The sequence below is a fragment of the Prosthecobacter sp. genome, from assembly GCF_014879935.1.
Lineage (GTDB): Bacteria > Verrucomicrobiota > Verrucomicrobiia > Verrucomicrobiales > Verrucomicrobiaceae > Prosthecobacter.
In genome coordinates this window covers 1-45,004 of record NZ_JACSRD010000098.1, presented here as the reverse complement: position 1 = coordinate 45,004, position 45,004 = coordinate 1, and the positions used below count along the sequence as shown (strand labels likewise).

39 protein-coding genes and 1 tRNA gene are annotated in these 45,004 nt (G+C 60.4%); 22 read left to right on the top strand and 18 right to left on the bottom strand.

Annotated elements, in window-relative coordinates; translation table 11 throughout:
• The 8 genes from IAE77_RS06295 to IAE77_RS06260 form a co-directional block, all read left to right on the top strand.
• On the top strand, positions 1-1,700 hold a 1,700-nt coding region (locus IAE77_RS06295; protein WP_294223434.1), incomplete at its 5' end, for a sulfatase-like hydrolase/transferase.
• 64 nt (positions 1,701-1,764) lie between these two features.
• Entirely contained in the window at positions 1,765-2,184 is a 420-nt protein-coding gene (locus IAE77_RS06290; protein ID WP_294223431.1) for a hypothetical protein, read from the top strand.
• A gap of 106 nt (positions 2,185-2,290) precedes the next feature.
• The gene (locus tag IAE77_RS06285; protein ID WP_294223429.1) at positions 2,291-3,718 is read left to right on the top strand and encodes a hypothetical protein; all 1,428 of its coding nucleotides are present in this window, start codon (positions 2,291-2,293) and stop codon (positions 3,716-3,718) included.
• A 59-nt stretch (positions 3,719-3,777) separates the two neighbouring features.
• Positions 3,778-4,254: an NfeD family protein gene (locus tag IAE77_RS06280; RefSeq protein WP_294223426.1), complete on the top strand. Its 477-nt coding sequence runs from the start codon at positions 3,778-3,780 to the stop codon at positions 4,252-4,254.
• A gap of 39 nt (positions 4,255-4,293) precedes the next feature.
• Positions 4,294-5,313: a flotillin-like protein FloA gene (floA, locus tag IAE77_RS06275; protein ID WP_294223423.1), complete on the top strand. Its 1,020-nt coding sequence runs from the start codon at positions 4,294-4,296 to the stop codon at positions 5,311-5,313.
• Positions 5,310-5,927, top strand: a complete 618-nt coding sequence (locus IAE77_RS06270) for a hypothetical protein (protein WP_294223421.1) — start codon at positions 5,310-5,312, stop codon at positions 5,925-5,927. The genes floA and IAE77_RS06270 overlap by 4 nt, the downstream gene beginning before the upstream one ends.
• 25 nt (positions 5,928-5,952) lie before the next feature.
• Positions 5,953-6,038, top strand: a tRNA-Leu gene (locus IAE77_RS06265).
• Positions 6,039-6,128: 90 nt separating this feature from the next.
• On the top strand, positions 6,129-6,404 hold the full coding sequence (locus IAE77_RS06260) for a hypothetical protein (protein ID WP_294223418.1): 276 nt from the start codon (positions 6,129-6,131) through the stop codon (positions 6,402-6,404).
• A 4-nt stretch (positions 6,405-6,408) separates the two neighbouring features.
• On the opposite strand, the gene smpB is transcribed toward IAE77_RS06260, so the two are convergent.
• Entirely contained in the window at positions 6,409-6,900 is a 492-nt protein-coding gene (gene smpB / locus IAE77_RS06255; RefSeq protein WP_294223416.1) for an SsrA-binding protein SmpB, read from the bottom strand.
• Between the two features lie 90 nt (positions 6,901-6,990).
• Positions 6,991-7,191, bottom strand: coding sequence for a DNA-directed RNA polymerase subunit omega (locus tag IAE77_RS06250; protein ID WP_294223413.1), 201 nt, complete (start codon positions 7,189-7,191; stop codon positions 6,991-6,993).
• 131 nt (positions 7,192-7,322) lie between these two features.
• Between IAE77_RS06250 and gmd the strand changes: the two genes are divergently transcribed.
• Both gmd and IAE77_RS06240 read left to right on the top strand, forming a co-directional pair.
• A complete protein-coding gene (gene gmd / locus IAE77_RS06245; protein WP_294223410.1) occupies positions 7,323-8,345 on the top strand; it encodes a GDP-mannose 4,6-dehydratase in 1,023 nt (340 codons plus the stop codon).
• Positions 8,346-8,366: 21 nt separating this feature from the next.
• Entirely contained in the window at positions 8,367-9,488 is a 1,122-nt protein-coding gene (locus tag IAE77_RS06240; RefSeq protein ID WP_294223408.1) for a Gfo/Idh/MocA family oxidoreductase, read from the top strand.
• Between the two features lie 5 nt (positions 9,489-9,493).
• On the opposite strand, the gene IAE77_RS06235 is transcribed toward IAE77_RS06240, so the two are convergent.
• Positions 9,494-9,964 carry a deoxycytidylate deaminase gene (locus IAE77_RS06235; RefSeq protein ID WP_294223404.1) on the bottom strand — a complete coding sequence of 157 codons (471 nt, stop codon included), beginning with the start codon at positions 9,962-9,964 and terminating at the stop codon, positions 9,494-9,496.
• Positions 9,965-10,495: 531 nt separating this feature from the next.
• Between IAE77_RS06235 and IAE77_RS06230 the strand changes: the two genes are divergently transcribed.
• From IAE77_RS06230 to IAE77_RS06220, 3 genes are all read left to right on the top strand, one after another.
• Positions 10,496-12,190, top strand: a complete 1,695-nt coding sequence (locus IAE77_RS06230; protein WP_294223401.1) for a hypothetical protein — start codon at positions 10,496-10,498, stop codon at positions 12,188-12,190.
• A 94-nt stretch (positions 12,191-12,284) separates the two neighbouring features.
• Entirely contained in the window at positions 12,285-13,010 is a 726-nt protein-coding gene (locus IAE77_RS06225; RefSeq protein ID WP_294223398.1) for a polysaccharide biosynthesis/export family protein, read from the top strand.
• Between the two features lie 208 nt (positions 13,011-13,218).
• Positions 13,219-15,396 carry a polysaccharide biosynthesis tyrosine autokinase gene (locus IAE77_RS06220; RefSeq protein ID WP_294223395.1) on the top strand — a complete coding sequence of 726 codons (2,178 nt, stop codon included), beginning with the start codon at positions 13,219-13,221 and terminating at the stop codon, positions 15,394-15,396.
• A gap of 80 nt (positions 15,397-15,476) precedes the next feature.
• Here the strand turns inward: IAE77_RS06220 and IAE77_RS06215 are convergent, their stop codons facing one another.
• From IAE77_RS06215 to IAE77_RS06200, 4 genes are all read right to left on the bottom strand, one after another.
• A complete protein-coding gene (locus IAE77_RS06215; protein ID WP_294223392.1) occupies positions 15,477-15,950 on the bottom strand; it encodes a redoxin domain-containing protein in 474 nt (157 codons plus the stop codon).
• A 119-nt stretch (positions 15,951-16,069) separates the two neighbouring features.
• Positions 16,070-17,488, bottom strand: a complete 1,419-nt coding sequence (locus IAE77_RS06210) for a DUF1501 domain-containing protein (protein WP_294223389.1) — start codon at positions 17,486-17,488, stop codon at positions 16,070-16,072.
• Between the two features lie 211 nt (positions 17,489-17,699).
• Positions 17,700-18,044 carry a hypothetical protein gene (locus IAE77_RS06205; RefSeq protein WP_294223386.1) on the bottom strand — a complete coding sequence of 115 codons (345 nt, stop codon included), beginning with the start codon at positions 18,042-18,044 and terminating at the stop codon, positions 17,700-17,702.
• Between the two features lie 36 nt (positions 18,045-18,080).
• Complete coding sequence (locus IAE77_RS06200) at positions 18,081-20,774, bottom strand: PVC-type heme-binding CxxCH protein (RefSeq protein WP_294223383.1); 2,694 nt, start codon at positions 20,772-20,774, stop codon at positions 18,081-18,083.
• 146 nt (positions 20,775-20,920) lie between these two features.
• Here IAE77_RS06200 and lnt point away from each other — a divergent pair, with 146 nt between their 5' ends.
• Complete coding sequence (lnt, locus tag IAE77_RS06195) at positions 20,921-22,615, top strand: apolipoprotein N-acyltransferase (protein WP_294223381.1); 1,695 nt, start codon at positions 20,921-20,923, stop codon at positions 22,613-22,615.
• On the opposite strand, the gene IAE77_RS06190 is transcribed toward lnt, so the two are convergent.
• Positions 22,605-23,903, bottom strand: a complete 1,299-nt coding sequence (locus IAE77_RS06190) for a S8 family serine peptidase (protein ID WP_294223378.1) — start codon at positions 23,901-23,903, stop codon at positions 22,605-22,607. The genes lnt and IAE77_RS06190 overlap by 11 nt on opposite strands.
• 115 nt (positions 23,904-24,018) lie before the next feature.
• On the opposite strand from IAE77_RS06190, the gene IAE77_RS06185 reads away from it, so the two are divergent.
• The 4 genes from IAE77_RS06185 (at position 24,019) to IAE77_RS06170 (ending at position 27,620) form a co-directional block, all read left to right on the top strand.
• Positions 24,019-25,752: a hypothetical protein gene (locus IAE77_RS06185; protein ID WP_294223373.1), complete on the top strand. Its 1,734-nt coding sequence runs from the start codon at positions 24,019-24,021 to the stop codon at positions 25,750-25,752.
• A 51-nt stretch (positions 25,753-25,803) separates the two neighbouring features.
• A complete protein-coding gene (locus tag IAE77_RS06180) occupies positions 25,804-25,935 on the top strand; it encodes a hypothetical protein (RefSeq protein ID WP_294223370.1) in 132 nt (43 codons plus the stop codon).
• Between the two features lie 426 nt (positions 25,936-26,361).
• Positions 26,362-26,724 carry a hypothetical protein gene (locus tag IAE77_RS06175; protein WP_294223367.1) on the top strand — a complete coding sequence of 121 codons (363 nt, stop codon included), beginning with the start codon at positions 26,362-26,364 and terminating at the stop codon, positions 26,722-26,724.
• A complete protein-coding gene (locus tag IAE77_RS06170; RefSeq protein ID WP_294223364.1) occupies positions 26,721-27,620 on the top strand; it encodes an NERD domain-containing protein in 900 nt (299 codons plus the stop codon). The genes IAE77_RS06175 and IAE77_RS06170 overlap by 4 nt, the downstream gene beginning before the upstream one ends.
• 260 nt (positions 27,621-27,880) lie before the next feature.
• Here IAE77_RS06170 and panB read toward each other — a convergent pair whose 3' ends face one another.
• Positions 27,881-28,639, bottom strand: coding sequence for a 3-methyl-2-oxobutanoate hydroxymethyltransferase (gene panB / locus IAE77_RS06165; RefSeq protein ID WP_294223361.1), 759 nt, complete (start codon positions 28,637-28,639; stop codon positions 27,881-27,883).
• Between the two features lie 174 nt (positions 28,640-28,813).
• Between panB and IAE77_RS06160 the strand changes: the two genes are divergently transcribed.
• Entirely contained in the window at positions 28,814-30,454 is a 1,641-nt protein-coding gene (locus tag IAE77_RS06160; protein WP_294223358.1) for a hypothetical protein, read from the top strand.
• A gap of 41 nt (positions 30,455-30,495) precedes the next feature.
• Here IAE77_RS06160 and IAE77_RS06155 read toward each other — a convergent pair whose 3' ends face one another.
• The gene (locus IAE77_RS06155; protein WP_294223356.1) at positions 30,496-30,984 is read right to left on the bottom strand and encodes a hypothetical protein; all 489 of its coding nucleotides are present in this window, start codon (positions 30,982-30,984) and stop codon (positions 30,496-30,498) included.
• 22 nt (positions 30,985-31,006) lie between these two features.
• Here IAE77_RS06155 and IAE77_RS06150 point away from each other — a divergent pair, with 22 nt between their 5' ends.
• The gene (locus IAE77_RS06150) at positions 31,007-31,750 is read left to right on the top strand and encodes a hypothetical protein (RefSeq protein WP_294223353.1); all 744 of its coding nucleotides are present in this window, start codon (positions 31,007-31,009) and stop codon (positions 31,748-31,750) included.
• A 2-nt stretch (positions 31,751-31,752) separates the two neighbouring features.
• Here IAE77_RS06150 and ruvB read toward each other — a convergent pair whose 3' ends face one another.
• From ruvB to IAE77_RS06110, 8 genes are all read right to left on the bottom strand, one after another.
• A complete protein-coding gene (gene ruvB / locus IAE77_RS06145) occupies positions 31,753-32,757 on the bottom strand; it encodes a Holliday junction branch migration DNA helicase RuvB (RefSeq protein ID WP_294223351.1) in 1,005 nt (334 codons plus the stop codon).
• Positions 32,758-32,806: 49 nt separating this feature from the next.
• Positions 32,807-36,034, bottom strand: a complete 3,228-nt coding sequence (locus tag IAE77_RS06140) for an FtsX-like permease family protein (RefSeq protein ID WP_294223349.1) — start codon at positions 36,032-36,034, stop codon at positions 32,807-32,809.
• The gene (locus tag IAE77_RS06135) at positions 36,031-36,705 is read right to left on the bottom strand and encodes an ABC transporter ATP-binding protein (RefSeq protein WP_294223346.1); all 675 of its coding nucleotides are present in this window, start codon (positions 36,703-36,705) and stop codon (positions 36,031-36,033) included. The genes IAE77_RS06140 and IAE77_RS06135 overlap by 4 nt, the downstream gene beginning before the upstream one ends.
• A 51-nt stretch (positions 36,706-36,756) precedes the next feature.
• Positions 36,757-38,010 (bottom strand): AMP-binding protein, encoded by a 1,254-nt coding sequence (locus IAE77_RS06130; RefSeq protein WP_294223343.1) that lies wholly within the window; start codon positions 38,008-38,010, stop codon positions 36,757-36,759.
• 122 nt (positions 38,011-38,132) lie between these two features.
• A complete protein-coding gene (locus tag IAE77_RS06125) occupies positions 38,133-39,002 on the bottom strand; it encodes a D-hexose-6-phosphate mutarotase (RefSeq protein ID WP_294223340.1) in 870 nt (289 codons plus the stop codon).
• Between the two features lie 10 nt (positions 39,003-39,012).
• A complete protein-coding gene (cdd, locus tag IAE77_RS06120) occupies positions 39,013-39,396 on the bottom strand; it encodes a cytidine deaminase (protein WP_294223337.1) in 384 nt (127 codons plus the stop codon).
• 163 nt (positions 39,397-39,559) lie between these two features.
• Positions 39,560-39,994: an endonuclease domain-containing protein gene (locus tag IAE77_RS06115; protein WP_294223334.1), complete on the bottom strand. Its 435-nt coding sequence runs from the start codon at positions 39,992-39,994 to the stop codon at positions 39,560-39,562.
• A gap of 9 nt (positions 39,995-40,003) precedes the next feature.
• Positions 40,004-42,541, bottom strand: a complete 2,538-nt coding sequence (locus tag IAE77_RS06110) for a CehA/McbA family metallohydrolase (protein ID WP_294223331.1) — start codon at positions 42,539-42,541, stop codon at positions 40,004-40,006.
• 82 nt (positions 42,542-42,623) lie between these two features.
• Between IAE77_RS06110 and IAE77_RS06105 the strand changes: the two genes are divergently transcribed.
• Both IAE77_RS06105 and IAE77_RS06100 read left to right on the top strand, forming a co-directional pair.
• Positions 42,624-43,589: a heparan-alpha-glucosaminide N-acetyltransferase domain-containing protein gene (locus IAE77_RS06105; protein ID WP_294223328.1), complete on the top strand. Its 966-nt coding sequence runs from the start codon at positions 42,624-42,626 to the stop codon at positions 43,587-43,589.
• A 50-nt stretch (positions 43,590-43,639) separates the two neighbouring features.
• A partial coding sequence (locus IAE77_RS06100) for a c-type cytochrome domain-containing protein (protein WP_294223326.1) occupies positions 43,640-45,004 on the top strand: 1,365 nt, incomplete at its 3' end.

The window sequence follows — 45,004 nt, the reverse complement described above, 5'->3', positions numbered from 1 at the left end:
CGCCCTTGCCGGCCGCGCCTCAGCCGGCCGCGGCGACCCGCTTGGCGAAGGCGGGGGCGAGTTTCGACCGGTTTTTCGTGTGCGCGCTGTGTGCGCCGACACGGGCGGAGTTTCTGACGGGGCGCTATCATTCGCGCGGCGGCGTGCTGGGGGTTTCGACCGGGCAGGAGAGGCTGAACACGGATGTGAAGACGGTGGCGGACCATTTTTTGAAGGCGGGTTATGCGACGGGGGCGTTCGGCAAGTGGCACAATGGCAGCCAGTGGCCCTACCACCCGAACGCCCGCGGTTTCCAGGAGTATGTGGGCTACACGAGCGGCCATTGGGGCGAGTACTTTGACCCGCCGCTGGAGCACAACGGCCGGATGTTCCGGGCGAAGGGATTCATCGTGGATGTGCTGGTGGGGAAGGCGGTGGAGTTCATCGAGACGCACCAGAACAAGCCGTTCCTCTGCTACATCCCGCTGACGACGCCGCACTCGCCGTTCAGCGTGCCGGACGCGCACTGGGGCAAGTTCAAGGACGCGCCGGTCGCGATGCGCGGAGTGGACGGCGAACAGGAGGATCTGGCGGTGACGCGCACCGTGCTTGCAATGATGGACAACATTGACTTGAACGTGGGCCGGGTGCTGCGGCGGCTGGACGAGCTGAAACTGAGCGAGAACACGATTGTGCTGTATTTCAGCGACAACGGCCCGAACAGCACGCGATGGAACGCCGGGATGAAGGGCAAGAAGGGCGTGACTGATGAAGGCGGCGTGCGCAGCGTGTGCTACGTGCGCTGGCCGGGCAAAATCAAGCCGGGCAGCAGCATCACTCCCATCGCCGGGGCGATCGACCTGCTGCCGACCCTGACGGCGCTGGCGGGCGTGAAGCACGCGGACGCGAAACCGCTGGATGGCTGGGATTTTTCCCCGCTGCTGCTCGGAGGGGAGTGGAAGCGCGGCGGACGTGAGCTGATGAACTACAACGGCGGGCGTTTGAGCGTGCGGACGCAGACGCACCGGCTGGATGCGGCGGGCGGGCTTTTCGACATGGTGGCTGATCCGAACCAGACGAAGGACATCGCGAAGGAGCGGCCGGATCTGGCCACCAAGCTGGCCGCAGTGGGTTCAAACTGGCACCAGGAGGTGTTTGGAAAGCCTTATGTGGCGGCTCCAGCCGCAGCAGGGAAAGGAAAAGGGAAAGGCAAGGGCAGGCCGGCGGCGAAGCCGGTGGACGATCGGCCCTACCCGGTGGGCTACACCGAATTTCCCGTCACCCTGCTGCCTGCGCGGGATGGGGAGCCGCATGGGGGCGTGCAGCGCAGTTCCGGCGCTCCGAACTGCTCGTACTTCGTGAATTGGAAGACAAAGGACGATTTCATGACCTGGGATATCGATGTCCACACGGCTGGCGAGTATGAGGTGAGCCTCGACTACGCCTGCCCGGAGAGCGATGCCGGGTCAAAGGTGGAATTGAGCTTTCGCGGTGAGAAAACGACCGGTGAGGTAAAGCCGGGCTGGTTTCCCCGGCTGCTGGACGATCAGGATCGTGCCTCGCGAAAGGGGGAGAGCTACATGCGTGATTTCCGGCCGCTGAGCCTGGGAACGATCCGACTGGCCGCCGGGCGGGGCCTGCTGATCTTGCGGGCTCTGGAGATCCCCGGACAGACGGTGATGGAGCTGCGGCGCGTGACGCTGACACTGAAGACAAACTGATTCATGGCACATTTTGTGATTCCCTAACCGGAACAGGCCTGTTATTCCGACGGCCTCTTTGTCCATGAAATCCCTCTCCTTCTCCTGCCTTCTGGCATCCCTTTCGTTGCTCGCGTCCTGCAGCTCGGTCGAGCTGGCCCCGGCTGACGCGCCACCCATCCTTCTGGCGCAGGAGGAAACCCGGGAGTGCGGCCAGGGGCAGATCGTCTTTCCGGCAGGCGAGTACAAGGCCGAGGTGAAGTCGGAATCGGGCATTTATTACAAGGCACCGAAACGAATCCGCACGCTGGGGGTGCTGATCGGGCGTTCCGAGGAGGGGGGCATCTTTGTCTCGAAGGGGGCCGGGAATCCACAGGCGGCGTGGTTTGGCGATCCGAAGGACAACGTGGACGAGAGCCCGGGCACGCTGTTTGGGGCCATCGGCTGGAGTGCTCCCAAACTGTGGCCGTACACGCCGCGAATCGGCTATTCGGTGAAGAAGTAGGGCTGGCGAGCCTCGGAAGAGTCTGAGTCGGTGCTAAGACGTAAGGACTTTGTGACGAGCAGGGTTTTCGTTGCGTCGATTCTTATAAAAACTATAATCGAGGCTCATGAACAGCCGTCTCATCCTCTGGTCTGTGACTTCCGCCGTGCTGCTGGCGGGAGGCATTGCCGCTGTGAAGGAAGGATGGCTCAATGGCTGGAAAATGCGGTTCGGAGAGCTCATGGCGAGCCCGGGAACTCAGTACAGCGCGGCCAAGTTCCGGATTGATCTGGTGGATCAGTTCAACTACTCGCGCCTGGCATCCAAAACGCCCACGTTGCGGGTTGACCCGGAGATGGAGGCCTGGCTGGACAAGGAATTCGCCAAGATCGACACGACGAACCTCAACCAGGTGACCGAGCTGGTGCAGGAGGCGATGCCGCGCTACTACCGGGTTTCCGTGTGTGCCGCCAGCAGTCCGAGCCTGCGCGAGCTGGTGCAGCGCTTCCACGAGTATGCGCACCGAGCGCAGCCGGAGATGACGCACATGGCCGTGTCTGTGCGGCCCCGTGCCAGCGGCCTGATGCATGAGGCGCTGCTGGTGCTGGGGCAGCGCCTGCAGGACTTCACACCGGAGGCGCTGTCGAAGTCCGGCGACGAGCCGTTTTTCAGCAGTTGCGTGCACTGCAAGCAGCCGCACTTCATGAAGCTGTCCCGTGCCCAGCGCAGCATGGCCCTGGAGTGCCCGAAGTGCCGACGGAAGTACGCGGTGATCGCCGCGGACAGCCAAGGACGTTTCCGCTATGTGAACGAGTTCCTCACCGGCTATGCGCCGCCGGCGATGTTTGCGAAGAACCAGTCGCGGGTTCAGCAGCTGTTCACGATCTGGTCGGCCGTCCACAGCCATTGTCTCTATGCGAATGATCCCGGGGCGAAGCAGGGGACCAACTACGCCAAAAAGGAGCAGACCGACTCCTGGCAGTTCGCCGACGAGACGCAGCGTCTGCAACGGGGGGATTGTGAGGACTCCTCGATCTTCCTGGCGGACTGGCTGATGTCGCGCGGCTTCCAGGTGCGTGTGGCGCTCGGGCGCTACGGCGATCTCGGCGGACATGCCTGGTGTGTGGTGAAGGTGGATGACAAAGAGTATGTGATCGAATCGACCGAAAGCCGCCCCGATCCGACCGATCCGCCCCTCGCGAGCCGTGTGGGCAGCCGTTACGTCCCGGAGGTGTTGTTTGACCGGTTTGCGATTTACGTGCCCTCAAGCCCGAACCGCACCTGGAAAGGCGATTACTGGTCTGCCAACGTGTGGACGCGTATCGAGCCGCGCACGGAACTCGGCGGTGATCCGATTCTGACCCGTGCTCCCATCGGGCCGATGATCCGGGCGGGAGCGAAGAATCTGCTGGAAGCGACGGCGACGGCTGACTCCACACGCCTCGCGCGCACCAGTTTCACAAATCCGGCGTCTCCCTTGCATCTGAATCTGGGGGACATTCCGGCGGGTGCCCGCGAGTGGCGGCAGTCGCTGCTCCCGACGCATGAGCCGTGAGCAGGCGGTGGTGGATCACAGGTTGACGCTCCGGGATCCAGCGTTCAGCATGGGCGATCATGCTCGCCAGCATCGCCATCCTCACGTTGTTCGGCATCTTCCTGCTGATCTTGGAGACATTCCTCCCGGGATGGGTGGCGGGAATTCTGGGGACGCTCTCCATCCTGGCCGCTGTATGGCTCACCATGGCCTCGGAGGAGCTGGCGGGCTGGAGTTCCGGTGCACGGCTGGCTCTGGCGCTGGCGATTGTCGTGGGTTCAGGGGCGATCATGCTGGCGTGGCTGCGCTGGTTTGCCGTGAAGTTCTTTCAGCGCACGTTCACCCTCTCCGCAGCAGTCGGTTCGACTGTGGGCGGATCGAACGCGGCCGTGATCGGCCAGCAAGGCGTGGCGATCAGCGAACTGCGTCCGCTGGGCCGTGCGGAGATCGGCGGGCGGCGTTACGAAGTCCGCTGCCAAAGTGGAATTGCCGCCGCGGGCACCCGCGTTGAAGTGATCGCCTCCGAGCCGGGAAACTTGCTTGTGCGCACTGTCTGAGTGCTGTTTTAGATTCTCAACCCTCCACCCATACTCATCATGTCCACCCTTGAGATTTTCATTGCCGGCGCCGCGATCATCGTCGGCCTCGTGCTGTTCCTGATCGTCGCGAAATTCTTCAACCTATGGCTGCGGGCACGCATCGCCAATGCGCCGGTGAGTTTCACCACGCTGCTCGCCATGTGGCTGCGCGGTGTGCCGAACGCTCTCATCGTCGATACGCGCATCACGGCGGCGAAGGCGGGCATCCCGATTGAGACGGACCAGCTTGAGGCGCACTTCCTGGCAGGGGGGGATGTGACACATGTGGTGCTCTCGCTGATCGCTTCGGACAAGGCTGGCATCCCGCTGAACTTTGACCGCGCCTGCGCCATCGACCTGGCGTGCAAAGGCACTGGCAAGACCGTGCTCGAGGCCGTGCGCACCAGCATCAACCCGAAGGTGATCGACTGCCCGCATCCCGACATGGGCCGGGGCGGAAAAATCGACGCAGTGGCCAAGGATGGCATCTCGTTGCGTGTGCGTGCCCGTGTGACGGTGCGCACGAACCTGGATCGCTTCGTGGGTGGTGCCACGGAGGAAACGGTCGTCGCTCGTGTGGGTGAAGGCATCGTGACCTGCATCGGCTCCGCCAGTTCCTACAAAGACGTGCTCGAAAACCCGGACAGCATCTCGAAACTTGTGCTCGCCAAGGGCGTCGACGCCGGCACGGCGTTTGAAATTCTCTCCATCGACATCGCCGACGTCGATGTGGGGGAAAACGTCGGAGCGAAGCTGCAGACGGAGCAGGCCGAGGCGGACAAGAAGATCGCCCAGGCGAATGCCGAAATGCGCCGTGCCGCAGCCGTGGCCCTCGAACAGGAAATGGCCGCACGCACCCAGGAGATGCGGGCCAAGGTCGTGGAGGCCGAGGCGCAGGTGCCGCTGGCCATTTCCGACGCCTTCCGCAACGGCCAGATCGGCGTCATGGACTTCGCCCGCTATAAGAATGTGCTCGCAGACACCGACATGCGGGCGAAAATCGCAGGCGACTCACCTGCGGCAAGCAAGACGCCATGATCCCGACGGCTGCCATGCCCCCGCTGATGATGCGAAGTGACTTTGATCCCGTGCAGGTGGCGATCATCGTCATGGCGGTCATTTTTGGCTTCATCAAATGGCTGTGGGAAAACTGGCAGCAGAAGCGTGCCTCCGCGCCCCCTGCTGAAGACATCGATCCTGAAGAGCGACGCATGCGGGAAGCCGCCTGGCGTCGGCAAACCGGCCAGGAAGGCCCGCCGCCAGTTCCACAAGCACCTGCCGGCCCAGTTGAGTCACCGTGGGCGGAAGTACGAAAGGCCTGGGAGGAGCTGAAGGAGGCAGCGCAGCGTCCCGAAAGGCCGGCGCCTGCCAGACCCGTGAGCAAGCCGCCCCCCATGCCTCAGCAGCGCTCCGTCCGGGGAGCCTTGGCAGCGAGTTCTGCAAAGGCTGTTTCGGAGGCAGCAGCCAGGCCGCGGGAACGGGCTCCAGTCATTGCTGCTCCGGCTGCCGAGCCTCCAGTCAGCGGGGACTCGATGCTGGCAAAGTTGCAGGGCATGCGTAGCGATCCAGCCTTGATGCGGCAGGCGATTTTGATGCAGGCGATTCTTGGTCCGCCAAAAGCCTTGCAAACCATCCATGAGCCCGCTATTTAACGGCCGCTTCTTCTGCGAGGCACACGCCGGTGTGGTGAAATTGGTAGACGCGCTAGACTCAAAATCTTGTGGGCATCCCCCGTGTCGGTTCGAGTCCGACCACCGGCACCACCTCCAGAATGATGCGCCTTTCATGGTTTGAGGCGCATTTTGAGGCATTTGGCCGCAGGCTAAGGGCGTATCCTTGCAAAACCTGCCGCCATGAAGCTGCTCTCTCTTTCTGGACTGGGGCTGATCGTTGTCCTGTCGATGTCCTGCCGCAAGGAACCACCGCCGCCGCCAAAAATGGACCCGGAGGAGGAGCGCCGGGCCATTCAACTCCGGGAGGAGGCTGATCGACGCACCGCCGCGCTGAAAGAGGCGGCTGCCATACGAGAAGCAGAGCTCAAAAAGGCCATCATTGAGGAGGCTGATCTGCCCCCGGTCAACCCGTCGGCCGAGCCCGCTCGAAACGTTCCCCAACCGCCTGAGCCATGACCGATCAATGCCGGTGGCGGTCGTTGAAACTGGCGACCACACGGGCCGCCTCCCTGTTTTCGGCCTTGGCCTTCAAATCCTGACGTTGGTCGCCTTTGTTTTTGCCTTTGCCGACCCCGAGTTCCATTTTGATTCGAGGCCCTTTCCAGTAGGCCCGCAAAACGGGTAGGGCGAGGCCCTTCTGCTGGGTGGCCGCCAGGAGTTTCATGATCTCGTTCTTGTGCAGCAGGAGCCGTCGGGAGCGGCGGGGCTCATGGGTCTCGTGGCTGGCCTTCTCATACTGCTGAATGTCGCAGCCGTAGAGCCAGACCTGGCCGCGTTCGACGCGGGCGAAGGCATCGGAGATGTTCAACTTCCCCAACCGGATCGATTTGACCTCCGTGCCACGCAATTCAACGCCCGCCTCGTATTTCTCGAGGATGTGAAAGTCACGTGGAGCCTTGCGATTGGTCGCAATCTCCTTCAACGGAGCCGTGGTTTTCGGGTCGCGGTTCACAAACGAGGGCGGTCGATGGAGGGAGAGTACAAAAAATGGGTTCCATGTGTCGCATGGAACCCACGGGGAAAAGCGATGCCGCCGGTGAGATCAGTCGTCGGTGCTGGCCACGGTGATCTTGCCCTGGATAATCTCGAGGAGAGCGAGGTCCGCCTCTCGCAGACCGGGACGGCGTTCGACCAGCGGCGGACGGCCCTGGGCGATCTGACGGACGCGCTTGGACACCATGTTGATCAGGATGGGCGGGTCTTTGACGATTTGCGCGGCTTGTTCGACGAGGTCGGCTCTCATGGGAAGGCAGGGGCTGATTTTTCGGAGGGGCGGAGAATAAGGGAACGCGGGCATGACGCAACTGATATGTTCCCGCTTTTCCCCTTGCGGAATCGGGGGTGGTACTGTCTCATCGGCGCTCATTTTTGACCATGAAGAAAGCGCTAATCACCGGAATCACCGGGCAGGATGGATCCTATCTCACTGAATTGCTCCTGGAGAAGGGGTACGAGGTGCATGGCATCATTCGTCGCGCTTCCTCATTCAACACTGGACGCCTGGAGCACCTGTTCCGACCGGAGTCGCATCTGCCGGCGGACCGGCTGCACCTTCACTATGGGGATTTGATGGATTCCGTGGCCTTGGTGAAGCTGCTCTATGAACTGCGGCCCGACGAGGTTTATAACTTGGGGGCTCAAAGCCATGTACGGGTGTCGTTTGACGTGCCGGAATCGACCGGGGACATCGTGGGCCTGGGTACACAACGCATCCTGGAAGCGATCCGGGAAACAGGGCTGGTGGGAAAAGTGCGCTTTTACCAGGCTTCATCCTCAGAGATGTTTGGCAAGGTGCAGGCGGTGCCACAGACGGAAACGACGCCGTTCTGGCCTCGTTCACCGTATGCCTGCGCGAAGGTTTACGGGCACTGGCTGACGGTGAACTATCGCGAGAGCTACGGCCTGCATGCGAGCAGCGGGATTCTTTTCAATCACGAGTCGCCACGACGTGGCGAGACTTTTGTGACTCGCAAAATCACGCGTGCCGCGACCCGCATCAAAGTCGGGCTGCAGGAAAAACTGTTTCTCGGCAACATGGACGCCAAGCGTGACTGGGGTTACGCCAAGGACTATGTGGAGATGATGTGGATGATGCTTCGGCAGGATGAACCGGACGACTATGTCATTGCGACGAACGAGACCCACAGCGTCCGCGAATTTGTGCAGGAGACGTTTGGCCTGCTCGGTCTGGATTGGGAGGAGCACGTCAAATACGACGCGCGTTATGAGCGCCCGGCCGAGGTCGATCTTCTGATCGGGGATCCTGCCAAGGCCCGCACGAAACTGGGCTGGGAGCCGAAGGTGAAGTTCAAGGAACTCGTGAAGATCATGGTGGAGGCCGATTTGAAGCTGGCCGGGCACGAACTTGCCGTGAAAAACGCGACAGCAGAACTCTAACCTCTCACTCATTCACTTCGCATGAAGAAAGTCGGCATAGGAATCATTGGTGGCGGCCTCATGGGGCGGGAAATGGCCAGCGCATTTGCCCGCTGGTGTGCCTTGACGGATGTGGAGGTGATGCCCGAACTGGTGGCTGTGGCCGACTTGGTGGAGGATGTCAGGAATTGGTTTCAACGCATTCCATCCTGCGCCCAGATCACAGGTGACTACCACGAGCTTCTGGCGAATCCGGCCGTGGAGGTGGTTTATGTCGCCGTTCCTCACAACCTGCACGAAAAAATCTACTGTGATGTGCTGGCGGCTGGCAAAGACCTCTTCGCTGAAAAACCGTTTGGCATTGATCTTGCCTCGGCACGGCGGATTGCAGCAGCGGCGGAGGCTTCGGGGCGTTTCGTGCGTTGCAGTTCGGAGTTTCCCTTCATGCCTGGCGCCCAGCGCGTCATGCAGGCGGTCACGAGTGGAAAGCTCGGCCGCATCTTGGAGGTGGTGGCCGGGTTTCATCACAGCAGTGATCTTGACGCGTCCAAGCCTGCGAATTGGAAGCGCAAGTCGGCCACGTGCGGCGAGATCGGGGTCTTGGGAGATTTGGGCATGCATGCCTGCCACATCCCGCTACGCCTCGGCTGGCACCCACGGCGGTTGTTCGCCCAGCTTCAGAAAGGCTACCCGGAGCGGCCGGATGGAAAGGGCGGTTTTTCGGTCTGCGACACTTGGGACAATGCCTTGCTGCATTGCTGGACCGACATCCACGGCCACGAAGTCCCGCTGCGACTGGAAATGAAACGCATGGCGCCAGGCGAGACGAACACCTGGTTCATTGAGGTGCTCGGCACAGAGGGTGGCGTCCGCTACAGCACCAAAGAGCCGAAGACACTCTGGCTGTTCGAGAACGGAAAAGAGCAGTTTTGGAAACAGACCGACCTCGGATTCAGCACTCCCTTCAAGACGGTGACTGGCGGCATTTTTGAGCCGGGCTTTCCAGACATCATTCAGCAGATGTGGGCCGCGTTCTTGATGGAACGGGAAGGCCTGCTCGGCGCGAGGTGTGGCTGTGCCACGGTCGAGGAGGCTGTGTCCACGCAGGAGATCTTTGCGGCTGCCCTTGAATCACAGTCCAAGGGGTGCGTCACGGTTCTCTGAACCAGTCAGCTCATGTCGCGGCTTGCCGGGATGACTTGAGGGAAGTCGGTGAGTTTCACCAGTGGAATGCCGTATCGTGCGGCGATCGCATCTGCTTCGGATTCCGGGTAGTCTTCGCCGAAATAGACTTCTTTGACTCCGTAAGCACAGAGCATCTGCATGCAACTGGTGCAGGGCTTGGTGGTGCAGGCCACGAGTTTGACGTTTCCACGGGTGAACAGGCTGCAGAGGTTCACCTCCGCATGAAGCATGTATTTCCTTCTTGCGTCCCGATCCGCCCAGAACTCCGTGTCAGCATTATAGCCGGGTGCCAGGCCGTTGTAAGCGGTGCCGATCACTCGATTGTCGAAGTCGATCGCGACGGCACCGACTTTTCTAAACGGGTCCTCCGACCGGAGGCTGGCCACATGCGCGAGCGCCATGGCGTATTCGGGAATCGAGAGACGCGTGAGCGCCGGGAGGGCTTTTGGAAGCATGCTCATTCAATATTCTGCAATGAGCGCCGAGAAACCGAAATAACCAAAATTGTTCACGTGAACATAATTGTTGAACTGTTCGATGGAACATGCTTTAACGCGCTTCTGCGCACCATCTGCTCCGGTTGTCATGAATTCAAAGCGTCCAACTCTCCATCGGCTCCTCTCCCGGCTCCATCATTTGCTGACACCCCAGATGACGGGGGAAGTGCGTCCCCGGCGAGGTTGGGACAAAGCCGTGGTGCGTGAGGTGCAATTGGAATTTGATTTCCGACGCAGGGAACGGCTCTGAGCGGATGCCATCCTCCTGAAGAACGGCTTGGGGTAGTTTCGGAGCCGGAGCGGCCGGTGTTTTCAGAGGCCAGCTAAGCTCTGCTGCCCGAGTTTCAGCCCGACGCGAGATTTTTGCGGTCCATCTGATTGATAATGAAGCGAGTGAAAGTGGCAAAAAGTAGTCAATTTTAATATGGACAAAGGCTCGCAAAATTGCTTCTATCGGTTTTTAAAGTTCCAACCTCTCCCGTTCCCGTCATGCTGATCACACACTCTCGTTCGGCCTCCCACAGCTTCCACTTGCTTCTTCTGGCCGTTGCGGCTGCCTGCTTGGTCCCACAGCAGCTTCACGCCCAGTATGGCGTTTCGCCGTCGCAAACCAGCAACTTCTTCAATGACTTTCGTAATCGTTCCAGTCAGATGAAAAAGAGCGCGCCCGCTGCTCGAAGTGGCGACGTGGTTTACGATTACGAGAAAGGTGCTTACGTGAGCCAGGAAGACCAGGAAGGCTTCCAGAGCCTCCAGCAGCTTTTGCGATCTGATCGTGAAATCTCCCAGCCTTCGGTTCGAAGCGGCAGTTCTGCATTCGCAGCACGTTCAGTGGGTGATTATACCAGCTACTCTGGGCAGTACTCACAGGCATTGAGCTATTTCGCGCCGACCTATACCTCTGACCCGTTCATGTCCGGGAAGCGAAATATGCGCCTGGGTCCGGTGAATGTGGGATTGGGTTTGTATCAGGCCTTTGAATACAACAGCAACGTCAGGCGCACGCCGGTTGCGGTTTCGGATGTGATCAGCAGCACGCTTCTGAACGTCAGTGCCAACTATCGCATCACCCAGAACAATGTTCTCAGCTTGACTGCTGGCATTGGAGTGGACCACTACTTTGACCACCCTGAGCTGGCGGCCTACGGCAATGGCAACTATCTTTTGAACATCCTGCCTGGAAGCACCCTGGCATTCGATATCAAGGCAGGTCCAGTGTACATTACCATTTATGATCGTGTCTCCGTGCGCCCTGCGGTGAACAACGCGTTCATTGGGGCGGCCAATAATAGCAGCTTCGGTGTCTTCCAGAATGACTTCGGTATTGCTGCGAATTGGCAGATCAACTCCGCTTGGGCTCTTGCGGTTAACTACACGAACACCATTTCCAAGGCGCTCGACAGCGCCAACAGCCAGTTCAATCGCACAATGAACTCTCTTCATGCGTCGCTGACGTACAGCCCGACTGCGACATGGATTCTTGGCACCGAAGGCGGCGTTTCACTCCTGGATTATGACGAACCGACCCTGAACGACGCGACAATGTTCAACTGGGGCATGTTTGTCAGCGTTCCGATCGGGAAATCGACTTCCGTGAAACTGGCTGGCGGTTTGCAGATTTTTAACTTCGAAGACCCCACGGTGATCGCGCCTGCCGGTCCTGGGGACACAACCGACCTCAACGGTTATTACTACACATTCACGGTGACCAATCAGTTAAACGCACGCTTCAGCCACACGCTTACCCTTGGGCATGAATCGTCGATCAATCTGGCATCCAACTATATCACAGCAAACTTTATCAACTACGGCCTTTCGATGGTGGCCTGGAAAGGCGGCCGTTTCTCCCTTTCGGGATACTACGAACGCGCTGAGCCCTCGTTCACCAACCCTGCCTTCCCGGGGGCTCAATTCGATATCACGCAGTATGGTCTAGACTTTTACTACACGCATCAACTGACCTCCAAACTTCGCCTCGGCACTGGCTATCACTGGGGGCGCGCTGATTCCGTTGCCATTGCCCAGGATTCCGACCAGCACGGCTTCTCAGTGGACCTCAATTATACGCTTTCTTCGAAAGCAGGCATCAACCTCGGGTATCGTTACTTTATCACTGACAGCCGTGGCGTGAACAACGATTCGACACAGTCACGTGTGATCATCGGTTTCAATTATAACTTCTAACGAATCGGCCGCTTTTCGGTCTCATCCCTTCTTGTGGCCTTCAACCGGCCAAAGTGTGATTCGTTCGAGTTTGGTTGAACATCCCTGATTATCCATGAAAAACGTTACTTTGTTCCTGTTGTCAGTTTTGACCGGGTTGCCATTTCTGCATGCCCAGGATCCCGGTTTCAGGGCGGCAGAACCCTCTTTGTCCTCACGGCGCCAAGCGTCGACATCGGCCTCCACGGGGTCGGTTAATGCTGGTGCCGCCGTTCTGACTTCGATGGACGTTTTGGATAACAATCGGCCCATCTCGGCTGGTGACACGATCAGCATACGTATCCTTGAGGATCGTCGAGAGGCTTTGCAGCAAGTTGTTGCCGTCACTGGTGAAGTTCAGGCCCCTTACGTCGGCTTGGTTCAAGCCAAGGGAAAGACTTGCCGGGAACTGGCCTATACGATCAAAAGAGAGTTGGAAAAGAACTTCTTCAAGAACGCAACCGTGGTCATCGCCATCGACAGGATCAATCCAGATGATTTGATTCGTGAAAAGGAGGTTGATCTGGATTTCTATGTTGTTTTCGGCATCGTGGCCCGTCAGGGGAAATACGACCTTCCTGCCAACGAAGACATTTCAATCAGTCAGGCCATTCTCCGCGCCGGCGGATTTGCCCAGTTCGCCAACAAGGAAAAGGTCAAGGTGATTCGCAAGACACCCCAGGGGAACAAAACCATCCTCGTTAATGTGGACGGAATCATGCGCCAGGGAGACTTGGAGCGGGACATCTTTATCCGAAAGGACGATGTGATCATCATTGAGGAACTGAACTGGAACTTCTGAAATCTCCACGTCTGACGAGCACCGTCTGGTATCGGCGGCAGAATGGCATCCCCAGGCCTTAAATCGAACATCTCAGAAGTTGGAGAATCCAAGGCTATCTTGGTGGCGCTGAAATCCTTTCTGAACTATATCCACGGCCCGATCCTGCGCGCCTGAAGTACTATCACCTGCAATTTTCAGAAACCCTCAGGCCCGCCGCCCTTATCGCATGGAACAGACCCTCAACCTTCCCGGCCCGACCCAGGCTAATCCGCTCAGCCGTATTCACGAGGCTTCGGCGAAGTTTCAGCGATACAAGATCCTTTTGCGGCGACGCTGGTGGTTTCTCCTGCTCACTGCCAGTATTGGCGTCTGTGTTCAGGCGCTGCGGATCACCGGACGTCCTCAAGAGTTCCGGTCTTTGGCAAAGCTGGTCGCGGGCGGACAAATGGTTTTTAATGACAGCGTGACTTGGCGTGAGCAGCAGGCCGATTTCTATGGGACGATCATTGAAACGGTGGAGAGCGCCGAGATGAAGCGACGGGCACTTGAGAGGGTGCGTGCCCTGAACCCCGACCTGAAGGATTCGGATGTGGAAATTCGTGTGGCACAGACCAAAGGGTCCGCCATTTTCAACATTTTGGCGACAGGTTCGGAGCCAAAGTACACAAAGATATTCCTGGATGCGTTGCTGGATGAGTTCATCTCGTTCCGTCAAAGCATCCGAGAGCAGGCTCAAGGGAAGGTGTTGCAGCAGTTCCTTCAGGAGGTGGTGACCAAGCAAAAAGTGATGGATGACAGCCTCGACAAGCTCACCAAGTTCCGCGCGGCCAACAACATCATCACCATAACCAACGGCAACAACGCCGCCGCGCAGTTCCTTAACAGTTTGCAAGCCCAGCGCGAAACCCAGCGCACAACGCTTGAGGAACTGAAGCTGGCAATCGCGAATGTGAACGCCGCCATGGAAGCCCGTGAGCGAATGATGAACGCGGGAGGCTCCATCCCCAAAGGGGCAGATGGAACGCAGCCATCTGGCATCAAGCCCGAGACTTCCCCCGGCAGTTATGGGATGACCATGGCGGAGCAGGATTACCTCAGGACCAAGTCGAAAATTACAGAATTGAAGACCAAGCTCGATTCATTGCTGGTCCAATTCAAGCAGCAGCATCCCATGGTCCAGGATGTGACCGAGGAACTGGCGGCTCTGAAGGCACTGCTGGACTCGTATGCGGAGCAGATTCAGCAGGAAATGCATTCGCAGATGGGTGACATCCAGCGACGTGTGCAGGTGCTGGACGCGCAGATTGCAGAAAAACAGGCGGAGGCCTTGGATCTCGGAGCGAAGATCGCCGAGCACGAGAAGTTGGAGAAGGCGGCGGAGACCGCGAAGATGACTTATGACAAGCTGTTCGAGAAGGTTGAGCAGCTTCAAAGCGTGTTCAATTCGCAGGCGGACTACGTCGCCATCCAGGAGCGTGCGACTGCGGCATCGGAAAACGTGGAAGATTGGGTCATGCCTATCGTGGTAGGTCTGATCGCAGGCGTTGGTGCTGGCATTGTGGTTCTGCTGCTGTTTGATCGCCTGGACGATCGCATGAATTCCTTCAGCGAGTTCCAAGCATTGTTCCCTGCGGAATCGGTCCTTGGACAGGTCCCCGAGCAGAGAAATCGCGGTGATGTGGCGCTTTTGAGACCCAATGACGATCGTCATCTTTATGCCGAGGCGTTCCGCAATGTCCGTTCGTCGATTCTGTTCAAGAACTGGCAAGGCAAGGTTCCAAAAACTATTTTGATCACCAGCGCTGTGCCCAACGAAGGCAAAACGACCGTAACTTCCAATCTGGCAGTCACCATGGCATTGGCTGGCGCTCGTGTTCTGCTGGCAGACTGCGACCTTCGCCGTGGTGGCGTGAGCGAATTGTTCAAGCTGCCCTCGTCGCCCGGCCTTAGCGAGGCCTTGCGTGGCAAGCTGCACTGGCGCGACGCCGTTCAGGAGACCAGCACTCGTAATCTGGATCTTCTCGCTCGTGGCGATGTGTTCGACCAGACTTCCGAGATGCTGCTCTCCAAAACGGCCGAGGAAATGCTTCGCGAGATGTCGGAGGAGTATGATTACGTCATTTTCGACAGCGCTCCGGTTCTGGTGGCCGACGACACAGCCAGCTTCGCGCCCAAGCTCGACACCGTGCTCTTTGTGGTGCGCATGTCCTCGACCATGGCCCGTCTTTCCGGCAAGGCGCTCGACCTGCTTTATGAGCGTCAGGTGAACATCGGCGGGGTGATTCTCAACCGCTCGAGCTCGAACCTCAAAGAGTACACTTACTACAACTACGCCAGTTACTACTACGCTCCGGCGAAGTCTCCACAGCAGCCGTCGGCTGCTCCGGCAACTGCGAAGTCTTGATTCAGTCTCGCGAGAATTGGAGACGGAAAAGGCTCGGGAATCGCTTCCCGAGCCTTTTCATTGTGACTTCGAATGATCGATCAGGCCAGCGTCGCGAGAGCCGCCTTCACAGCATCAAAGTTCGGCAAGTCCTTTGGAGTCGCCGTCTGTTCGGCATATTGGACCACGCCATTCTTGTCGATGACAAAAGCGGCGCGTGCGGCTGTGTCGCCGATGCCGGCGAGGCCGGGAAACAGCACGCCGTACGCGTTAGTGGCAGCCTTGTTGAGGTCGCTGGCGAGGGTGATGCCGATCTTCTCCTTCTGAGCCCAGGCCTCCTGGGCAAACGGGCTGTCCACGCTGACGCCGACCACATCGGCGTTGAGTTCACTGTAGGCTCCAAGGCCAGCGGTGACGTCGCAAAATTCCTGGGTGCACACGCCGGTGAAAGCCAGCGGGAAGAAAAGCAGCACGGTCGCTTTTCCTGCGGCCGGAATCGTGACGTCGATGAGCCCGGAGGCGGTTTTCGACTTGAGGGTGAAACTGGGGGCTTGGGAGCCAACGGAGAGAGCCATGGTGGTGGTATGTTTGTGGGTTGCGTTCAGGCCGGCGGCCCGGAGTGGCTTTTACCAAGACCAGACTGCCAGCTTGGTCAATCTAACGTTGTGGGACCTTCCCGGGACGCTTGGAACCACTACGCGACGGCCATTAGTTCGCGAATCGGCTCGCCGAAGGGCAAAATGGGCATCGGACGGCCTTGGAAATCGTCGAAGGTGTCGTTTGGATCGATGCCGAGGTGCTGGTAAACCGTTGCCCAGAGGTCGTTCGGGCTCAGGGGACGTTCGATGGGAAATTCAGCCCGCGGATTGGTGGCACCGATGACCTGGCCGGTCTGCATCCCGCCTCCGCTGACGATGAACGACATCGCGCTCGGCCAGTGGTCTCGTCCGGGCTGGCTCACACCGGTTTGGGTGCCAGTCTGAGTGTTGATCTTCGGCGTGCGCCCGAATTCGCCCGTGATGATGACGAGCACATCCTTGTCGAGCCCGCGTTGATGGATGTCCTCGATCAACGCTGAGGCCGCCTGGTCGTAAACCGGCATGCGCCAGCGGGCATCGGCATACATGTCGCAGTTCACCGCGTGGCTGTCCCAATTGTAGGTGCAGTTCTTGGGTATCGGCGTGCTGAATGGGTTCTCCCAAACCATGGTGACAAATCGACAGCCAGCTTCCACCAGTCGGCGCGCCATCAGGCCGCGCTGACCGTAGGTGCTGTAGCCATAGCGTTCGCGCACCTTGGCGGGTTCCTGGCTCAAATCGAAAGCGTCGCGCACCTGCGGCGTGGTCAGCATGCCAAACGCCCTGTGGCTGAAGCTATCCATGGCGTCCATGAGACCGCTGCGATCCATCTCCCGCTTCAGATTGTCCATGCCTTTTAGCAGATGCATGCGGTCGTCGATCCGTGATTCCATGTCTGGCGTGAGACCGATGTTTTCCACTTTGAAATCCTTCGTGCTCGGATCGCCGACGACCATGAATGGGGATGCGGAAGGCCCCAGGTAGGCCGCGCCCATCGAAAACACATCGATGCCACTACGACCACGATCCACACCCGCGACACAGGTGGGCATGGCCTGTCCGGGACGTTGGAGCTTGCGGCTGATGATCGACTGCACCGAGGGCGCGTCATTCACAAAACCGACTGGAAGGGCGGGGTTGCGCCCGGTCATGAAACGCTTGTGCCCGCCGCCGTGGTCGGAGAACTCATGATGCACGCTGCGGATGATGTTAAACTTGTCCGCGATCTTCGCCTGCCGCGGAAACAGCTCGCAGATGTGCGTGCCCGGCACGTTCGTGCGGATGGGATTGAGCACGCCGCGATACTCCACCGGCGCGTTCGGCTTCATGTCATAGCTTTCGAGCTGCGACATCCCACCCGGCAGCCACACAAAGATCACCGATTTGTCCTTCAGCTTCCGTCCAGCCGCCTTCGCGATGCTTTCCGCGCGCAGCGTGTCCGCCAGCGACCATCCCGTGAGCGCGAGCGAGCCCATGCTGAGAAAACTCCGGCGTGAGAGCGGACCGCAGCAGGAATGGGGGGAAGGGGAGGCCATGGACGGCGAAATTACGTATGAGGGAGCGCGGACTTTCAGTCCGCAGCAGCAGTGCCAGCACGATCAGATTGCGAATCACTTGGCAGATGGCTTTTCCCTTCGGCGGAGTGCTGCGGATTGGAAATCCGCGCTCCGTCACTTCAAGCTCAAGATAAACGCCTTCACGTCCGCGAACTCCTGGGGCTTCAGGATGAGGTTCATTGAGGGCACATTAGCGGTCCTGTTTCTCCTCAAGCTCGTGCTCGTCGGATAGGATCACTTTGTACCCTCCAAAGAACCAGGCGATACATCCGAGAACGACCACGGCTGCAAGGCCTTGAGCGATGCCTGTCGCCATCTCCAAAGCCTCAACTTTACGATCTTCGGCTATCCCTTTGAAAAGTGGGCGCAAACCCAGGATGAGACCCACGATCAATGCAGTCCATGCGGTCCATTTGACCAGCCAGTTTGCTTCAAGATTGCATCTGCAAGCACGGCAGCACCAATTGAATGCATTGAGGGCTTTGCTCCATTCTCTGAAGCTGACCGTCTTTTGTCCGCAGTTTGGGCAATTCATGAGTTCCAGAATATCTCGAGCAAAGTGGGATGGCGCTTACTTCAAGCTCAAGATAAACGCCTTCACATCCGCGAACTCCTGCGGCTTCAGGATGAGGTTCATCGGCGGCATGGGGCTGATCGGCGTGGCGGTGTAGCCTTCGGCGAGTTTGGCGTTCGGGTTGATGAGGCTTTCGAGGATGTAGGCCTCGTCTTTGCGGCTGGCGATGCCATCGAGGGCGGGGCCGACGGCGCTTCCTTGGCCTTTGAGGATGTGGCAGTTTTTGCAGGCGGCCACGGGATGCTCCCAGAAGATCTTTTCGCCACGTTTGGCATCACCGACGAGCTTGGAGGCGTCGTCTTCGCTTTCGAGGACGAGTTCGCAGAGCTTCACGTCGTCGAAGTAGATGTCGCCTTTGCCGACGTGGAGGAGGTTGATGCTGGCCTTCGTGCGGTCCTTGCTGTTGAAGATGACCTCGACCTCGGTCCAGTCCTGGTTGCGGCTGATTTTGGGCGAGGTCTCGGCGCGGCCGATGTGGTCGTTGAGGCTGGCTTTGCCACGGAAGGCGTGTGTTTTGATCCAGGCGCTGAGACGGTATTCGGTGTTCGGTTTGAGCGGCACGTCGGCGAAGTTACTGGTGTCGGCGTCGTCGCGGGTGATGCAGCGCATGGCGCGTTTGCCACTGTGGACCATCTTGGGATCGGTGACGAAGCCCCACTGCGCATCCTTGTTGCCGGGGCGGTTGCCGTAGTCGCGATGTTGCCACGTTTTGGCGATGGGTTCTTCAAAGCCGGGGTTGGGGAGCAAGTTGGGGCCTTCTTTGTAGTTCAGGGCCTTGTGCTTCTTGCCGAGCATCTTCGCGGCCTCGGCGAGCCATTCGTCGTTTTTGACGACGGGATCAGCGGCGAGCTTTTTGACGAGCGTCTGGATTTCCGGCGTGGTGGGGAAATCGGAGAGCTTCACGAACGCGGCGAGGCGCGTGTTCAAATCCGGGTCTGAAATGACGCCGGAGCCGAAGAAGAGGTCCTGCGCGGCTTTGTCGCTGCCGAGGGCGCGGATGGCGTTGCGGCGGAGTTTGGCGTCTTTGGAGATGAGGGCGGTTTGGTGGGTTTTGGCGTCGAGCGTGCCGAGAGCCTGCTGCACCCACAAATCATGGGTCCCATAGGTCGCATGGGCCACATAGGACTTACTTTCGACGGCCAAACGCTGGGCGGTGAGCCTGCTGTAAAGCGTATCGGCGTCCTTCGCGGCACCTTTCGCCACGATGCGGTAGATGCGCCCGCGGCTGTGATCCCGCAGGTCATTCTCATGCGCACCACCGACGCCGGTGGTCGCCACGAAGCCGCCGCGTTCTTTGCTGGGCGTGGGGTTGTGCTGGATGATGTAGTTTTCGAAGTCGGCCACCCAGACCGCGCCATCGGGGCCGACTTCGGCATGCACGGGGCTGTTCCATTCGTCGCTGCTGGCGTAGATGTTGAAGGCATCGAGCGCCTTGTAGCCGGCACCGTCGGGCTGCACGTCCATGAGAGACACGACCTTCATCGTGGGCTCGCAGACCATGGCCATGCCTTGGAAGCGCTTTGGCAAAGCATCGCTGTAGATGAAGTTCGAGCCTGCGACGGCGGTGTAGCCGCCGAAGACATCCACCTGGCGGAAGTTCGGCGTGATGGTGTGGCAGGTATCGACCACGTTGATCTTCTTCGCGGTCATGCCGCGACTGCCTTCGGCGTAAGCGGTGGCGGGAATGCCGCCGAAGAAGATGGGCGCGCCATTCGCCGTGCCGCCGAATTGATCGCCCGCGTCGTTGTAGCTGTGGCCCCAAGCGTTGTTGGTGAACTGATGCAGGAACTCGAGCGCACTGCCGTCCGCTTTGAAGCGATACGTGCCCATCGCGAACTGATGCTGCTTGCCGCCGACGTAGCCCTCGATGCCGCTGTAACCGACGCAGCCGTAGATCCAGTTGTCGAAGCCGTAGTGCAGGTTGCTGGCCTGCGCGTGCGTGTCGCGGATGCCCCAGCAGTCCATGATGACCTCGCGCTTGTCGGCTTTATCATCGCCGTTGGTGTCTTCGAGATAGATGAACTGCGGCGGCGCGGCCACGATGATGCCTTTGCGGGCGAACACGATGCCGGTGGGCAAATTGAGCTTGTCGGCGAAGACGATGAACTTGTCCGCTTTGCCATCGCCATCGGTGTCCTCGCAGATTTTCACGCTGTCTTGGCCCTCGTGGTTCTCGGTGATGCCATGCGGGTAGTCGCGTGTCTCGACGACCCAGCAGCGGCCGCGCTCATCCCACGCGAACGCGATCGGCTTCGCGATGTCCGGCTCCGCCGCGAAGAGCTTCAGCTCGCAATCCGCCGGCACCTGCGTGCGCTCCATGCTGCCTTTGGGCGAAAACGGCTTCTGGAAGGTGAGCGGCTCCGGGCGCTTCTCGTAGTTCGCGACCTGCGGATGCTTCTCACGCCGCTCCGGCTCTCTTTGGGCCAAAAAGGCCTCGTAGGCGGCTTTGCGCTCGGGGGAGAGCTTCGAGAGGATCGCTTCGCGGCTCAGATCATCGCCCGCTTTGACGACGAGGTCATATTTAGCGTCCACTTTGTCCTTCGCGTAATCAAAGTAGATCGCGTCACGACCAAGGTCACGCATCGCAGTGTGCAACGGGGCGGTGTCGGCACCGGGCGTGTCGATGTAGAGCACGCGGACGGGATTGGCGGCGGCTGTGATAGCTGTGAGCAGGAAGATCAGCGATTTCATGGTTGTGAGGATGTTACGAGATCGTCGTGAAAGCTGTGCGGACAACTTTTGGGCGAAATCGGCCGCGAGATGTCCTTATGTGAACGCTGTCGAATGCTGGAATGCCAAGCTGGCTTTTCCAATCACCCGAGGCATCATCGCGGGTCGTGACTGATCTGACAAAACTGCGCCTGTTCTTCTTCCTCGCTCCGCTGCTGAGCGGCATCATTCTGGTTTTCGCTTTCCCTGGCTGGAACTCCAATCTCGCGGTCTGGTTGTGGCCTTTTCCGCTTCTGTCCGTGCTGTGGCCGTGGCGGAATGTCGATGGGGTGAAGGTGCGGCCTTTCTGGCGTGGGTATCTGGCAGGGCTGGCATTCTTTCTGCCAAACCTGTGGTGGGTGCGGCATTCGTCGCGGGTGATCGGTGGTGCCTATGACGACACCTGGATTGGCTGGGGGCCGGAGTTGCTGGGATTTGGGGCCGCCATCGGCCTGTCTGGCTATTGTGCGGTCTATTTGGGTCTGTGGAGCTGGTTCACGCAGCGCTATGCCCGGCCGAAGGTGGAAAAGCTGACGAAAGAGAGCTGGCAGATCAGCACCACGCACTCGCTGGGTTGTGCGTTCCTGGCTGCGGCCGCCTGGGCGGCCTGCGAGTGGCTGCGCAGCACCACGGTCTTCACCGGATTCGGCTGGAATGGCCTTGGCGTGGCGATGCATCGCAATCTGGTGCTGATCCAGGCGGCGGATCTCGTGGGCGTGCTTGGTTTGTCGTTCCTGCCGATGTTCGTGGCCTGCACCGCCTGGAACACGCTGACGCGTCTTGTATTCGCTTATCGCGGCGAAGGCACCTGCAAGTCGCGGCTCGATCTCACGGTGGCTTTGGTGCTGCTGCTCGGCACGGCGGGTTACGGGATGTTGAAGTTGACCGAAAAAGCCGGTGATGACATCACGGTGCGCACGGTGTTGGTGCAGCCGAATGTGGCGCAGGTGGATGCGTGGACCGGACGTCTGGCGGAACAGATCTATGACCGGCTGGACAAGTTCACGCGCATGTATGCCGGGGCGCGTGATGGAAAGAACCCCGTCGATCTGGTGATCTGGCCGGAGAGTGCCCTGCCGGTGAACCTCAATGACCATTTCCACCAGCTCCCTGAAGGCTGGCACACGAATTACTTCGATGATTTGCTTCACGCGGGCGAGTTCAGCCTCCTCACCGGCACCGAACTGCATGAACATGGGAGAACCCATGTCTCCGCCGTGTTGTTCCGCGAGCATTCACGCAACCGTCAGGACTATCACAAGCTTCACCTGGTGCCGTTCGGGGAATATCTGCCGCTGGGGGATTATCCGCCCTTCTCGCTGCTGCGGGGCGTCATTCCGGGGGATTTCACGCCTGGGACGAATGCGGAGCCACTGCAACTCATGAAACCGGAGGTACAGATCATTCCACTGATCTGCTTTGAGGACACGGTGGGTCGTGTGGCGCGTAAGTTTGCACGCGAAGCGCCGCAGATGATCGTGAACATCAGCAACGACGGCTGGTTCCTGCAAAGCGATGAGACGGAGGTGCACCTCGCGAACGCCTTGTTCCGTGCGATCGAACTGCGGCGGCCGATGGTTCGTGCGACCAACACGGGCGTTACGTGCTTCATCGACACTCACGGTCGCGTCACGTCCCGGCTGGATGACCCGGACACGGGCAAATCGTTTGTGGAGGGCGTCCTGCCTGGCGAGGTGCAGGTGCCGCGTCAGGGCAAATTGACGCTCTACGCGCGATTCGGCGATTGGTTCGCGATTTTGATGCTGCTGATCTGCGTCGTGAAGTGGGCCGTGGCTCGTTTTGCCCGCCCTGCTACTTCGTGATCTGGATCAAGCCTGCGCCAACGGCCTGCGGTGACGCCTGGAGCGGTTTCGCGGTGCGGGTGAGCAGCGGGATGATGTTCTGCGCGTAGTAGCCGCGGCTGAGCAGGGAGGCGACGACGCCGGTCGTGATCGCCGTGGCCTGCGAGGTGCCGCTGCTGATCACGAACTTGTTGCCGGTGTAACCGGAGACGATGCCGACACCTGGAGCGGCGAGCGTGAGTCCGTTTCCCGAGTTTGAAAACCAGGCCTGGGTGCCAGTGGCGTCCACCGCGCCGACGCTGATCACGCCCGGCAGTCCGGCCGGCATGGCAAGACTGGTCTGCTGCTCGTTTCCGGCGGCGGCCACGATGAGCACGTTGTGGCTTTGGGCGTAGCGGACGGCCTCTTCGAGCATGGGCGTGGAGGTGCCTGAGCCGAGACTGATGTTGATGACGCGTGCGCCGAGGTCGGTGGCTTTGACGATGGCGCTGGAGAGCAGCGCTGTGTTGCTGATGCCGTCGGCGTCCGTGACGCGGATGTCGATCAGCTTCGAGGCGGGGGCCACTCCGCCGACGGTCTCGTCGTTTCCAGCGATGAGAGATGCCATCGCGGTGCCGTGGCCGTTCATCGTGCTGCCGTCATTCAGCATGTCGATGTGGGTGATCTGCGCGTTTTGCAGTGAAGGATGGCTGGCGATGCCGGAATCGATCACGGCCACCGTCACGCCCTGGCCCCAGGCGGAACGATCGGCGGTGGCACCGATCATTTCGAGGCCCTGGCTGCGAAAAGGTTCGCGTCCGCCCGCGTTGGCAGTGTCGGTCTGTGCAGGCACCGGCAAACCGGGCACGCGCACGATGTAATTCGGCCCGACGTGGCTGTAATCTTTGCCGTAGTCGTGCAGATCGCGTTCCAGGCCGCTGAGATCGTGAAAGCGGACGCGGGCGGTGCGCAGTTTCGGGTCGTAGCCGAGCACTTCGAGGCCGAGGGCTGCCGCCCGATCACGAAATGCGGCCAGCGCCTCCGCTGTGCGGAAGGTGAGAAGGGCTTCGTTTGGGACGGAGCCTGGAACGTTCAGCGTCTCGAGCTGTGGTGAGGCCTCGGCATGGCCAATGGGCTCGCCGTCGGGCTCTGGGGGTAAAACCGCCCGTGACGGCGACTTGGTGACCTTGGGAGCGGCGGCTGTTTTCGTTGCTGCTGGCGATGCCGGAGCTGGTGTGCGCTGGCTTTCCCAGACGAGCCAGCCGACCGCTCCGGTCATCACGACCAGGGCAGAGGCGAAAAGAGCGGCTGGCAGACGGCTTGGGCGCATGAATGCGGAACGATGGCACAGAGCGGTGATGGCGCGAGTTCTGCTTTGCCCGTGAAGGGAAGTTTTCAGAACTACAGTCTTGTCGCCTCGCGACGCTTTGCCTAACCTCGCCACCATGTCGCAGAAAAAAGAAGCCTGGGGATCACGTCTTGGAGTCATCATGGCCGTCGCAGGCAGCGCGGTCGGATTGGGCAATTTCCTCCGCTTTCCCGGCCTGGCGGCCCAGTATGGCGGCGGGGCTTTCATGCTGGCCTACGCGATCAGTTTCCTCATCATCGGCCTGCCCATCGGCTGGGCGGAGTGGGCGATGGGACGCTACGCCGGGCAGCTTGGCTACAACTCAGCTCCGGGGGCCTTCGCGGCGATCATGCGCAACCGCTGGGCGAAGTTCATCGGCATCATCGGGGTGATCGTCCCCGTCGTGATCTACCTTTACTACGTGATTATCGAGTCATGGTGCATCGGCTACGCGGTGAATTTCTGGAGCGGCAATCTGCACCTGAAGGACGCCACCGAGACCGTGGGCTATTTCGCGAAGTTCACCGGTGCCACAGGGGATGCGGCGGCGATGTCGTTCTCTGGAGACGTGGCCCTGCCGTGGCTGCTGGGCGTCTTCGTGTTTAATTTCTACCTCATCTATCGTGGCCTCTCCGGGGGGATTGAGAAGATGTGCAAGATCGGCATGCCGCTGCTGATCGTGCTGGCGTTGTTGCTGCTCGGGCGTGTGCTGACGCTCGGTGCGCCGGATGCCAGTCGGCCGCATGACAACGTGGTGAACGGCCTCGGCTACCTATGGAATCCGACCAAGGTCCAGGTGGTGAAGGCGCAGCCGGGGCCGGATGACAAGCCTCGTGAAGTGGTCGGAGCGGCGGCAATTGAGTCAGCAAAGAGCGAGGTGGCCGCCAGCGGTGGAACCCTCGTGTTGCGTGAGGTGGGGGTGTTTGAACAGCTCGCGAATCCCAGCCTGTGGCTGGCGGCCGCAGGGCAGATCTTCTTCAGCCTGTCCGTCGGGTTTGGAGTGATCATCGTTTACGCCAGCTACATGAAGAAGAACGATGACGTCGTGCTCAGCGGTCTCACCGCCAGCAGCGCGAACGAGTTCTGCGAGGTCGCGTTGGGCGGTTTGATCACCGTTCCGGCCGCGGTGGCGTTTCTCGGCGTGGCTGGCGTGGCCGGGCAGGCCGGGGTGGGGCTGGGCTTCAAGATCCTGCCTCTGGTGTTCTCAAAAATGCCGGCTGGGGCGTTCTTTGGCGGTGCTTTCTTCTTCATGCTTTTCCTCGCGGCCGTGACGAGCTCCATTTCGATGCTCCAGCCGGGCATCGCCTTTGTCGAGGAGGCCCTGAACGTCGGTCGCCGTGCCTCCGTGACGATTCTGGGGCTGCTGACAACCTTTGGCACCGGTTTCGTGCTGTATTTCACCGGAGATTTGAAGGCGCTCGACACACTCGACTTCTGGGTGGGCACATTTTTGATCTTCGTCCTCGCGACCATCCAGATTATCGTGTTCGGCTGGAAATGGGGCATCGACAAGGGCTTCGCTGAGCTGCATCAGGGCGCGGCCATCCGCGTGCCCTGGATCTTCCGCCCCATCATCAAGTGGATCTGTCCCGCCTTCCTGCTGTTCATCTTTGCCATGTGGCTGCTGAAGGAGATCTTCGGCTTCGACCTCGCCACAGGCGCGGCCGGACCGGTGTCTTATTACGTGACCGATCTGTTCGGTGACAAGGCGAGCAAGGCTGCGCAGCTCAGTGTGGCGCTCGTCATGGCGATCTTCGTTTTCTTTGGCCTCATGACCGGCCGCAGCCAGGCCTATGCCCGTGCGGAAAAAGGCCTCCCCAAGCACGACTGACACCCACAGCCAACCGCGAACACGATTATGACCTCTGCCGGCCTCCTCGTCATGCTGCTCTCCGTGGGCACCGTCGTCATTCTTTTCTCCTGGTGCATCTGGAAGGTGCTGACCACGCCGCAGGAGACGGAGAAAATCCACGGCACCGAGTTCGAGACGCCGGACATCGAATCGGACAAGTGAGTCGCCCTGCTTTTGTTCACACGCACGAGTGTTTCCGGGAGCGTGTGTCCTTGAATGCCTGTGATTGACGAGCCGTGCCGCCGCTTTCCGGGGGGCTGCCATACAACAGAATCGTGTCGCAAAGCTCCGGCCGCATCCGTTACTAGGACACTAAAAACCATTTCGAAGCCACGACTCTGTTCACTCAAATTGGCGTGTAGACAGAGTGAAGATCAGTGTCGAGATTTCTTCATGGCCTCTCTTCCAGTGTTTTCAGTCAATCCAGGCACATGGCTTCTCCTGGGGGGGGCGGATGCTGAACGAGAGGCGAGGGCCGAATGGCTAGGCCGGGATCATCCACGGTTTCCGGGGGCGCTGGTGTTGTATTTTCGGACGGCCGCCAAGCTACTCCGTTTGTCACGCGATGACCTCACTCTGCTGCCGTGGGTGTTTGCTCAGACGGTTGTCGGATTGGAGAAAGTGCTGCGGATTCACTACCAGGCTGGAAAGGGGCAACGCCTGGGGCAGTTGCTTCAGAAAGCCATCAAAGACGAACTTTTCGCGGACAGCGATTTTGAATGCATCTGGCCGTTGCCCGAGGAGTTTCTCAAACGGTTCGAGGATGCTCCAAAATCCTATGCCGCCAGGCTGGCCGTGCTGATTCCATCAATTCGAAACGATCTCCTCCACGGTGACTGCCACGGGTACTGTTTTGACGACCTGCTCCCGCTCATCATCCATACACGTGAGATCGTCGATGCCATCGTGCCACACTTGCCGAAGTCGATGATGGAAACCATGTCCGCATGAGTCCATACATTCCCAATCTCATCGCCGTCCTGTTCATTCTCGGCTATGCGCTCGTGTCGGTCTGGATCTTCCGCCGCAAACGAGCACGCCGACAAACCATGTCACCGGAGGAGTTTGTGCTGTTGCGCCGGCCGGGAGAAACCCAGCAGCGCGAAATTGACCGGGTCTCGGAAGAGCTGGCCAACATGATCATGTTTTGGGCCCCGCTTTCCTTGACCATGATCTCTGTTCCCTTTTGGATTCGGGACTTGTTTCCGAGGACGAACCTGCTGGCACTGCTCGTCTGCTGCCTCGTTCTGTTCATCATCTCCATCTATGTCGTCGTGACAAAAACGGCGGCGCTGCTCGAAGAGCGTGCCAACCGCCGGTTGGGCTATCGAGGTGAACGCCATGTTGCCGAGCAGCTCCAGCCGCTCATCGCAAAAGGCTGGGCCGTTTTCCACGATGTCCCCAAAGTACAGGAGAAATATCAGGAAAACATCGATCATGTCATCATTGCTCCGTACGGCGTCGTGGTGGTCGAAACGAAGACCTATAGCAAGCCACGAAAAGAGACGGGGAAGAAGGATCTGGTGACATTCGACGGCGACAAACTCATCTGGCCTTTCTTCGCCGATGACCGAAAGCCGCTGGAGCAGGTGAAACGCTGCGCGAACTGGCTGCAAACCTGGATTCGTCAGCACTGTGGTGTGGGTCCCCCCGTGTTTCAAATGATAGCGATTCCTGGCTGGCACGTGAATGCAGGTCAGCACTACAAACCTCGGGTGACCTCCGGCCGTGCGGTCGTCGGAGCATTGGAGGGAATGATGGTAGGTCAAAAGGAGATTCTCTCGAAGCAAGACATCCAACGCATCGCTGAAAAGCTTGATGAACTGTGCCGTGACGTGAGGGACTGAACCGCCCGCCTGACCTATGGCAAGCTTCCTTGCAACGGATTGCCAGATGGCGCCCCCTGAGAACTGAATCCCAAGCCCATTTCGCCGCCTGCTGCAATGCCGCCCACGAGACTGGCTCGTAATGTCAGCGGCGATGAACTGGCGCGTGGTCGGCTAACAAACCATCCGCCAGACTGGCAGCCAAACGGCTGACGAATACGTAGGAGAACGGGGCACCTTATGACGCTCCCACGTTATATTCCGACAGCGTCAGCCGCTCCTCAATTGCGCACATCCGCGATGTATTCCCGCACAGCCCGCTCCGTTTCGCCGGCCACATCGGCTCTTGCTTTCGCAAATGGCGGGCGGAACCAGGGAAAGCTGCCCAGCAGGTCGGGCGTGACCAGCACCTGTCCGTCGGTGGCGGCCCCGGCACCGATGCCGATGGTGCTGGCCTTCACCAGGGAGGTGATCTGAGTCGCCACGTCCGGCACGATGCTTTCCAGGACCATCGCCACGGCTCCAGCCTCGTCCACGGCACGTGCATCAGCGATGAGGTGATCGATCTGCTCGCTGGTCTTGCCTTTCTTTTTGTAGCCGCCCTCTTCCTTCACGCTTTGCGGCAGCATGCCGATGTGGCCGACGAAGGGGATGCCCGCATCGATGATCGCGCGAATCTGCGGCAGCATCGCGACGCCGCCTTCGAGCTTCACGGCGGACGCGCCGCAGGCCATGAGGCGCTTCGAGTTGAAAACGGCCTCCTCCGGAGTGCGGTAGCTCTGAAACGGCAGGTCCGCGATGACGGGAGCCCGTTTCACACCACGGCAGACGGACGCGGTGTGGATGAGCATCATCTCCATCGTCACGCCCGTGGTGTCAGGCAGCCCGTGCACCACCATGCCCACCGAGTCGCCCACGAGGATCAAATCAATGCCCGCGTCGTCCAGCATGCGACCGGTGGGATAGTCGTAGGCGGTCAAAACGGCGATCTTGGGGCCGTTGATCTTGCGTGAGGGGAGCTCGGAAAGGCGGGTCAGCATCGCGGGGCCGGATGCATCGCCGTCGATGATGTGAAATTCAAGCGAACCGAGAGGTCAGGGCGTTGGACGCAGGCTGTTCCGGGCATGAAATGGTTGCGGCAAGAGGCGGGCAGCGGCAGCTTGCGGGCCGAAATCCGGCGGCGGTCGTTTCTCCGGTTTCGACTGTCATCTCCAATGCGCCACGTCCCAGACGATTTCAGACACCTGCCCACTGTCGATGACGACGCCGTGGAATCTGTTGGCTCTCCGCCGCCAGAGGAACTTGAATCCTCGCCAGAGCCGCAGCCGGAGGACTGGCATGCGGCCGAGACCCCGCTGGACGCCCCTCCTGATGCGGAGCCTGCCACCGAGACGGTGGAGGCAGTCCCGGAGCCAGGCGTCGAACCTGTGGAGGCCGCCGAGGCACCCGTGACGCCCGCGACTGCCCGCGTTCCCATCCGCAAACGCGGTGTCATTGAGACGTCGCCGCCACCGGCAGCCGAAAATGAACTGATCAGCCGCCCTCGCGAGGTGGTGCCGCGGCCGGCGACACCCCAAGAACCTGCAAAGCTGACCATCGCGCCGCCAGTGCCGCTGAGCACGGCTTCGACTGAGTTTGAATCGCTGAGAGGCGACATCGTCCCCGCTCCTGCATCGGCCTCGGTGCAGGCTTCAACCGAGTCTGAAAAGGTGTCGTCTCCGCAGCACGAGGAAGCCGATGATTCGGACGCGAAACATGACAAGGACGAGCCGGGGCCCGTTTTCAAACCGCCCGGCAGCGTCAAGCCGGAAGGCTCCGCAGAGGGAGAAGCCACGCCTCAAGACAGCTTGAAAGAGCGCTGGGAGAAGTGGGGCGGACGCTCCCTGCTGCTGAGCGTGGGCATCCATGTGGCCTTGCTGATCCTCGGGGCGGTCATTGTGGTGCATCAGACCATGGAACCGGATGTGGATTTCCTGCCTGGTGGCTCCGTGCAGGGCCAGCAGGCTGCCGAAAAGCTGCAGCACACCATCCAGCAGAAGAAAAACCCGTGGCTCAAGCAGTCGATGCCGATCCGCAAGCTGGCGGTGGAGAGCGCCATCTCACAGGTCGTGCTGCCGACCGATGTGCCGGACATGCTGGACCTGCCGCAGACGAACAAGATGGGTGGTGGAACGCTCAGCAACGGCGGATTCGGGCTGGCGGGCGCCGGGGCCGGCTTTGGCAAGGGACTCGGCATCGGCGGCGCGAACGGCATGGTCTTCGGGCCGTTGTTTGGGCTCAACATCCGCGCCAAAAAGCTCGCGGTGGTGCTGGATGTCTCTTCGTCGATGGCCCCGCATCTCGGACGCGTCGTCGGCGAGGTGGACAAGGTCGCGAAAGGCAGTGTCGTCGTGCTTTATTTTGGCTGCGGGCTGGAGGCACCTCCGAAGGAGAGATTGTCCGGCACGGGCATCTATCGCACCTCGACAGTCGAGTTTGAAAAGTTCTGGCGCATGGGTGGGGCCACCCAGGCGGACGCTGCCAAGTTCAAAATCGACCCGACGGTGCCCATATCCATGGAATCCATCTTCCGCTTGCTGTCGAAGCGCCCGCAAACCTACTTCGTCCACAATGTGGGCCTCGGTTACACCTGGCTGGCTCTGCTGAGTGAGGAGGTGCGCAACGCCGACGGCCTCTACTGGTTCTCCGATTTCCAGGACACCGTTGAGTTCAAGCAGGCCTCCGTGGTGCTGGACAACCTCAAGCGTCGCAAACAGCGGCTCTACATCCATTCCTACGGGAAGGGACAGTATTTTGAGTTCGTCAAAAACCAGCTCGTGGTACCGACGCAGGGCGACTCTTACATCGAAGAGTAGCCGTGGTTTGCCACGCCAAACCTCGGCACGAATCGGACTCGTCAGCGCACCGGGATGAACCGCACGATGTTGCGGTGATAGACCTCGCACTCCTTCTTGTGCATCCAGATGCTGAACCAGAACAGCATCGCACCCAGGATCACGACGGCCAGCAGCAGCGGTCGGCCCTTGGGATGCCGCGTGGTGGCCAGGGCGGCCAGGCTAAGCAGCGCCTGCACGTAGTAGGGCCAGGACCAGTCCTTCCGCCGTTGGGTTTGCTCTTGAATGAGTGGCGCGTACTCGGGTGAACGGGTGGCAAGAATCCGCGGCGTGGCCTTGTCACGCAGGTCGATGTAGGGCCACACGCTCGCGCAGGACACGCAGATGATCGCCAGCGCCAGCATGCGGCTTTTCAGCTCGCCGAACACGAACGAGACGATCACAAACGTCAGCCCGATGCCCAGGCCGTAGAGCGGCAGCGGCTCCAGCAGCAGATGCAGATACTCCGGATCACGGACGTTCTGCCAGAGACTGAGGAGTTCCTGCCACATATCGAAGAGTTACGGATGCTGAATGACGATTGAGAAGGGCGCAAGGAAGGTGTTTCGCGTCTTCAAATTAAGCTTGGCTTTCTGCGTGGCGGCCTACGGTCCTTCCAGCATGTCTTCTTCGGAAACGGTGGTTCTCCGCATCACTCATGGCTCCTGGCGCAGACAGGTGGTCGCTGCGTGTGTCGCCGGGACGCTGGCGATTGTCTTGTGGGCGTGGCTGCTGGCGGTGAACCATGAATCTTCTGAGCAAGGCACAGGTTCCGCACCTCTTTCGGCACTGGAATACATCTTCAATGGGGAGGAACGAGCCAGGGAGGCCGCGGCTCTCTCAAACGTCTCGTCAGCCTGTTATGACACGGAAGATGTGGTGCTGATCATCGCGGTGTCGCTCGCGGCGGCTGCTGTGTTTCTGCTGACCCGCATCGACACGAACATCGAACCAGCGAGCCGCTGCTTGTTGCGCCAATGGACTTGGTTGGGCGTGCCGCTTTACATGCGCAAACACTCGCTGACTGAGTTCCGGCAGGTTCAAATCCAGCGACGGAAGGATGCCGATGGCTGGTTCTCGTGGTTAGTCGTGATGGTGCAGAACTCGGGGAAACAAGTTCACCTGCAGTGGTTTGATGACGATCAAGACACCTGTCCGCAACGAGTTCGCAGGCTTGCCGATGAAGTCGCAAGTGTGATCGGCCTCCCGGTGGTGGAAACATTGGCTGACAATCCGAGCGACCTCGTCGCACTGTGGCGCAACAGCCGGAAAAGGTGATCTCAAAACAGCTCAGCCTGCCCTGTGAGCGGCGGAACGAGTCCCAGCTTCCGATAAGCCGCAGGCATGGCGACGCGGCCGCGTGGGGTGCGTTTGAGGTAGCCTTGCATCACGAGGTAGGGCTCATGTACGTCTTCGAGCGTGCTGGCATCCTCACCGACAGCGACCGCGACGGAATTGAGGCCGACGGGGCCGCCGTCGAACTTGCCGATGATCGCTTCGAGGATGCGCTTGTCCATTTCATCGAGCCCGGTCTCGTCGATGTCACGCATGGTGAGCGCCTGATGGGCGACTTCCTCCGTCACGACGTTCTGCGCCTTCACCTGCGCGTAGTCACGAACCCAGCGCAGCAGGTGATTCGCGATGCGTGGCGTGCCGCGTGAACGACGGGCGATCTCATGCGCTCCGGCCTCCCCCATCGCCACGTTCATGAGACGGGCGGAGCGCATCAGGATGTGCTGCAATTCCTCGCTCGTGTAGTAGTCCAGCCGGTTCGGAATGCCGAAACGGGAGCGCATCGGCGCGGTGAGCATGCCGGCGCGTGTGGTGGCCCCCACCAGCGTGAAGGGCGGCAGATCGAGACGGATCGTGCGGGCCTTCGGACCCTGATCGATGATGATGTCGAGCCGGAAGTCCTCGATGGCCGGATACAGGTATTCTTCGACGCTCGGATGCAGCCGATGGATCTCGTCGATGAAGAGGATGTCCCGCTCCTGGAGATTGGTCAGAATGCCCGCCAGATCGCCTGCGCGTTCGATCTGCGGGCCGCTGGTCGTGTGCAGCTTCGTGCCGACGGCATTCGCGATCAGATTGGCGAGCGTGGTTTTGCCCAAACCGGGCGGGCCGCAGAGCAGGACGTGGTCCAGCGACTCGCCGCGCATCTTCGCGGCCTCGACCATGACCAGGAGCTGCTCCTTCACCTTGGTCTGGCCGTGAAACTCCGAAAAATCCGCCGGACGGAGGGCGAGATCGAAGGGAGAGTCGGGATCGTTGAGCGCGGGATTCACTGCCGCTCATATGAGCGTGCGAACAGCGATGCGCAAGGCGCGGGACGCCTCACTCGCGGCGGATCGCCTCAGTCAGCCGGCCTTTGACGGCAGTCGAAACGGCGATGACACACACTAGCAGGCCGAAGATGAACACCGCCGCGATCAGTTTGCCAAGAAATGCCACCGGCAGGCCACCACCACTGCCAATCAACTGCGGGATCACCGCCAGCGCGGCGGTGACCACGCCCAGGATCATGCCAAGCAGCAGCAACACGCTGTGTTCGCCCAAAATCATCCAGCGCAGAGCTCCCGGCTGGAAACCGAGTGCCTGCATGAGGCCGAGCTCGCCCCGGCGCTCCAGCACGTGACGGGCGATCAAGACACCGATGCCCGCCGTGCCAAGCAGCACGCCCAGACCACCCAGCACGGTGAAAATGCCGATGTAGGTGTTCTGCACACTGAGGAAGAGTTCCAGACGCTGTTTGGCCGGTTCGAGCGCCAGACCGCGTTGTTCGAGCTGACGCGTCAAATGCGCGGCGATCTCGTCGCGCTGGTCCGGTTTGGCATCGATCAGGAAGAAGCGATAGCCCGCCGCATCAGGATATTTGGCGAGGAAAGCCGCCTCGCTGATGATCATTTTGCCCTGAAGCACCGAACCCGCCAGCAGGCCGACGATTTTGACCTGGAAGGTGTTCCCGTTGGCATCCTGGTAGTCGATCGTGTCGCCCACGCCTTTGCCCAGGCCCCACATGGCCGTCGCTTGATCAGCAATCGCCGGAACAGCCTGTGGAGCAAGCGTCCCGCTTGCCGCTTCCTGCAACCGGGACGGTTGCACCACTTCCTCCCACGATCCCGAGGCGAACGTGAACGATCCGGCGAGTTTCGCGGGATCAACGCCGACCAGCAGCGGCTTCTGCGCACGATTCAGGTTCAAACAGCTCGCATCATCGCCTTCGCGGACGCGGAACGGCACCACACGAGCCTGAGGCATGAGTTTTTCATCAAGACCGAAGGCTTCCCAACCGGCTTTCGCGTTCAAGTCTTCGTAAACGGGCAGGGAAGACTCGCCGACCAGGGCAAAGCCGCCGGTGCCGCTGCTGCGCTGTGTTTCATCGCCAGCGCTCATGCGGAACGCATTCACCGCCACGACGAGGAAGATGCCGCCCGCCATCATGCCGATGACCGCAAGGCTGCGTGAGGGACGACGCGAGACATTGCGCGAACCGATCTGCCACAGCGAGCGCGCCAGGCTGCCGCTGTCGTGCAACATGCGGCCTTTCAGCCAGAGCAGACCTGCGATCATGAGCAGCATGCCCGAGCCGAAGAACATGCCGGCCACGGCTTCTGGATTCTTCACGAAAAAGCCGCTGCCGAGCAGCACAAGGGCGAGCACGGCCAGAATCGGCATCGCCTTCGATCGTTTTGCCTGGGCGGCTGGAGTGGCACTTTCCTGCCAGGAGCCTGCCAGCAGGTCTCGCGTGGCGATTTTGAAGAGTTTGCGGCTGGCCCAGAACAAGGTGAGCAAAACAACGACCAGTGTGGCCAGCGCGGCATTGAAGATGGTGCCAAAACTGGCGCTGAACACGAGCGGCAGGCCCTGCGTGGCGCCATGCCACACGTTGGAGAGGCCATGCAGGGCCGTTTGAGTGTAAGCGATGCCTCCGAGCACTCCGAGAATGATCCCTGCCAGGGCGATGACGCCAGCCTCCATCAGCCAGACGCGGCGCACCATGCCACGCGTCCATCCCAGGGCCATCAGCAGGCCGATCTGCGAAGCCCGGCGTTCCAAAGTGAACAAAAACAGCAGCGCCGCGAACACGAGCGCCGCAGCGATGAGGAACATGCTCAAGCCGATGAACAAGCCGCCAAAGTCCACGCTGCCCTTCGCCGCGGCACCGGCCTCGCCTTTGAAATCTCGCGGCACGAGTCCGATGTCGGACAAATTCAGTCGCAGGGCGAGCACGTTGGCCTTCGCCTCCTCGGTCTGGCCTTCATCCGGCAGTCGCACGGCAGTGAGCTTGCCAAAGCGGTTCGCCCACAATTTTTGCCCTGCTGCGAGAGTGATGAAGCCTTTCGGCGTGCCTTTGAACTCATCCCAGTAGTCCTCGTCCTTGTCACGAATGGCCTTCATGTCCATCGGGATGCCGGGTTCCCAATCGCGGCAGTTGTCCACGTCGGAAACGCCGGGGAAGTCGGGCGTCCACGCCTTTGTGACCATGGGATGATCCATGGGCAGGATCGCCCCCACTTTGAATTTTGCTTCCTGCTGCTTCAAATCGCGTCCGAGGCCGACCACGAAGTATTTGATCGTGATTTCATCGCCGATGGCGAGTTTCTGGTCGTCCGCGAGCCACTGCGTGATCGTGATCTCGTCATCCTTGCCTTCCCCCACGGCAGTGATCATTGAATACGGCGTCCCGCCTTTCGCGGAGGTGATGCCATTGACCAGGTAGGTCAGCACGCCGCGTGCTCCTTTGAATTCGAAGAGCTTCGTGGCCAGGCTGTCGTCGAGAAACACACGGCTGGTGCTGATCTCCCATTCCTTCGTCTCACCGGCCACTCGTTTGAGCTGCAGGGCGAAATCCGCCAGCGTGCGGTAGTTTTCAAACAGGGCACGGAGCACGTTGAACTCCGGGTGCAGCAACGCATTCACGCGTCCGTCCATCTCCAACTGGTTTTGCAGGTCGGAAAGATTCACAAACACCGCGTCCGGCGGGATCTGCGAGGCGATGAGCTGGAAGGTGCCAAAATCCTCCGCGCTGATGATGGCGGACACTTTGCGGCGCAGGGAGATGTCCTCGTTCGTGCTGCCGGAAAGCGGTGCATCCCGCGAAATGGCGCTGGGGCGCTCCAGACGCACGAGCACGGTGTCGCCCACCTTCGCGCCGAGCTTGCGGGCGAGTGATTCATTGATGGCGACGGACGAGTTGTCGAAGGTGAAGACCTTGCTGCTGGTGCTGAGCTTCCAGAAGGCCTCGTCCACGCCGAGCACCTGCGTGCCGTTCACCCGCGTCTTGCCACTCGCCGCGCTGGCGGAGCCTGTGGCCAGAATGAGCGGCGCGGCCTTGGTCTTGCGGGCCAGATTTTCCGTGAACCAGCGATCGCCACCGAGCACACCGCCTTCCACCTTGCCCAGACGCAGCTCCGCGACGCGGCGGAGGCTGGCACGCACGGAATCGCCGACGAGCATCGAGCCGGTCAGGATCGTGCCGGCGAGAAAGGTGCCGAAAAGCAGGCCCAGATGGCCACGCCAGTAGTGGCGGGCTGATTGCAGGACGTAATCCTTCAGCTTCATGACAGGACGCCTTCGTGAATCGTCATCACCCGGTTCATGCGCTCCGCCTGCGCCCGGTGGTGCGTGACCATGACGAGCGTGACGCCGCTGCTTTGCTGCAGTTTGAGCAGCAGGTCGGTCAAGGTGGCCGCATTCGCCTCATCAAGGGCGCCAGTTGGTTCATCGGCGAGGATGACGCGCGGCTGATTGATAAGCGCACGCACAAAGGCCACGCGTTGCCGTTCGCCGCCGGAAAGCTGCGCTGGTTTCCAGCTCATGCGGTCCTTCAGGCCGACTTGCTCGAGCAGCGACTGCGCACGCTCCTGCGCATCGGCAGGAGGCGATTTGAGGGCAAGCGTGGGCAGCAGGACATTCTCCAGCACGGAGCACTGTGGCATGAGGTGATGAAGCTGGAAGATGAAGCCGATCTTCTGGCTGCGGATCGCCGCGAGCTGCTTCGGCGTGCATTGCGTGAGATCCTGCTCATCGAAAACGAAGCTGCCCTCGTCCGGCGAGTCGAGCGTGCCGAGGATGTTCAGCAGCGTGCTCTTCCCGCAGCCGGACGGGCCGACGATGGCCACGGATTCTCCTGCCGAGATGCCGAGCGTGATGCCGCGCAGCACGGGCACGCGTGCGCCGCTGCCGGGGTCGAGGTAGGACTTTGTGACTTTGGTGAGCTGGATGAGGGACATGGGGTGGAAATGACGAATGACGAAATCAGAATGACGAATGGCGCGGGTGCGTCACTCCGCCGCCGCAAGCCGCCAGCGTCGTGCTTTGAACTCGTGACGCGGCAGGCTGTCTGGCTCGACGAGCTTGACGGTGATACGCAGCGAAAAGGTGTCCCGGAGCTTCGATTCGAGCCTTTTCAGGGCGGACTTGGCGATGTTGCCATCCATTTCGACCAGCAGCTCGATTTCATCCATCGCATCGACCTTGCGCTGCTCGACCATGTATTCGGAGATCTCCGGAAACTGACGCACGACGGCGTCGATGGCGCTGGGGTAGATGTTCACGCCGCGGATCACGACCATGTCGTCCACGCGGCTTAGAATGCCGCCGTCGAGGATGAGGCGGCCGCGGTGGAGCTTCTTTTTCACCCAGTCGCCCGTGCGGTAGCGGAGCAGGGGACAGGCGGTGCGGTCGAGCGTGGTCAGAATGAGCTCGCCGCATTCGCCATCGGGCACTTCCTGGCCCGTTTTCGGATCGACCACCTCGGCGAGGTAGGCGTCCTCCATCACGATGAGCTGACGCGGCATGTCCTCCGCCTCGTAACTCACGGGGCCGACCTCGGTCATGCCGTGATGATCGAAAACGCGTGCATCCCAGAGTTTTTCGAGACGCTCACGCACCTCCGGCACGCTGCCGCCGGTCTCGCCTGCGACGATGATCTTGTTGATGCGCAGCCCCATTCGTTCGACACCGGATGCTTCACCGATGAGTTCACCGAGACGGAGCGCATACGTGGGTGTGCAGCACAAAACCGTCGCGCCATAACGTGCCATGGCCTCCAAACGCGCCTGGCTGGAGAGTCCACCCGTCGGGATCACGAGGTAGTCCTTTGCCGCCGCTTCATAAGCCGTCCAGAAACCGAGAAACGGGCCGAACGAGAAGGCGAAGAAGATGCGGTCACGGCCTTTCACCAGTCCGGCGGCGTCAAACACACGCTGCCAGCATTTCAGCATCGCATCCCAGCTCTCCGGCGTGTCCACCCAGGCCATCGGCTCGCCCGTGCTGGTGCCGCTGGTCTGGCAGAAGCGGGTGTATTGATGGATTGCACGGGTCAACATCGTGCCAAAGGGCGGATGCGCCGCCCGGTCGGCCTGAATGTCCGCCTTCACTGTGAAAGGCACCTGCGCGATGAAGTCCTCGATACGGTTCATGCGGCTGACCTTTAGCTCCCACTCGCGGATCTTCTTGCCGTAGAAGCTGTCCGTCGTGGCCAGATTGAGCACGATGGAGCGGAGTTTGCGCCACTGGTTGGAGCGCAAACGCACGCGGTCGATCAATGGAGGCCCATCTGACACCCGGCTAGACATGGCGAGGCACGTTACCGGGTCAAGCAACGCGCTCGCAACGGGTGATTTGTGGCGGCAGGTGCCGCGCAGCCGGAAACCGCTCAGTTTCGAGTGACGCGCAGGCGCTGCGACAGCACATGCTCCTTGCTGGGATGCACCGCGACGACATCCGGCGCGGCATTGGCGGCCTCGATGCAGACGAAATACGGATACGCGTCGTCCGGTAGATCGGAGAGGCGCTTCGATTTCTCGATCCACGGATTCCACACGATCGTGGCCCGGCTGCCGGATTTTTCGACGACGATGGTCCGGCCGCCGGCCTTGTCGAGCAGACGCACGGTTTCCTTGGATTCGTAGTTCCGGTCCACCTCACGGTCGAAATAAACAGGTCCGCTTTGCTCGATGCGCTCCGGTGAGAGGCGGCTCTCGACATAAAACGCGTCGTCCAGGCCGATCACGGCGGTTTGGGTGACGTCTGTGACACAGAAGTAGGTGTGCAGCGCTCCCGTCATCGACCACGCTTCCGTGCCGGTGTTCTTGATGTGCAGCGCCATGCTGAGCTGCGCGCCCATTTTTACTTCAAACATCAGCTCGAACGCATGCGGCCAGAAGGCGCGAGAAGCGTCGCTGTCGCGCAGATGGAGTTGCAGGGTCACTCCCGCGAGGTTTTCCGTCACTTCGCCAACTTCCCACATGAGGTTGCGGACAAATCCATGCGCAGGCTTGTCGCTTTCCGTCGGATGCGGGCCAAACCAGGGCCAGCAGACTGGAACGCCGCCACGGATCGCCTTGCCCGGCTCCAGCAGGGCCTGCGGACTCATGTAAAGCACTGGCGTTTCACCGGCGGGTGTCCATTCCATCACATGCGCCCCGTTCAGGGCGATCCGTCCGCTTGCCGCAGCGTGTTGGATCACGAGAATCGGGTAGCCGGCGGGTTCTTCGATGAGAGTGACGGAGGAAGGCAGGTTCATGCGGTCGGATTCATATCCTGAACCCCGCTGGCAGCAACTCCGCCATCGTCATCGACACCGGTTTTCCATCCCGTAGGAACCACACGACCGTTTCCGGCGTCGCAAATTCCGCGATCACCTGCCGGCAGGCCCCGCAAGGCGGAAACTCATGCCCCAGCGCGATCACCGCCAGCGTGGCGATTTTCATGTCCGGCCCTTCCTCGGCCACGGCGTGGAAGATCGTGTTCCGCTCCGCGCAGATCGTCAGCCCGTAGCTCGCATTCTCCACATTGCAGCCGGTGAAAAGCCCGCCGCCTTGTGTTTCCAACGCGCAACCCACCTGAAACTTCGAGTAAGGCGCGTACGCCTTCCCGGCGGCAGTTCGGGCTTTAACAAACAGGTCAGCGGCGTTCATGCGGAAGCCATACCCGCGTCCTTTCCGAAGGCAATCTTCACCTTCCCCTCACCCCGGCCCTCTCCCCGAAGATGATCTGGGAGCAATGTTGTCTTGGGCGGGGAGAGGGGGAGCGCTTCCGAGCCTTCCAAAGCAAATCCCCTCTCCCCGCGAGAGATTATCCTCAACTGGCATCGCTTGATGCGGGGAGAGGCTGGGTGAGGGGCGCAGCTTTCCGGCGGGTGCGTTCCCAGATCACGCTCAAAACGCTGTCAGTGTCTCCGAGCATCGCTTGATTGGTGAACCGCAGCGTCTCAATGCCTTTGGATCGCAGAAAGGCGGTTCTTTTTTCATCACGCACGCGTCCTTCAGCGCTGTTGTGCTGGCCGCCATCCAGTTCAATCGCCAGATTCAATTCCGCGCAGTAAAAATCGAGAACATAAGGTTCCACAGGATGCTGGCGGCGGAACTTCCGACGATTCACCCGACGATCTCGAAGACAGGACCACAGCAGAGCCTCGGCATCCGTGGCGTCACGTCGCAGCTTGCGTGCGAACTCGATGAGTTCGAGGCGTTCGCCGGTGATTTCGTGACGAATTTCCTCCAGGCGTGTGGGCATGATGTCAGATCATGGCTTGTCAGCCGCTTTCGGTTCCTCCTTCATCAAACCGGCACGAATGAGCTGCGCCTTCGCCTTGTCGGCGTTCATCCCACCCACAGGCAGGTCGAAGCCAAGCGTGTCGCCGTTCGGTTTGAAACCGTTTCCGTCGGCATCGACGTAGATCGGGTTGTTGTACGCGCAGGGGCGCATTTTCGCGTAGTCGCTGGTGCCAAAGCCGATTTTTTCATCCCCATCCTCGTCAATGGCGACGACGATCAGGTGGGCGTCGTGCTGGAGCGGGATGTGGATCTTCTCGTCGAATTTCACGACGCCGTCCTTGAACATCTTCGGATGCGTGGTGCGGGTGAAGTTGAGCTTCGGATCAGGACGTGAGTTCACCAGCACCTGCACGCGGTCGATGTCCATCCAGTCGGTGCATTGCACGCGGACTTTGAGGTCGATGCCGCCGGTCGCGCGATCGTCATCTCCGGCGATTTTGCCGTTTTGCGTGGTGACTTCGAGGAAGGGACCGGTGCTGAGCACGATGTGCCCGGCTTTCGCATGTGGAGAGAGTTCCGCCCAGTCGATCTTTGCTGGTTCGTCGGTACTGGACGGCAGGTAGCAGCGCCAGCAGCCGACGCCGTTGCCATAAACCGAATGAGCGTCCGCAACGCCGACGGCGGTGACGCGCAGACCTTGATTCAAGAGCTGACGCCAGAGGAATTCACGAACCTGGGAGACTTTCATCGCCAATGAACCCGCCGGGCGGCTCAGGCTGAAGGGCGATTCGGCGAGGATGTTCGTGCCCGGGCCGTTTTCGCTCTCGGAGCCGTCGATCATGTCGCCCACGCCGACGAAGCCGCCGTCGCGCACGCCATCGCTGTCGCGATCAACAAACATGTTGGCGAGATCGGGGTGATTGAACTGGATCCAGCGGTCGGCACGCTCGCCCTGCCAGCGGCGCAGCGTGAGGGCGGTGATGCGTGGGTCGTCATTCCATACGGGAGCGCCGCCGTCCTGTTTGAGCGGCTCCGGCTCGAAGGGGAAGGCATTGAAGTGCTGGCGGCTGCCGGTCAATTCCATGCCCTTGACCGTTTTGATGTGATTCTCAAGGTCGAGTGCCTTGATCGTCGGTTCCCAGTCGAAAAGACGGTTGTGCTCCGTGGTCGGTGCGAATTCGAGATGCTCGACGGCGATGTTGATGAGACGTCCGTCGGTGTCGCACACGTTGTCACCGCTCGGTGTGCTGTGATTGTGGAAGTCGGCGCTGATCCAGCCCTTCGTGTCCACGAGGCGCTTCAGCGTGCCTTTGAAATCAACGGTGTTTCCGGCTTCAAGCGTGATGTCCTTGGCGATGTGGCCGTATTCCGGCCCACGCACGACGACGACGCGATATTTGCCCGGCGGAAGCTGCTGGGTGAAGTGCCCGTTCTCGCTGTGATATTGATCCACACAGCCATGAGCCCGCCATTTCGGACCGAGGTTGAGTTTTTCGGCCTTTTCATCGAGCGGCGCGAAGTGGGCCTTGCAGGGCAGCGGCTTGCCGTCCTCGCCCGTGATGGCAAAGCGGATGGCGGAGGCGTTCTGCATCGTGAGCTTCGGCGCGGTGGTGCTCCCTTCGCCGACGGTGAGGCTGATTTTGGCATCTGGGCGGCCCAAGTCGGTGACCACGAGTTCCACCGCCCCTGTGGGCAGTTTCAGGCTGAACTTGCCATCCGCATCGGGATAGGCAGTGATCGTCTTTTTGCCATCGGGAACGAGGATCGAGGCCGTGGCGACACCTTTGCCGTCCGCACTGACGATTTGTCCCGTCACGGTGCCAACTTTCACGCCTTTGACCGAGCGGAGTTCACCCACCGCCTGCGCTGGCGAGTTGCCGACGGCGAAGAAGCGTGCGATCACCACTTCCTGCTTCGGCTTCAGCTCAATCGTGTCTTCCAGCTTATCAATGCCGGTGACGCTAAGCGTCGTGAGGGCATAGCCGCATTTGTGCGCGGGATTGATCGCGTCGGCCCAGCGGATGCCGTCGCCGGTGGTGCCGGTGCTGTCGAAGCGGGTGAAATCATCCTTGGTGAAGGTCTTCTGCGGCTTGTCGGATTCGTTGCGCAGCACGGTGGTGATGAAGAGGCCCTGCACGCCGTCTTTGACGCGATATTCGTGGCGTTTGAAGACACCGCCGTTCTTTGCCGCCGTGGTCACCGATTCCACCGCGGCGCTGCCTTCCTCCTTCACATTCGCAATCTTCACGTAGCTGACGTGTCCATGACCGCAGGGGCTGTAAATGACGAGTTGATCGTTGTCCGCACCGCGCAGGGTCAGATCATACAGCGCACCGGGGGTCACGCCGTCCTCGCCGTAGAACGTGCTCATGTTCGCACGGCGGTTCGGTGCGTTTTGAGAGATGAGCGCCTCCACCTTGTCGCTGCGCAGCACGAAGTCGCCGCGGATGCCATCGGCCTCCTTGCCCTTCGGCAGCTCGGTTTCGCGGCCGAGCGCGGCTTCAAAGACTTCAGCGGCAGGCATGGAAGCCGCGACCAGGAGGGAGGACAGGAGGATCGATTTCATGGCGGGAGGGAAGGGGAGCCTTACCAAACGGGCACGGGAGAGGCATCTTGTGATGGCGCACAACTTTGTTAATCTCAGCCGCATGACTTCTGCCGCCCGGCGTCTTGAATGGCTCGATCTCTTCCGTGGACTCGCGGTGCTGGGCATGGTGTGGACGCATGCGGCCAACACATTTCTCGATTCCAGGCTGCAGGAAACGTCCTGGTATCGCGAGATGAGCTACTACCACGGTCTCATCGCGCCCGCGTTCTTCTGGATCGCCGGATTTGTGCGTGCACACGTCACGGCGGGCAAAACGAAGCCCGCATGGCCCGCCATGAAGAGGCTGCTCATGGTGCTGCTCATCGGCTACCTGATGCACGTGCCGTGGCAGACGCTTTTCGATGCGAAATCGTGGCGGGCCGCCTGCACGGTGAACGTGCTGCATTGCCTGGCCATCAGCGGCATGCTCATGCTGTTGGCGGAACGGTTCGGGCGCTGGCGTGATGTGATCGCCGCAGTGCTGCTCGTGTTCTTTGTGGGCTTGCAAACCTCGGCTGAAAGCTGGCGCACGGGCGTCTTGTTCATCGACCAGTATTTCAATCGCAACCAGGGCTCGTTCTTCGCCTTGTTTCCGTGGGTGGGCTTTGGGCTGGCGGGCTTTTTGACGCGAAGGCTCTGGAATGGCGGCACGAATGGCCGGGCTGTATTGGTTTGGGTGCTGGGTGCGCTGCTGGCCTTTGTTCAGCCGAATTCTCCGTGGCCCGGTGGAGCACCGGAGTTCTTCCTCGAACGTCTCGGCTGGGTGATGATGGCTGCGGTGCTGGTAGCTGGCGTTGGGAATCGAATCTCGCAAGTGACTGGCTGGTTGCGCCTCGCGGGCCGGGAATCGCTGCTGCTTTACGTGGTTCATCTCATGCTGATTCATGCCGTCCCGATGCCTCGGCAGCCCTTGCAGCATCTCATCGGCATGACGCAGCCCGTTTGGAGTGTCGTCTTGATCTTCGCCGCCTTGTTTCCTGCGACGCTGGCTTTCGGATGGCTGAATGAGCGGCGCAAAGCTCGCTGAACGAGCGTCTGGCAAGAGCAGCGGCTGTTGAGCCGTAGTCTGCGACGCTCATGATCCGCCGACTTCTCCCATTGCTCCTCGCCACTTCGCTCGCTGCGGAGGAAAAACGTGTGCCCACGGCCCAGGCGATGGGTTTGCTGAAAACGCAGTGCATGGGCTGCCACAATGCGGAGAGGAAAAAGGGCGATCTCTCGCTCGAAACGCGTGAATCGGCCCTCGAAGCGATCCAATCGGGCAAAATCATCTCCTCGCTCACGGCGACGGGAGACGAGCACATGCCGCCGAAGAAGCAGTTGCCGGAAAAACAGATCAATTTGCTCAAAGCGTGGGTTCAGGGCGGTGCGGCGTGGGATGTGGCGGCGCTGAAGAAATTCGGCGAGCTGACTCCGGCGGACAAATTGGCCGCTTTGCCGCCCGGACATGCTCCAGCGACGACTTTGGCGCTCAGCGCCGATGGAAAATGGCTCGCAGCAGGCAGCGGCAATCGTGTCGTCGTGCGGGATGCGAAAACGAAGGACCTGCCGGTCATCGCGACGCTGGAAGGGCACAAGGATGTCATTCAATCGCTCGCGTGGAACGGCGATGGCACGCGATTGGCCGCGGGAGGCTATCGCAGCGTGCTGGTGTGGAATTCAGCGGATTGGAAACTCGCGAACACGCTCGCCGCGCCGCTCGAAGGCCGCGTGACGGGCCTGACCTTCCTCGCCGACAAAACGACGCTGATCCTCGCGGACGGCCCGACAGGCGTGAAGGGCGTTTTGCATCGCTGGAAGCTCGGCGAGCCGAAACCGGCGCAAACCGTCGAGGCACATGCGGACAACATTTTGAGCCTCACGCTGAGCAAAGACGGCAAACAGATCGCCACCGGCGGCGCGGACAACCTCGCGAAGGTTTGGGACGCGGCCACGCTGAAGGAAATCGCGAAGATCGAAGGCCACGTCGGCCACATCACGTCGCTCGCTTTCAATCACGACGGCAAATGGCTCGCCACCGGCAGCGCGGACAAGGAACTCAAAGTTTGGGACATCGCCACGAAGGAGATGCTGATGCTCCTCGGCGACAAATCCGCGCCCGTGAACGCCTTGATGTGGTCCGCTGATTCCAGTGCGCTCACTTACCTCACCGATAGCGGGAACGTCTTCAACATCACCGAACTCAAAAGCCACGACGGCGTCCGCCTCGCCTTCACCAGCGGCAAATCGAAGAAGCTTACGACGCTCGAAGGTGTGCCGTATGCGGCAGTGGAAAGTGGAACAGGTTTGCAACCTGTTCAGTCCCAACCCGGACAGGTTAAAAACCTGTCCCACTCTCTCATCTTCGCCGCACTCGACAGCGGCAAAGTCGTGCAACTCGATGAGAAGGCGAACGTCACCAAGCTGGAAAGTGGAACAGGTTTGCAACCTGTTCAGTCCCAA

Bases quoted from the DNA above. Each gene is read 5' to 3' on its own strand.
- IAE77_RS06290 (WP_294223431.1), top strand. From the start codon at position 1,765: ATGAAATCCCTCTCCTTCTCCTGCCTTCTGGCATCCCTTTCGTTGCTC.
- IAE77_RS06210 (WP_294223389.1), bottom strand. From the start codon at position 17,488: ATGGCCTCCCCTTCCCCCCATTCCTGCTGCGGTCCGCTCTCACGCCGG.
- IAE77_RS06190 (WP_294223378.1), bottom strand. From the start codon at position 23,903: ATGCGCCCAAGCCGTCTGCCAGCCGCTCTTTTCGCCTCTGCCCTGGTC.
- IAE77_RS06185 (WP_294223373.1), top strand. From the start codon at position 24,019: ATGTCGCAGAAAAAAGAAGCCTGGGGATCACGTCTTGGAGTCATCATG.
- IAE77_RS06270 (WP_294223421.1), top strand. From the start codon at position 5,310: ATGATCCCGACGGCTGCCATGCCCCCGCTGATGATGCGAAGTGACTTT.
- IAE77_RS06135 (WP_294223346.1), bottom strand. From the start codon at position 36,705: ATGTCCCTCATCCAGCTCACCAAAGTCACAAAGTCCTACCTCGACCCC.
- cdd (WP_294223337.1), bottom strand. From the start codon at position 39,396: ATGAACGCCGCTGACCTGTTTGTTAAAGCCCGAACTGCCGCCGGGAAG.
- IAE77_RS06110 (WP_294223331.1), bottom strand. From the start codon at position 42,541: ATGAAATCGATCCTCCTGTCCTCCCTCCTGGTCGCGGCTTCCATGCCT.
- IAE77_RS06230 (WP_294223401.1), top strand. From the start codon at position 10,496: ATGCTGATCACACACTCTCGTTCGGCCTCCCACAGCTTCCACTTGCTT.
- IAE77_RS06235 (WP_294223404.1), bottom strand. From the start codon at position 9,964: ATGCTTCCAAAAGCCCTCCCGGCGCTCACGCGTCTCTCGATTCCCGAA.
- IAE77_RS06285 (WP_294223429.1), top strand. From the start codon at position 2,291: ATGAACAGCCGTCTCATCCTCTGGTCTGTGACTTCCGCCGTGCTGCTG.
- IAE77_RS06260 (WP_294223418.1), top strand. From the start codon at position 6,129: ATGAAGCTGCTCTCTCTTTCTGGACTGGGGCTGATCGTTGTCCTGTCG.
- IAE77_RS06170 (WP_294223364.1), top strand. From the start codon at position 26,721: ATGAGTCCATACATTCCCAATCTCATCGCCGTCCTGTTCATTCTCGGC.
- IAE77_RS06140 (WP_294223349.1), bottom strand. From the start codon at position 36,034: ATGAAGCTGAAGGATTACGTCCTGCAATCAGCCCGCCACTACTGGCGT.
- panB (WP_294223361.1), bottom strand. From the start codon at position 28,639: ATGCTGACCCGCCTTTCCGAGCTCCCCTCACGCAAGATCAACGGCCCC.
- IAE77_RS06250 (WP_294223413.1), bottom strand. From the start codon at position 7,191: ATGAGAGCCGACCTCGTCGAACAAGCCGCGCAAATCGTCAAAGACCCG.
- IAE77_RS06155 (WP_294223356.1), bottom strand. From the start codon at position 30,984: ATGTGGCAGGAACTCCTCAGTCTCTGGCAGAACGTCCGTGATCCGGAG.
- IAE77_RS06215 (WP_294223392.1), bottom strand. From the start codon at position 15,950: ATGGCTCTCTCCGTTGGCTCCCAAGCCCCCAGTTTCACCCTCAAGTCG.
- IAE77_RS06180 (WP_294223370.1), top strand. From the start codon at position 25,804: ATGCTGCTCTCCGTGGGCACCGTCGTCATTCTTTTCTCCTGGTGCATC.
- IAE77_RS06225 (WP_294223398.1), top strand. From the start codon at position 12,285: ATGAAAAACGTTACTTTGTTCCTGTTGTCAGTTTTGACCGGGTTGCCA.
- IAE77_RS06220 (WP_294223395.1), top strand. From the start codon at position 13,219: ATGGAACAGACCCTCAACCTTCCCGGCCCGACCCAGGCTAATCCGCTC.
- IAE77_RS06280 (WP_294223426.1), top strand. From the start codon at position 3,778: ATGCTCGCCAGCATCGCCATCCTCACGTTGTTCGGCATCTTCCTGCTG.
- IAE77_RS06240 (WP_294223408.1), top strand. From the start codon at position 8,367: ATGAAGAAAGTCGGCATAGGAATCATTGGTGGCGGCCTCATGGGGCGG.
- IAE77_RS06150 (WP_294223353.1), top strand. From the start codon at position 31,007: ATGACGATTGAGAAGGGCGCAAGGAAGGTGTTTCGCGTCTTCAAATTA.
- floA (WP_294223423.1), top strand. From the start codon at position 4,294: ATGTCCACCCTTGAGATTTTCATTGCCGGCGCCGCGATCATCGTCGGC.
- IAE77_RS06200 (WP_294223383.1), bottom strand. From the start codon at position 20,774: ATGAAATCGCTGATCTTCCTGCTCACAGCTATCACAGCCGCCGCCAAT.
- IAE77_RS06160 (WP_294223358.1), top strand. From the start codon at position 28,814: ATGCGCCACGTCCCAGACGATTTCAGACACCTGCCCACTGTCGATGAC.
- IAE77_RS06125 (WP_294223340.1), bottom strand. From the start codon at position 39,002: ATGAACCTGCCTTCCTCCGTCACTCTCATCGAAGAACCCGCCGGCTAC.
- IAE77_RS06115 (WP_294223334.1), bottom strand. From the start codon at position 39,994: ATGCCCACACGCCTGGAGGAAATTCGTCACGAAATCACCGGCGAACGC.
- gmd (WP_294223410.1), top strand. From the start codon at position 7,323: ATGAAGAAAGCGCTAATCACCGGAATCACCGGGCAGGATGGATCCTAT.
- IAE77_RS06205 (WP_294223386.1), bottom strand. From the start codon at position 18,044: ATGAATTGCCCAAACTGCGGACAAAAGACGGTCAGCTTCAGAGAATGG.
- IAE77_RS06105 (WP_294223328.1), top strand. From the start codon at position 42,624: ATGACTTCTGCCGCCCGGCGTCTTGAATGGCTCGATCTCTTCCGTGGA.